The following is a 57,671-nucleotide window of genomic DNA, read 5'->3' on the forward strand; positions in this document are numbered from 1 at the left end:
CTGCTGCCCGCAGCGCTGCTCGGCGTGCTCGTCCCCCTCGTCATGACGCGGCGCCCGGACTCGCCGACCAGGTGAACCCGCCCGGTTCCGGGCAGGTGAGTTGTGAGGATTGGTGGTGTGTCGCTTGGTGATGGATTCGGAAGTGGGTAGATATTCTGTTTTTCTTTGATTTCCGTCTTATCCAGAACAATTCCGTGGTGATCCGCCGGCTATCCGGACATCCTCGTCAGACCGACCGCTGTTCCCGTCGGCGTCCCCCCGGTGTCCGTCCCGTCCATCGTTTGAACGCCACCGAAAAGCTCGATGCGTCGGCATAGCCGAGACGGTGTGCCACCCTCTCCACCGGCAGGCCCGCCTCCAGCAGCTCCCCCGCCATCGCGCCGAGAGTCTCGGCCACGATCGCCCGGTACGAGGTCCCCTCCTCCCCCAGTTGTCGCCGGAGGGTGCGCACGCTCGAACCCAGCTCCGCGGCCACCTGATCCTGGGTGGGGCCCTCGGCCGCCCGGCGCAACAGCACTTCGCGCACCCGGGAACCGAGCTCGCCGTGGTTCTGTCGGCGCTGCAGCAACTCCGCACATTCACGCAGCAGCACGGCGGCGGCCTCCGGGCTCGAGGTCGGCATGGGCCGGTCCAGCGCCCGCGCGTCCACCACCACCGCATGCGTCGCCGGAGTGCTCTTCACTCGGAAACCGCGGTCGCGGAAGACCGGCGCGACCCGATCGCTCAGCGATTCGGCCACCTCGATGCGACGCACCTCCGACGGTTGCCCCCACAGCGACCCCCAGTGGGCGAGGATCCCCGAGACGTCCCGCTCGAGCAGGAAGCCCCGTAGCTGTGCCGGAACGTGCCGGTCGTCGAGACAGAAGCGGACCTCGTCGCCCGCGTACTCCAGCGCGGCGCGTGAGAACGCGAAGGTCAGATCGAAGAACCGGGTGCCCACCTCGATGCCGTCGCGCACGGTCGCACAACTCATCAGGGCGTAGCCGAAGATCCCGTGCACCGCCGCCTGATACCGCAGCCCGAGGGCGAAGCCTTCCCCCGGTCTGTCGTCCAGCGCGGCCACCAGATTCGCGATCACAGCGAGTTCCTGGTCGTCCGTGATCTGCCCGCCCGGGTCGGCAATCTGCGCCTCCCCCAGCCCGACACCCGCCATCAGCTCGTCGGCGTCGATGCCGCGTTCGCGTCCGAACGACACCATCAGGGCCGCACTCGTCGCCGCGCGGCGGGAGGTCCACGTGTTCACGAGGCTCCATCCTCGGCAGGATGGCCGAAAATCACAAGAACTTGCCGATAGTGGCATGGATCACGGACCGCTCCGTTCGTAGCGTCGTTCCTACACGCACAGCGACGAAAGGACGACACGGCATGAGCCTGAACGCGCACGGCAAGAGGGTTGTCATCACCGGTGGGGCCCGCGGCATCGGACAGGCGACGGCCGAGGCCCTCGTTGCGGCCGGCGCCCGCGTGGCCATCGGCGACATCGACAAGGATCTCGTGCAGGACACCGCCGCCCGGATCGGTGCGCGTTTCGGCACCACGGTGCTCGGCCTGCCCCTCGACGTCACCGACCGGAGTTCGTTCGACGAATTCCTCAGCCTGTCCCACATGGAGTTCGGCGGGATCGACGTACTCGTCAACAACGCCGGCATCATGCCCACCGGCGCGTTCCTCGAGGAGACCGACACGGTCACCGACCGCCAGATCGACGTCAACGTCCGCGGCGTGATCCTCGGCTCGAAGCTGGCCGCCGCGCGGTTCACCGAGCAGGGCTACGGGCACATCGTCAATCTCGGCTCCGTCGTGGGTATCGAAGGAGCCCCCGGGCTCGCGGTGTACTCCGCGACCAAGCACGCGGTCATCGGCCTCGGGGCCGTGCTGCGCCAGGAACTCGCGAGCTCGAACGTCGTGGTCTCCACGATCGCACCGGGATTCGTGCGCACCGAACTGATCGCAGGCTTGAAGCCGAATGCGCTCATCGAGAAGCTCGCGATGGTCGGGCCGGAGGAGGTCGCCGCCGCGATCGTGCAGGTGATCGCGACGGGCCGTCCAGGTCTGAGGTATGTGCCTCGCACGGCGGGAGCGATCCTCGGAGCGCTGAAGCTGGTGCCGGAGGCGACCCGCCACCGCATCTCCGCCGCCTTCGGGTTGCAGTCACTCGCGCTGAACACCGACGAGACCGCGCGAGCGGCCTACCGTCGGCGCACCGAGACGCCCACCCTGCCGACTGCCGGCGAGAAGCCGCCGGCGAAGGATTCCTCCGGTAGCGCACGCTGATCCGGCGCGCTACCGGTCGGGCTCAGTCTCCGGTCGGTAGCGCGCGCAGCGAGCGCACGGTGGCGTCGACGGCGCGGGCCGCTTCGGCGCCCTTCTTCACGAAGTGCCGCGTGAAGTACTCGACGTGCTCGTCGTGCTCGTGGAAGTTGTGGGGGGTGAGCACGACGGAGAAGACCGGAACATCGGTGTCGAGCTGGACCCGCATCAGGCCGTCGATCACCGCAGTGGCGACGAAGTCGTGCCGGTAGATGCCGCCGTCGACGACCAGCCCGGCTGCGACGATCGCGTCGTACTGTCCGGTCTTCGCCAGCCGCTGTGCGTGCAGGGGGATCTCGAATGCGCCGGGGACCTCGAAGAAGTCCAGCGCGTCCTGCGAGACTCCGAGGCGGGTGATCTCGTCGGTGAATCCCGTGCGTGCCTGATCGACGATGTTGCGGTGCCAGGTCGCCTGAACGAACGCGATGCGCCCGGTGATTTCGGTCATGGTCACGAAACTAGCGCATGCTCCGTCAGGGTTTGCGGCCTGGGAGGGGCGGTGTTCCGCTCTATGAGATTTCGTTTATTTCTCTTTTCCGTCATGCACAGAGTCACTAACGTGGTGGATGTGACACAGCCGGCTCCCGCCCCCGAGAACCCGATCGGTCCCCGCCCCGAGCGGTACATCGACATCTACCGCCGTGCCACCGCCCGGCTCGAGGCGTGCCTGCCGCTCGGCTGGTCGCTGTCCAGCGACCGTCCCCGCTCCCCCGAGGCACCCACCCGGATGCTCGTCACCGCCCCCGACGGCGACACCGTGTCCTTCTCCGTCGTCACGTCTCGCGGTGTGCTTTCCGGCGACGTCGCCCGCATCGCCGCCGACCTGTCCGACTCCGACCGCGGTTTCGTGTGCGCCCACTATCTGTCCGATCCGGTGCGACGCCAGCTCGACCGGCACGGCATCTCCTACGCCGACGCGACCGGCAATCTCTGTCTCGTCGCGAACCGCCCGGCGGTGTGGGTCCGCGATCGCGGCGCCGACGCCGATCCGTGGCGCGGCCCGGGACGCCCGTCCGGGGTGCTGACCGGCGAGCCGTCCGATCGAGTGGTACGGGCGCTCGCCGATCACGTCGGGGAGATCTCCGTGCCGGAGCTGATCAAGCTGTCCGGCGCATCGACCGGCGCGACCTACCGCGTCGTCGAGGTGCTCGTCGAACGCGAACTGGTGCGCCGGGTGCCCCGCGGCCCGATCGTCGAGGTGCGGTGGGAGCCGATGCTCCGCGCCTGGGCCGCCGAACGAAAGGTGTGCCCGGTCCGCCGGTTCACCGCCCCCGAGGGCGTCACCGCGACCCGCACGCGACTCGCCGAACGTATCGACATCCCCTACGCGCTCACCGGCGTCGGCGCCACCGACTACGCCGCCCCGGCACTGCTCGAGCTCTACGCCGACGATCCCGACGACTTCGCCGACGGTCTCGGCCTCCGCCCGGTCGAGCACGGCGGCGATGTGGTGGTGGCGATCCCCTGGTCGCCGGTGGTCTTCGAACGGATGGACCGCCGCGGCGGACTGCGCCACGTGGCGCTCTCGCACGTCTACGCCGACCTGCTCGCAGGCCCCTTCCGCAACGACGACGCCGCCGAACACGTCCGCTCCCGGCTCACCGCGGACGAGCAGTGGCGGCGCCCGATCCGCTGATCATCTCTTCCGGCCGTTCCCCCTCCCCCGGATCGCGGCCGAGCCTTCCGAACTTTGTGTACGGTGCGAACCATGACGGGTCGCCGCGACGACAGGAGTACCCACCAGATGACCGCGCCGCGCACCGTGGAGGATCTACCGTCCGCACTCGACGGTGCCGCCCTGTCCGACCGCCTCGCCGGTCGCCGCCCGGCCGTCTTCCTCGACTACGACGGTGTGCTCACCCCGATCGTCGCCCGCCCGGAGGACGCGGTGTGGTCGGATTCCATGCGCCGCACCGTCCGTGAACTCGCCGACCGCGTATCGGTGTGTATCGTCACCGGCCGTGACCGCGACGTCGTCCAGCAACTCATGGGCGTCGACGATCTCGTCGTCGCGGGCAGCCACGGATTCGACATCTGGAGCCCCACCGACGGGCAGATCGCCCACGACGTCCTCGACGACTTCACCGACCTGATCTCCGAGACCACCGACACCCTGCGCACCCGTCTGGACGGTCTCGACGGTGTCGGCATCGAACCGAAACGCGCTTCGGTCGCCGTGCACTACCGGCAGGCCGCTCCCGAGGTGCACGCTCGGGTGGGCGCGATCGTCGATGCGCTGCTGCAGGAGAACCCCGAGCGACTCGCGGTGGTGCCGGGAAAGATGGTCTACGAACTCAAACCGGCGGTGGACTGGAACAAGGGCAAGGCGGTCCTCCACCTGATCGAGATCCTCGGTCTCGCCTCCGACGATGTCGTGCCGCTCTATCTCGGCGACGACATCACCGACGAGGACGCATTCCGGGCGTTGCGCGGCCGCGGGATCGGGATTCTCGTGGGCAGCCCCGACGACCCGGAGATGGCCGGTCGCCGCACCGATGCCGAGTTCGTGCTGGCCTCGGTCGACGACGTCGAACGTTTTCTGTCGACCCTGGGCAGGTGACAGCGCCGCCGGACAGTTCGTGCCGACTACGACCCGCCAGGAGGTTCGCGTGTACGACCCGGAGTTCACTCTCGAGTACGACGGTTTCGATCCCGACGACGAGCCCCTGCGCGAGGCCCTGACCTCGACGGGCAACGGCTACTTCTGTTCACGGGGCACCGCCGAGTGGGAGGACATGGGCGAGGTCCACTATCCGGGGACGTACGCGCACCGCTGCTACAACCGCGAGACCACCATCATGGGCGGAAGCCCGGTCCTGAACGAGGATCTGGTCAATCTCCCGAACTGGCTCGTGCTGAAACTGCGCATCGACGGTGGTGAGGCGATCCGCCTGGCACAGGTGGAGATCCTGGCGTACCGGCACGTCTACGACATCCGCACCGCCACCGTCGTCCGCGAGCTCCGGTTCCGTGACCGGCACGGCCGCGAGACCTCGCTGCACAGCAGACGTTTCGTGAGCATGGAACATCCGAATCAGGGCGCGCTCGAATGGTCGCTGACCCCGGAGAACTGGTCGGGGCGCGTCGAGATCGTCACCGCCCTCGACGGGCGGGTCTCCAACCGCGCCGTGGCCCGCTACCGCGATCTCGAGGCCCGGCACCTCGATCCGGTCTCGCCGCGCACCTACGGTCCCGAGACGATGGCGTTGAAGGTGCAGATCCGCCAGTCCGACACCTACATCGCCCAGGCCGCACGCACCCGGGTGTTCCGGGAGGGTTCGGAAGGAGCGATGTTCGTCGATCGGGATCTGTACCAGATGGAGGACTACATCCAGCAGGTGCTCTCGTTCGACATCGCCGAGGGATCGACGGTGCGGATCGAGAAGATGGTGGCGATGTTCACCTCCCGCGACGATGCGATCACCGAGCCCCTTGCCTCGGCGGGCCGACACGTGCTGCGTTATCCGGATTTCGCCGCGGCATACGACGAGCACGTCGCGGCCTGGGACGAGCTGTGGGACATCTGCGACATCCGGCTGCCGCGGGAGCCACGAGCGCAGTTGCTGCTCCGCCTGCATGTCTCGCATGTGCTGCAGGTCTGTTCGCGCCACACCTCACGTCTCGACGCCGGGGTGCCGGCGCGCGGGCTCAACGGCGAGGCCTATCGCGGGCACGTGTTCTGGGACGAGATGTTCGTCTATCCCTTCCTGAACATGCGGGTTCCCGAGATCACGAAAGGGCTGATCCTCTACCGCTACCGGCGGTTGGGCGAGGCGCAGGCTGCGGCGAGCGAGGCCGGTTACCGGGGGGCGATGTACCCCTGGCAGAGCGGCAGCGACGGCACGGAGGAGACGCAGACGGTGCATCTCAACCCGATGTCGGGGCAGTGGGATCCGGATCTGAGCCGCAACCAGCGGCACGTCAGTGCCGCGATCTTCTACAACGTGTGGCACTACTACCGGGCCACCGACGACGTCGAGTTCCTCGCCGACTACGGCGCCGAGATGATGCTCGAGATCGCGCGGTTCTGGGCATCGATCGCGCATTACAACCCCGACCGGGATCGCTACGAGATCCACGGGGTGATGGGCCCGGACGAGTTCCACGAACGGTATCCGGGGGCCACCGAGGGCGGCCTGCGCAACAACGCGTACACGAACGTGATGGCCGCGTGGATCGCGGCGCGGGCGCTCGACGTCTTCGAGGTGCTGTCGAAGAGCCGGCGCACCGCGCTGCGGGCCCGACTGCGGGTCACCGACCGGGAAGTGCGCATCTGGTCGGAGATGAGCCGGAAGATGTTCGTGCCCTACCACGACGGGGTGATCAGCCAGTTCGAAGGTTACGAGGACCTCGAGGAACTCGACTGGGAGCACTACCGCACCGAATACGGCAATATCGGGCGGATGGACCGCATCCTGCGCGCCGAGGGACGCGATCCGGATGCCTACAAAGTCGCCAAGCAGGCCGACACGGTGATGTTGTTCTTCCTGTTCGACGACGCCGAGCTGCGGCAGGTGTTCGAGCAACTCGGCTGTCCCTACGATCGCGACCTCGTGCGGCGCACCGTCGACTACTACGATCAGCGGACTTCGCACGGTTCGACGCTCAGTCACGTGACGTTCGCGGGTGTGCTCGCCACCTTCGATCCGCAGTCGTCGTGGCTGCGGTTCAAGCTCGCGCTCGAGAGCGACGTCAGCGACCTGCAGGGCGGTACCACCAAGGAGGGCATCCACATGGGTGTCATGGGCGGCACTCTGGATCTGGTGCAGCGCTACTACGTCGGTGCCCGCGCCTACGGCGACGTGCTCGTCTTCCGACCCAAGTTGATTTCGCACCTCGACGGGGTGTCCTTCTCCATGCGGTATCGCGGCACTCCCCTGCGGGTGCGGATCGACGGCGACAAACTGTCGGTGCGCGCCGAGACCGAGGGCTTCCGGGTTCCGGTGCGGATCGCGGTCGAGAGTGAACTCGTCGAGCTCGGTCCGGGCGACTCGCACGAGTTCCGGCTCGCCGCTGTTCCGGCCTGACCGCAGGAGGACATCGTGGCCGAGACACAGTCCAGGTTCCGCGCGGTGATCTTCGACGTCGACGGGGTGCTCGTCGACTCACCACACGAGACGGCCTGGCGGGAAGCGTTGGCCGGTTTGATGACCGGCGACTGGAAGGATCTGCGACCCGAGACCTCCTGGCACGAGGACGCGTTCACCGCCGAGATGTACCGGCGGGTGCTGTCGGGGCGGCCGCGGATGGACGGTGCCCGCGCCGCTCTCGAACATTTCGCGGTGCCCGACGCCGAGCGCCGCGCCGTCGAGTACGCCGACCGCAAGCAGACCCGGTTGCTGCAGCTGATCGACGAACGACGATTCCACGCCTACGACGACGGGGTGCGCTTCGTTGCCGCGGTGCAGGCGGCGGGCATTGCGGTGGCGGCTGCGTCGTCGTCGAAGAACGCAGCACTGTTCCTGCGGGCGATTCCCGCCCACGATCGTCCCGGCGAGACGCTGCTCGACCGGTTCGACGCGGATCTGTCGGGACATCCGGTCGCCCGCGGCAAACCCGACCCGGAGTTGTTCCTCATCGCCGCGAGCGAACTCGGCGTGCCCGCCGCCGCGTGTGTGGTGGTCGAGGATGCGATCAGCGGGGTGCAGGCGGCGAAGACCGGTGGCATGTGGGCGCTCGGTGTCGCCCGCTTCGGCGACACCGCAGAGCTCGAGGACGCCGGCGCCGACCTGGTAGTGGGCTCCCTCGACGAGGTGGACCTCGACGCCTTCACCACCGGCCGGCTCACCCGCCGCGGATCGGTGTGATGCTCAGTCGATTCCGACGCCCTGCCAGTGCCAGTCGGTGATCACCGGCATGTCCTCACCGTGGGTCCGCACATAGCGGGTGTGTTCGGCAAGGATGTTCTCGAGTTCGTCGCGGGCGTGTCCGGCGATCGGCCGGATCCTCTCGACGCGGTCCAGGACATCGAGGGCGAGGTGGTAGCGGTCGATGCGGTTGAGCACGCACATGTCGAACGGCGTGGTGGTCGTGCCCTCCTCGATGTATCCGTGGACGTGGAAGTTCTCGTGGTTGGTCCGCCGGTAGACGAGGCGGTGGATCAGCCACGGATAACCGTGGTAGGCGAAGACCACCGGCTTGTCGGTGGTGAACAACGCGTCGAAGTGCGCGTCGGGCAGGCCGTGCGGATGCGCCCGATCGTCCTGCAGGCGCATGAGGTCGACGACGTTGACCACCCGGATCCGCAGGTCGGGGAAGCGGCGGTGCAGGATGTCGACGGCCGCGAGGGTTTCCATCGTGGGGATGTCCCCGGCGCAGGCGAGCACCACATCCGGTTCGGCGTCCCGGTCGGTCGACGCCCACTGCCAGATCCCGATGCCCTTGCGGCAGTGGGTCATCGCGTCGTCGATGTCGAGGAACTGCACGGCGGGTTGCTTACCGGCGACGATTACGTTGATGTACTGGCGGGTGCGCAGGCAGTGGTCGGCCACCGAGAGCAGGGTGTTGGCGTCCGGTGGCAGATACACGCGCACCACCTCGGGCTTCTTGTTGACGACGTGGTCGATGAAACCGGGGTCCTGGTGCGAGAAGCCGTTGTGGTCCTGCCGCCACACGTGTGAGGTGAGCAGGTAGTTCAGCGACGGGATCGGCCGGCGCCACCGGATGCGATTGGTGGTGAGCAACCATTTCGCGTGCTGGTTGACCATCGAGTCGACCAGATGCGCGAAAGCTTCGTAGCTGGAGAACAATCCGTGCCGGCCGGTGAGCAGGTAGCCCTCGAGCCAGCCCTGGCAGGTGTGTTCGGAGAGGATCTCCATGACCCGGCCGTCGGGCGCGAGCCGGTCGTCGCCCGGGTCGATGCGTGCGTTCCAGGTGCGGTCGGTGGCGTCGAGGACGGCGTCGAGGCGGTTGGAGTTGTTCTCGTCCGGTGCGAACACCCGGAAGTTCTGATCGTTGCGCCGCATGATGTCGCGCAGGAAGGTGCCGAGGACGCGGGTGGCTTCGGCGGTGGCGGTGGCCGGTTCGGGGACGTCCACAGCGTAGTTCCGGAAGTCGGGCAGGATCAGATCGCGCAGCACCGCTCCCCCGTTGGTGTGCGGGTTGGCGCTCATCCGCCGAGTGCCGCGCGGGGCGAGATCCCGCAGCGCCGCGACGGGACTTCCGTCCTCGTCGAACAACTCGTGGGGCCGATAGCTGCGCAACCAGGCTTCGAGATCACGGCGGTGGTGCTCGTCGCCACGCGGATCGCCGATGGGCACCTGGTGGGCGCGCCACGTGCCCTCGACCTGCGCGCCGTCGACCTCGACCGGCCCGGTCCAGCCCTTCGGGGAGCGCAACACGATCATCGGCCAGGCCGGGCGGGTCGCGTCGCCGGTGCTGCGGGCGGTCTGCTGGATCTCGGAGATCCGATCGAGCGCCGCGTCGAGGGCGGCGGCGAACCGTCGGTGCATGTCGGCGGGATCGTCGCCGGCGACGACGATCGGTTCGTGACCGTAGCCGCGCAGCAGCGAGATCAGTTCGTCCTCCCCGATGCGCGCGAGCACCGTCGGGTTGGCGATCTTGAAACCGTTGAGATGCAGGATCGGCAGCACGGCGCCGTCGCGCCGCGGGTCGACGAATTTCGTCGAATGCCAGCTCGCGGCGAGCGGCCCGGTCTCGGCTTCGCCGTCGCCGACGACCGCGGCGACGATCAGATCGGGATTGTCGAAGACAGCGCCGTAGGCGTGCGAGAGGGAATAGCCGAGTTCACCGCCCTCGTGGATCGACCCGGGGGTCTCGGGGGCGACGTGGCTGGGAATGCCGCCGGGGAACGAGAACTGGCGGAACAGACGCCGCATGCCGTCCCCGTCGCGGGAGACGTCCGGGTAGACCTCGCTGTAGGTGCCCTCGAGCCACGCCGCGGCCACCGGTCCGGGTCCGCCGTGGCCGGGACCCATGACGTACATCATGTCCAGGTCGCGAGCGGTGATCGCGCGATTGAGGTGCGCGTACACGAAGTTCAGGCCCGGTGTGGTGCCCCAGTGCCCGAGCAGGCGCGGTTTGATGTGTTCGGGCCGCAGCGGTTCACGCAGCAGCGGATTGTCCATGAGGTATATCTGCCCGACGGACAGATAGTTCGCGGCCCGCCACCACGCGTCGAGCGTGTCGAATTCCTGATCGATCGCGGGCCGCGGCTCGGCGGCTGCGTCGGAACTGGTCTGCGGTGTGCGAAGTGACATCGGGTTCCTCGTCGTCGGCGACCGGGGTGCTCGCTGCAGCGGTACCCATCCGGCGAGGGGCTCACTCGCCCCGTCGCCGCACCATCTCGCCGATCCAGCTCGGCACATAGGGCGACGTACAGCCCGGCGAGGTCGGATAGTCCTTCAGCACCCCGAGGCGTTCGCCGATGTCGAGCGCCCGGGCGCGGTGGACGGGGTGTTCGATGCCGATCTGCGCCAGGCACGTGTTCATCGCCCATTGCAACCGCTCGGGAGCGTCTCGCATCTGCGCGTCGATGGTGTCGAGCAGGCCGGGAAGGTCGAGTCCGTCGGTGTGCTTGACGACGCGGTCGGCGGTGAGCGCCCAGCCCGCACTCGCGACCACAGGATCGGGATCGGTCATCCATCGGCTCCGCAGCTCCTCGGCGTGCGGGTTCTTCTTCACGACGTAGCTCACGAGCCAGTCGTGCACCTTCGGCGTGCCGGCCTCGCGGACCATCGCGTCGAGCTCGTCGACGGTGAACGCCTTGGGACGGCAGATCAGCAACGCGAGCAGGCGGGTGGCGGTGTCGCCGGTCGCCCAGAGTTGCTGCGCGAGCTCGTGCTGGGTCTTCACCCGCTTGGCGACGGCGCGCAGGGTGCCGAGGTTCACCCCGTGATCGTCGCCGTGCTTCTCGTTGACCGCACGGATCTTCGGGTCGTCGAGCGCGGCGAGTTCGGTGACCAGCTCGTCGACGGTCGGAACGTCCGTTTTCGCCTGAGCCACCGCGATCTCCTGCCCGTATGTGTCGGTCGCGCCTCAGCCTACGAGCGCCGGGCGACAGTCTGTGCCGGTTCCGCCCTCGATTCGGGTGGGTTCGGCCCCGCTGAGCGGGGTCGGATCCACCCGAATCCGTTCACAGGCCGAGCTGAGTGACGGCGTTGCCGACGAGACCGGCGTGGTGGCGGCTGTACAGCGCGACCATCCGTTCGTCCGCGTGCCCCGTCTGCGTCATGATCGTCTGCGTGGTCGCGCCCCCGCGCACCGCCTGGGTGACGAAACCGGCCCGCAGGCTGTGCCCGCCGAGGGTCGCGACGAGGTCGTCGCTGAACCCGGCGCGACGGGCACGGCGCTGGATCATCGAGTGCACGGACTGCCCGGACAGGGCCGTCGCGCCCACCGCGCCGCTGTGGTGCACCGGACGGAACAGGGGACGGTCGCCGTCCTGCGGGCGCCCGGCCGCCAGGCCACGGCAACAGTGTTCGGTCGGGTCGGGCGCGGCGGTGCCCAGCAGGTCGACGACCGCCTCACGTCCGGCCTCGTCCCACGCGTCGAGCACCTCGCGCCAGCGGCGATACGCGCACACCGGGCAGGTGTGCGGATCGGACCCGTACGGCAGGGTGACGGTGCGGCCGCGGGCGCTGCGGTCGGTCTTGGACCGGCGAACCGTCACGTACAGCCCGTCGGCGCGGTGCGGGACGACGTCGGAGGCGACGAGTCCGGTGAGCTCGGAGCGGCGCAGCGCACCGGCCAGGCCCATCAGCAGCAGTGCCGAGTCACGGCGTTCGGCGACACGGACGGACCACCCGGAGTCGGCAGCCTCGGTGCGCATCGCGGTGAGGATGGTGCGGATGTCGTCGGTGAGCAGCGGCGTGCGGCGCGCCGGCGGAGTGGCCCGATCGCGCCGGATTCCGCGCAGCAGATCCCGAACAGATTCGTGCCCACCGGGTTTCGGCAAGCCGGCGAGGATGTGCATCTTGTTGATAGTCGCTACCCACCGCGACAGCGTCGACGGCGCGTACGCCCAGCGCCCGTCGGGGCGCACTTCCGCGGCTTTCTCGGTGAGGAACCAACTCAGCTGCTCGGCGGTGGCCGGCATCGGACTGTGCCCGGTGCACTCACACCAGCGGGTGAAGATGGTCCAGTCGCCGATCTGGGCGGCGCGGGTGTTCTCCGAGGTCGCCTTCTCCCGCAGCCGCCGCATCGCGGTGGCGACGGTGTCCGGTACCGCCGGCACCTCGGGGCGGGGCAGGTCCGGGCTGGTCACGGCGTGTTGATCCTCTGCACACGCAGGTCGCGGGCGAGATGGTCGCGTTGTTCGATCACCAGACGCCGCAGCGCGGCAGGGGCATCGACGTGCGCCTCGAGCCACGCGTCGACGGGTTCGAGGCTGTCCGCCGCGGGGAACAGCCCGACGACGATACGGCGGGCGATCTCGATACTGCGTCCGGTCCAGGTCTCGTGGAGCACCGCGTAGTAGTCGGTGTCGTAGGCGGAGATCAGGTCGCGGCGCGCCCCGGCGCGAAAACCGGCGATGGTCGCGTCGAGGTGGTCGTTGGTGAGGGTGTGGTCGGCGAGGATCGTCGCCCACGCGTGGGCCTTGACCTCCGCACGGGGCCGGGACGCGAGGGCCCGCAGGTGCGCGGTTCGTCCCGAGGCGGTGTCGTCGCTGCGGAGTTCCTCGTCGAGGTCGGCCTCGTCGGCGTCGCCGGTGGTGGTCAGCGCCGCCCACCAGCTCCATCGCAGGTCGGGATCGAGACGCAGACCTTCCGGGGGTGCGGCGTCGCCACCCAGGATCGCCCGCAGGTCGGCGGCGTGCCGGTCGTCCACGCTCGCCGCGACCCCGACGGCGCGGGCGAACGCCAACTGGGCGTCGCTGCCCGGCGCGGCGCCGTGCAGACCGTCCCACACCGCGTCGAACCAACGACGCCGCGCATCCGTCCGCGCCGCGGCGGGCACATAGTGCTCGACGGCCTGGGCCGCGTTGGCGAGCACCGCGGTGAGCAGCGCGATGTCGGTCTCGTGCGGGGCGAACCGGGCGGCCATGGACAGATAGCGGTCGACGGCGAGTTCGCCGTCGCGGGTCGCATTCCACAGCGCCGACCACAGCAGCCCGCGCGCGAGCGGCTCTCGGACACGGTCCAGGGAGGACTCGACGGTGTCGAGCGACCGCGCGTCGAGGCGGACCTTCGCGTAGGTGAGGTCGTCGTCGTTGAGCAGCACCAGCGCCGCTTCGGGCAGCTCGACGGCGGTGCGTGCGTCCGCGAGGTCGACCTCGATGTGGTGGGTGCGCACGAGGTCGCCGGAATCGTCGGGGTCGTAGCATCCGACGGCGAGGCGGTGCGGGCGCGGATCGCTCTGTACGATCTCGTACCCGTTCCCGGTCTCCTCGAGATGCAGGGTCGATACACCGGTGGTCTGCAGCCACGCCTGCGCCCACGACGACAGGTCGCGGCCGGAGGTACTCGACAGTTCGACGAGCAGATCGTCGAGAGTGGTGTTGCCGAAGGCATGCGTGCGGAAATACCGGCGGGCGCCCTCGAAGAAGGCGTCGCGGCCGACGTAGGCGACGAGCTGCTTCAGGACGCTCGCACCCTTGGCGTAGGTGATGCCGTCGAAGTTCAACTTCGCCGCCTCGAGATCGACGATGTCGGCGACGATCGGATGGGTCGTGGGCAGTTGGTCCTGCAGGTACGCCCAGGCTTTGCGGCGGTTCGCGAACGCCACCCATGCGTCGGTGAACTTGGTGGCCTCGGCGCTGGCGAAGGCACCCATGAAGTCGGCGAACGACTCCTTGAGCCACAGGTCGTCCCACCACTTCATGGTCACCAGGTCGCCGAACCACATGTGCGCCATCTCGTGGAGGATCGTGTTGGCGCGTCCCTGGTGCTGGGCGGCGGTCGCGGCGCCGCGAAAGACGTAGGCCTCGGTGAAGGTGACGCAGCCGGGGTTCTCCATCGCGCCGAGGTTGTATTCGGGCACGAACACCTGGTCGTATTTGCCGAACGGATACGGATAGTCGAAGTGCTCGGCGTAGAAGTCCATGCCCTGCCGGGTGACCTCGACGACTTCGTCGGCGTCGAGATGCTCGGCGAGCGAGGCGCGGCACAGCACCCCCAGCGGAACCGTCAGGTCGCCGCGGCTCCACGACGCGTCGACCCGGTGGTACGGGCCGGCGACGATCGCGGTGATGTACGTGGAGATCGGCTGGGTCGGCGCGAACGTCACGGTCTGCGTGTCGTCGCGCTGCACCGTGCGCTCGGCGGCCTCGTTCGACAACACCTGCCAGCGGCGCGGCGCGGTCACGACGAAGGTGAACGGCGCCTTGAGATCCGGCTGTTCGAAGCACGCGAAGACCCGCCGGGCGTCGGCCGGCTCGTACTGGGTGTAGAGATAGGTTTCGCCGTCGACGGGGTCGACGAAGCGGTGCAGTCCCTCCCCCGACCGGCTGTACCGGCCGGTCGCGACGACGGTGACGACGTTGATCTCCTTCAGGCCACCGATGGTGATCCGAGCGCCGTCGTAGACGACGGGTACGAGCTCGCCGTTGATCGTCACCGACTCGACGGAATCGCCGATGAAATCGAGCCAGGCCTCGTCGGTCGAAGCAGTGAATTCGAGCGTCGTGACCGTCGGGAATCCGGTGCGGCGGGCGTCGACGGCACCCCGCAGGTCGAGTTCGACGCGGTAGGAGTGCACGTCGAGTGCGCGGGCGCGGGCGGCGGTTTCGGCACGGGTCAGATTCGCAGAGCTCACGAGTTCCGATCCTGCCACCACACGTCCGGACTCGACGGGATTAGCGGGTGTCAGGCACCGATCGCCTCGGCCGCCGGTGTCGCGGGACGTCCGATGAGGCGTTCGAGATCTCCGCTGTCGGTGTCGAGCGCGCCGACGGCGATGCCTGCGTCGGAGTCGGCGAGCACGGCGGCGAACTGTGTGGGGACTCCGGCGTTCTCGAGGATTTTCGCGTACTCCTCCTTGGGCAGATCCTTGTAGGTGACGGGTACGCCGACGATGCCGGAGAGGACCTCCGCCAGTTCGGTGTAGGTCAGTCGCTGACCGCCGAGTTCGTAGACGGCACCGGCGTGTCCCTCGGTTGCAAGAACCGCGGCCGCGGCTTCGGCGAAGTCCTTACGGGCCGCTCCGGCAACGCGGCCGGTGCCGGCCGAGCCGAACAGCGCCCCGGTGGCGGTGGCTGCGGCGACCGAGTTGTCGTAGTTCTCCCAATACCAACCGTTGCGCAGGAGGGCATGGTCGATGCCGGAGGCGGCGAGCAGTTCCTCGGTGGCCTTGTGTTCGCCGGCGAGGATCAGCGGGCTCGTCGCCGCGTGCAGGATCGAGGTGTAGGCGATGAACGTAACGCCCGTGGTCTTGGCGGCTTCGATGATGTTGGTGTGCTGGGGCAGTCGCTGCCCCACTTCGCTGCCGGAGACGAGGAGAAGCTTGTCGACATCGGCCAGCGCCTCGCGTAGTGCCGTCGCATCGGCGTAGTTCGCAACGCGGACCTGCACTCCGTCGACGGCCAGGTCGGCGGCCTTCGCCGCGTCGCGCACGACGGCGACGATATCGGTGGCGGCGATTCCGCGGGCGCGGAGAGCGGAGATGGTCAGGCGGCCGATGTGGCCGGCGGCTCCGGTGACGGCGATGGTCATGGGACTCCTCGAAGTGGTCGAGCAGGGGATCGGGAACGTCACCATTCCATCACTTACTTTTTGTAAGTGCAACTATTCAAGCTAGTACCGACCTTATTTATAGTCCCCGTATACTCTGGATTCATGAGCACCGATCGCCTCCCCGAAGCCAATGTCTTCGCGCGCGAGTGCCCGTCGCGTCCGGTGCTGCAGAGCATCACCGGGCGATGGGGCGTACTGGTGCTGGCGGCACTTGTCGACGACACGCGCCGGTTCTCGGAGCTGCGCCGCCGGGTCGACGGTGTGAGCGAACGCATGCTGGCGCAGACCCTGCAGACCCTCGAACGCGACGGCCTGATCCACCGAGCCGTCCTGGGGACGATTCCCCCGCACGTCGAGTACTCCCTCACCGACCTCGGACACCGCATCACGGCGCCCCTGCTGACGCTCATCGACGTCGTCGAAGGCTCGATGCCCGACATCGTCGCCGCGCAGGACGAGTACGACCGCACCCACTGATCCGGGCCGCGCGAACCGCGCCCACCGGCCTGGATGGGACTGACAAAATGAAGCGGCCGGTCGTTCCGGCCGGTGTCGCCCGCCGGAAGGACATCCACGATGGCGCACGTCAATCTCGGTAAGCAGCACCCTGCCCCATACAGGAGCGTGCTGGCGCTGAACAAGGAGGTCGAGGAGGTCGTCGCCCGGGCCGGCCTCGATGCGAAGTTGGCCGAACTCGTGAAGATCCGGACATCGCAGCTCAACGGGTGCGCATTCTGCCTGCGCATGCACACGCGGGACGCGCTGGAGAAGGGCGAAACCACCGATCGTCTCGCGGTCCTCGCCGCCTGGTGGGAGTCGCAGTACTTCACCGACCAGGAGCGAGCCGCGCTCGCGCTCGCCGAAGAAGTCACACACCCCATGGAGCCCGGTCGTCACGAGTGGGACAACGGGTCACTGAGCGACGAGCAGGTCTCCTCGATCACGTGGCTCGCGATCGTCATGAACGCGTGGAACCGCATCGCCGTCCGGAGCCACTACCCCGTCGCCCCGTGACCTGCACCGGCCGACCGGCCTCCGTCGTCAGAAGTTGGTGAGATTCGGGAAGAACAACACCTGCCCGACAGGGATCCTGTTCGGATCGGCGATGTGGTTGGTCGCCGCGATGATCGCGAACATCTCTGCATTGCCGTAGTGGTCCTCCGCGAGGGCCCGCAGGGTGTCGCCGGCGACGACCGTGTGCCGGTAGTTGAGTCCCGGGCGGATCAGCACGCGTCCGACCTCGACGCGATCGGGGTCAAGGATGTGATTCGGGAACGAGATCACCGGATACAGCTGCGCGTCGCCGTACCAGCGGCGTGCGAGCTCCGAGAGGGTCTCTCCCGCCACCACAGTGTGGTGTCCCACGTCCCCGAGTTCGGGAATCAGCAGTGAGCGACCGACCTGGATGACGCTCGGATCGGCGATGTGGTTGGCTGCCGCGAGCACCGGGAACAGGGTCCCGACGCCGTAGAAGTGTTGCGCCAATCCCGACAGTGTCTCGCCGGATGCGACGATGTGCCGTCTGGTGATGTACGGGATGAGCAGTTCCTGCCCGACGGTGATCTCGTCCGGATCTGTGATGCCGTTCGGAACAGCGATGACGGGGAACAGCGTCGCGTCGCCGTAGAACCTCTGTGCCAGCTTCGACAGGGTGTCGCCTGCGACGACTTCGTATTTCGTAACCATGGCCGTGCCTCGGGTGGTGGGGACGTCGGCGATTCGGATCGAGCCGCCGAGGACCATGGTGCTCACGATCCGCAGGAGGGACACGCGTAGCGCGCTACCCGAATTCTGTACGAGGAGTTCCGTCGACTACGTCGGTGGTAGCAATTCGAAGACCGGATGGTGATCGGCTTCGGCCACGAACCGCTCCACCGGGTCGTTCCTGCTCGCCTCGAAATATCGGCGAGTGGCGGACGCCAGCTCGACGTACTGCTGCAGGACGGGCCCGGCCTCCTCCCCTGATACCTCACGGATCGAGTAGCGGCGCGTGTCGCGACGTCTGCTGAGCTCGACCTCGCCGGCAGCACGCGCGTTGCGCACCCACCCCACCGATCCGTACGGGGCCACCAGCCAGCGTTTTCCGTGCAGATCGACGATCAGCACGGGGTTGCGGCGGATCTTCCCGGTGCGTCTACCGCGGGTGGTCAGCAGATAGGAGTGCGGCACCGATCCCGCACGAGTGAGAACGCTCATCGCGACGTTCTCGATGTGTCGCCACCGGCTCGGTCGGTAGGTGCGCTCGGGACGGAACGAACCGTCGGTCATGGTCTGCCCTCATGCCCGCCGCGTACGGCACTCGGAACGTGTTCGACAAGGTTGGGGCACCGACGTCCGACGTACCCCGGGCTCCCTGAGCCGGGGCAGTGTGGCCGACATGTCCGCATGTGGCCGGTCGGGCGGCGACCTGTCAGTGCCGACTGGTGGATTCGTCGGTGACGAGGCGGTACAGCACGTACACCGCGAACCACGCGATGAGCACCGACGCGATCACAAGCGCGATCTCGTAGAAGAGGACCATGTGCTCGATGCTACGACCCGCCGTGACTACCTGCCTGTTATCGCCGGAACTGTCCGCCGTGCCAGGCCGGCAGGGCGCGCGTTCCGAGTGCCACCTCGAGGGCCGCCTGTCCGGACAGTCGTGTCGAGTCCAGTACCGGTAACGGCGCGTCGTCCGGGGAGACCAGCAGCGGGATCTCGGTGCATACCAGCGCGACCGCGTCGCATCCAGAGTCCGCGAGTCGGCCGATGAGGTCCACGAAGGACGCCCGGGTCTCGTCCCGGAAGGCGCCGTGCACCAGTTGGTCGAAGATCGTCGCGTGTACCAGGGCTTGCTCGTCGCCTGCCGGGATCACGGCCTCGATCCCGCGTGCCGCCAGTTCGCGGGGATACAGAGGGGCCCCGCATGATGAACCGCGTTTCCAGGATGCCGACCCGTCGATGCCCGGCACGCTGCGCCGCGTCGACCACGATGTCGATCAGGTGCAGCCCGGGAATTGCGAGTGGCTAGCCGGGTGCTTCGAGCGCGAGGTGGGCGGTGTTGTCCGGACATACGAAGAAGTTGCATCCGGCCTGGGCCAGACGATCGACACTGGTCACCAGCACGGCGCGCACCGCTTCGTAGTCCCCACGATCCCACGCAGGCATGCAGTGCTCGAAGGAGATGCAGTCCATGGTGACGTCCGGATGTGCCGGATGCCCGAGACGGTTACTGTGCTGACAGACCTCGCGCCAGCACAACGAGGCACCTTCCCAGCTGTGGCCGAGGATTCCGACCTGTTTCACCCCTGCACCCCCTCTGCCTGTGGTCGCTCTCCGTGTGACGAGCGGGCTAGCGACCACAGGCGGTGACGGATCAGGATCCGGTCTCGATCAGCTGCGTGATGACGGCGACGAGAACATCCGCGAGGAACGTTGCTGCAGAGCCCATTCGATTACCTCTTCTCTTCGGTGTGCGGGTACGCGCGCTCGGGCGAGCGCAGACGGCCCAGCGCTGCAATGGCTTTCATCGCATCTGCCGGCTGGGGCAGACAGTAGACAACTCCTGTTCCGCACACTCGGTGACCGACGCCACAGCCGAGGGGCCTTCCTCCCTCGGCAGGCTTCCTGGTCCCCGATCCGAAGGGTGCACAGTTTTCGACTCTCGTCAGCCCATGATCGTCATAAGTGGGGATTATGACGATCAATGGTGGCGTCCCACCTTGCATCGAATCGTGCTCATCTGCTCCTGTTACTCGTGACGAAACCAGAAACCGCGCTATTTTTGCAGCTCAAGCTATTTCATAACGTTTCGTTTCATCTCGTTCTCGATATGTTATTACGTAATTAAATAGGGTACGATGCCCTTGAGCTGGGATTTCGATGCACCACGACGAGGACATCATGACCGACGCGCACTCCCCTGTACCCGAAGCGACCTCCGACGAGGACGACTTACCCAAGCCCCGGGTAGGACGTCCTCGGAAGTACGCCACCGCAGCAGACCGCGTGCGCGCCTACCGCGAACGCGAACGCGCCAAGAAGGAAGCAGCCGGCACGGCCCCGCCCGTCGTCGAGAGCCCCGACGACGCGGTCTCCACCCTTACGGCTGCCACCACCGCGCTGCGTTCGCTGGCCACCAACACCGTCGAGCAGTACGCCGCGATCGCCGAGCGGATCACCACCGCCGTTGACAAGCTCACCGACGCCGAGGCTCTCGAAGCGCAGATGACGCGGTCCGCCGCCGAACTGGCCAAGGTCAAAGCTGACGCCGACGCGAAGATCGTGCGACTACGCGAACAGCTCGCCCAGTCGCTCGAGGACCGCGACAACGCGGATGCCGCCGTCGCTGCCGTCGACGCCGAACTCGCCGATGCCCGTGCCGCTCATACCGAACAGATGCGCCGACTCGAAGAAGCGCACCATGCGGAACTGACGCGGCTGAAGGACGAGCACGCCGCGACGCTGCAACGGTGGAAGGACGAGTTCGAGACCGCGACCGCCGAGCACGCGCGTGTCGTAGGTGAATTGCGCACGACCATTGTTCAGCAGGACGAGTCTCTCGCTTCGCAGCGGCGCGACCTCGCCGACATTACTTCGCAGCGCGACCGCGCGACCGGCGAGATTGCCGACGTGCGCGCCGAACTCGCGCGCGTGGAGGCGGCTCTCGAGCGGGAAGCCAGGGCCAGAGAACGTGTCGACACCGACCTCGCCGCCGAGCGCGAACGTACGTCCGACGTGCGGAGTCAACTCGAAGACTCGCGCATCACCGCGGCCACGGCGCAGGCCGCCGAGACTGCGGCACGGGAGCGGGGCCACGAACTGCGTGCCGAACTGGCGACGCTACGCGACGAGATCAATGCCCTACGCGCCGAGGCGAAGACGCTCCAGACGGAGAACGTCGAGCTCAGAGCCGAATCGAGTTCTGTGCGTGCCGAACTCGAAGCAGCGAGAGCACTCGAGAAAGGCTGAGCCGTGGGCTGTTCACCAGACCCCCGTCCGTGAGCGACGGCTACGCACTCGGTCGATCGTCGCCGCCCACGCCGATCGACTCCCCACGGCAACGTCGGGTAGGCGAGCAGCATCGCGGGAAAGGATCGCGTTGGCCAGCACTTACGTGTGCCGCGACGCAGAACTGGTGTGCCCGCTATCGAACGGCGGGTGCGGATCGTACTCGATCATCAACTGGACCGCCTTCGCGCGCTCCTCCCCTGCGGTCCGGGCGGCGAGCGAAAGTGCCATGACGATTCCGGCAGAGGCGCTGCTTCGGGGAGATACCGGAGCACTTCGTATGGGCCGACGACGTCCAGCGCGGTCAAGCCCGGGAACACGACAATGGCGATCTGCACACCGACACCCCAACAGTCTGCGCACGTTCGCACTCAGAATGTCCCCGGTAGAGACCCGGATTTGTACAGGCCTGTGTCAGCCGATCTGCTCGAAGAGCGACACGATGATCCCGTCGGGTCCTCGCACGTAGGCCATCCGCACACTTTTCTCGTACTCGCCGATGCCGCCGACAAGTCCGTATCCCTGCGCAGCAACGGAGTCGACGGCCCCCTGGAGGTCGCCGACCTCGAACGACACATTGCGGATCCCGAGTTCGTTGGGCATCGCGGTCGGTGAGCCGGGAAGGTGCGCGGGTGTGATGAAGGTAGCGAGTTCCAGACGAACTCCTCCACCGGGCGGCCGAAGCACTGCAATGTCACAGTGCGTTCCCGGGATACCGCACACAGTCTCTGCAAACTCGCCTCGTACAGACCCGGTGCCCTCCACCTCGAAACCCAGTCCGACGAAGAACTCCGTTGCCGCGTCGAGGTCCGACACGGTGAGGCCGATGTGGTCGAAACGTCGTATGTGTGCCATGGATCCCTCCTTCGATGACGTCTTGTCCGTTCGAGGCCGGGACGGAGTCGGTCGCATTGCGACGTGCACCCTTGATCGAAGCATCTCGGACAAGCATCCGCAGGCACAGTCCGATGCCCACCCATCTCCGATAGCAGTATGCCCACTCCCGCCTGACCGGTGTCGTCGGTGCTGGCGACCACGCCGAATGCGGTAGTCAACCTGCTGCCGTGCCTGATGGAACGGCGAGTCCGCCGCTCACCGCCTGGCGGGATCGATGAGTGGCTATGAAACACGCCAGCACTACAGTCACTTCGCAGGCGATCACGGGCGACAACGACGTCCTGAGTCCAGGTCTGATCGACTTCCTCGACGACGCGGTCCTGACCGTATGACACCCGAGCGACTGGAACAGATACCATTCTGAACACCTAGCCCGCCGATCAGACCCGGCACACGGCTCGACCCGAAAGCGAGATATGGCCCGTCCGTCGAAACCTCTGATCAGTCGCGCAGCCGCCGTGACAGCGTCCATCGAGATCATCGATTCCGAGGGACTCGATGCTTTCAGCCTTCCACGCCTGGCCAAACACCTCGGAGTGCGAGCACCGTCGCTCTACCACCACTTCTCCGACAAGTCGGAGATTCTTGCCGCGGTCGCCCGGCAGATCGCCGGTGCCGGTACCCTTCCGCGGCGCAAGCCCGGCCCGGACTGGCCCGAGTTCTTCGTGAAAACCAGCTTGAATTTGCGCCGCTCGATCCTCAAACACCGCAATGCCGCACCGATCCTGCTGCAGTATCTGCCGCGTGATCTGTTGATCGGCACCTACGAGGACATCGCTGGGTTTCTCGAGGAGTCCGGTGTGCCCGCGCGTCTGCACGTGCAGATCCTCGACGGCATGGAACGCCTGACGCTCGGAGCGGTGCTCACCGAGGCGATGCGCAAGCCGGCTACCAAGTCCACGATCTTCCCGAACGTCGATCCCGCGTCGCAGCCCCTGTTGTCCAAGGCGCTCGCCGCGAACGAGATGACTTCCCAGCAGTTGTTCGAGGAAATGATCCGCAGCTTCCTCCACGGCGTGGTGCGCAACGAGAATGTAGCGACGACAGAGGCCGCGCACACCGGCAAGGTGAAGGTTTCGGCCGACTGAACACGCCCGGACGGGTTTCGCTCGAACCACCACGGCTGCAGGACTATTGGGCCGGTGAAGGTGATGCGGTCGACCTCCGGGTTGGTCACGAGGGTTTCCGACACCTCCCGGTCGGCGCACAGCACACTCACCACCCTCTGGGGGATACTGCCTTCTTCGACGAGCGCGGCGATGATGTCGGCGAATCGCCGCACCACTGGGGAAGGGACCCCTTACCAGGGCCCCTTCCTCACATCAACTCACTGTTCCGGGGTGAACTCGAGCGGCAGTCGTACACAACCCCGAACCGATGTGCCGTGCATCAACGGCGGATCATTTTCGATCAAAGTGTAATCGGGGATCCTTCGGTGAATCTCCTCCATCGCCAGCGTCAGTTCGAGTCGTGCCAGGTGCGACCCGAGACAGCGGTGCGGACCCGCGCCGAACGACAGGTGCCTGTTCGAGCCACGCTCGATCAGGAAAGTATCCGGATCGTCGAACTCGGTGTCGTCGCGGTTGGCCGAACAGAGCAGCAAGAGCAGTTGGTCTCCGGCCTTGATGTTCACGCCACCGATCTCGACGTCGCGCGTGGCTCGACGACCCATGCTCACTGCGGCCTCGATTCGAAGGACTTCCTCCACTGCGTGCGGCACCAGGCTGCTGTCGCCGATCAGAGCATTGCGTTGCGTCGGATTGTTCGCCAGGTGGACCATGGCCCAACCGAGTGATCCTTGCACCGTGTGCAGTCCCGCAATGAGCAGCAGGAAGAACATGCGACGCAGTTCCTCGTCCGTCAGATGTCGTTCGACGCCATCCATGCGGATCGGTGTGTTGATGATCTGCGCGGTGACACTGCCGGGGTCTTCCTGCCCCGACCGCACCCGTTCGACGAACGCACCGAAGTACTCGAACACATTCGTGGCCGCTTCTGCACGAGCGCGTGCTGATTCTTCTTCGTCGGCACCTGGGATCCCTTGGAGCGCAATGTCCGTCCATTCGGTGAACCGCTCGGCATCGTCGAGAGGCCAGCCCATCAAGGTCAGGAAGACGCGGGTCGGCAGCGCATGGGCGAACTCGGCGACGAATTCGCATCGGCCGGAGGACGCGAATCCGTCGATCAGTTCGTTGATGATCTCCCGGATCTTCGGTTCGAGCTCCTTCATCCGTGCCGGACTGAACAGCGGTTGCAGTGCCTGCCGATACTGTGTGTGCTCGGGTGGATCGATCTCGACGGGAATGAATTTGCCCTGACCGGCGTCGACGAGATTGTTCGGATAGCTCGAGAACGTCTCGGCGTCGCGGAGAATACGGAAGATGTCTGCGTAGCGCGTAACGATCCAGTGTCCACCGTAATGAGGCGAATAAAGGATCGGACCGCGGGCGCGGAGTTCGGCGGCCCGCTCCTGGAAGACGTCGACAGGTGAAGCGAGCGCGGGGTCGTAGACGTCGAAGTCGACCACCAAATCGGCTGCAATGTCATCAATAGTCAAGGCATAACACCCTTCGAAAGCGGCGCGACGCGCCGATCGTCCACAGGACTCGGAGCGATCGACGCGCCGGTCGGATGGCACGGAAGTTCCGAGGATCAGGTCGTCGGGGTGAACTTGATCGGAAGCCGCAGACACCCGCGGACCTGGGTGGCGTGCAGGATCGGCGGATCGGATTCGATCAATTCGTAGTCGGGGATTCTCCGGTGCAGTTCTTCGAGAGCGATCGACAGCTCGAGACGCGCCAGATGCGAACCCAGGCATCGATGCGGTCCCGCACCGAACGACAAGTGACGATTCGGGGTTCGTTCGAGATCCAGCGAGTTCGGGTCATCGAACTCGTCGGGATCGCGGTTGGCCGAGCACAGCATCGCGATGAGCTGGTCACCCTCCTTGACACGAACTCCCCCGAGTTCGACATCGCGTGTCGCGCGCCTACCCATGATGACCGCAGCTTCGATCCGAAGAATCTCCTCGACCGCGGAGGGTATCAGTCCGTCGTCGGCGATCAACGCTGCGCGCTGGTCGGGTCGGTTGACCAGATGAATGATCGCCCACGCCAAGGATCCCTGCACCGTGTGCAGTCCAGCGATGAGGAGGAGGAAGAACATGCGGGTGAGTTCTTCGTCCGTGAGCAGGCGCTTGCCCTCGGCGAGTTCGATCTCGGTGTGAATGAGAGTCGACGTCACGTCGTCGCCCGGGTCGGCGCGACGTTCGTCGACGATCTTCTGGAAGTAGCCGAACATTTGTTGTGCGGCTTCGGCGCGTGCCTGCGCGGACTCTTCCTCGCTCGCTCCGGGCTTACCCATCAGAGCAATGTCGGTAGCCTCGGTGAACATGGGCGCGTCCTCGAGCGGCCAGTCCATCAGGGCCAGGAACACGCGCGTGGGAAGCTCGTGCGCGAACGCCGAGATGAATTCGGCTTCACCGTCACCTGCGAAATCGTCGATGAGGTCGTTGACGACCGCGCGGATCTGCTCGGTGAGTGCCTTCATCCGATTCGGGGAGAACAGTGGTTGCAGAGCCACTCGGTACGCGGTGTGCTCCGGTGGGTCCAGTTCGAGCGGCAAGAACTTACCGTCACCCGCATTGACGAGGTTGTTCGGATAGCTCGAGAAGATGTCCGGGTTGCGGAGAACCTCGTGTACTTCCTTGTAGCGGGTGACGATCCAGTGACCACCGTGCGCGGTCGAGTACACGACAGGACCTTTGGCCGCCAGTTCGGCGACTTTCTCCTGAACGGTGTCCACCGGATGTGCAAGTGTCGGATCGTAGATGTCGAAGTCGACCACGGGAGCCCGGAATTTTTCAAGGCGATTGAGTCCACCGGGTGTTAAGCGGCGACTTCCTCGGTGTCCGGTTCGGTCGCCGGGTCTTGGACGGGTTTGTTGATCCAGGCGTCGGCGGGTAGGGCCAGGATCGTTGGGTATGGGTCCGTCGTACCGAAGCGCGCGGGGTGGGTGCGGCGGGCGTCGGCGAGCACTCGAGCACGCTCAGTCGCCTTGGGTGCCGCGAGACCGAAGTGCACATCGGCCGGGGTGTGCAATCCGATTCCGGTATGACGGTGATCGTGGTTGTACCACGCGACGAACGAGTCCATGAACTCCCGGGCGTGGTGCACCGAACTGAACCGCTCCGGGAAACCCGGTCCGTATTTCAATGTCTTGAACAATGATTCGGAGTATGGATTGTCATTGGACACCCTCGGCCGCGAGTGCGACCGGACCACATCGAGGTCCGCGAGCAAGGTCGCGACCGACTTGCTCGTCATCGATGTGCCTCGATCCGCGTGCACCACCTCGGGGATCCCGTGGGTGGCGAAGATATCGGTCATGAACTCGACGGCCAGCAGCCCGGATTCATGGGTCTGCACGTGCGCTCCGACGATGTATCGGGAGTAGATGTCGACCATCACATACGCGTCGTAATACACACCCTTGGTTGGGCCGGGCAGTTTCGTGATGTCCCACGAGTACACCTGCCGCGGGGCTCGCGCCACCAATTCCGGACACGCCCGAGCCGGATGTCGCGCCTGCCGACGCCGGTCGCTGACCTGCCGGTTCTCCCGCAGAATCCGGTACATCGTCGCCACCGAACACAGATAGATGCCCTCGTCGAGCAGGGTGGCGTACACCTCGAGCGGCGCCCGGTCGACGAACCGATCCGAGCACAGCACCTCCACGACCCGGCGGCGCTCGAGCGCGGACAGCTTGTTCGCCGGCGCACGCATGACCGCTGAGACGGATGGGACGGAAGCGGCCGGGCGTTCCCGGGTGCGGATCGCTGTCGAGCGGGCCACAGCGGTCAATGTTGTTGCGGCACGGGTGGTCACACCGGCTGCGGTGAGGGCGTGGTGGGCGGCTGTCAGTGCTTCTTCCGCGTCTCGTCGGCGTCCGCGCTCTCGGAGAGTTGTTCCAAGAGCGCGTGCGCTTTTCCCATGATGGACAGTGCGGTCTCGGTAGTGGCCAGCTTCTTGTTCGCCCGTTCCAGTTCCCGCTTGAGGCGGGCGATCTCCGCCTGTTCGGGGGTCAGTTTGCCGATCTTCGCGCCCGGCTTCTTGCCCGTGAGGACGCCGGCGTCGCGTTGGCGGCGCCATTCGACGATCAGCGACGAGTACAAGCCTTCGCGACGCAGGTACGCCCCACCCTCGTTGGTCTCGCAGGCCTGCTCGTAGGCGTCGAGGTGCGCGAGCTTGTCCGCCGGAGTGAACGTCCGCCGTGGTTGCGGACCGCCGGCCCTGGGATGGTTCGCCTCGTCCTCCATACGGTCATTGTCCAGGACTGTGATCGAGTTGGTCATGATCGCGGTTGGTCCTTCTCTCGCCCTCTATCGTGGGTTGGCTTGCAATGACCCGATGGACTCAACTCACCCTGACATAGAGGGGCCGACCGGTCGTCTGTCACAGTCATATCGTCCCCTTGTTGGCAGGTGTGTCCCGAAGAGATTCAGAGGAGTTCGAGAGTCAGCGCTCGTTCGGGGCACACTGCGACGGCCCCTTCGGCAGCTGCGACGTGCTCGGCGAGCTCGAGTGTGTCCTGGAGCAGCACCGGGTACCCGGAATCGTCACAGTCGACGACCTCCGGAGAACGGCCGTAACACAGTCCGTGTCCTGCGCAGACCGACCGATCCACGACGAGGCGGTTCGTACCGTGCTGTGTTCTTGTGTGGTGGTCAGTCATTATCGTCAGTCTTCGCCGGTGACCATCGGCGGAGGGTTGTTCCCGTCTTCCGGGAACATCATCGCCACTCGGGACAGCGTGCCACCGTCGGTTGTCGGCAGCGTGACACCTGAGATGTACGCCGACTCGTCGGAGACCAGGAACAGCGCTGCCCGGGCATTGTCCTTCAGTGACGGTGGGCGATTGAGCTTGAGCGGAATGGGTGAGATGGTCGAATCCCAGGGACCGGCCACTTCCTCGTACGACCGGCCCACTACGGGTGAGCCCGCCGGCGCCAGGAAGTTCGGCGACATGCCGTGGGTGGGGGCAATCGCGTTGACGCGGATTCCGTACTTGCCGAGGTCCAGGCTCAGGCCCCGAACCATGCCGTTCACGCCTGCCTTCGTTGCGGAGTAGGCGGCGATACTGTGGTATGCCACGAACGACGCTGCCGACGACGTCGCAAGGATGACACCGCCCCCGTTGGCCCGCAGGTGCGGCACCGCAGCCTTGGCGGTGTAGAACACACCCGAGAGGTTCACGCCGATGACGTCCTGCCAGTCCGCATCCGTCAGATCCTGAAACTCCACCTGTTCGCCGCCGGCGACGGACGGTACGCCTCCGCGGGAGACGATGCCTGCGTTGGCCCACGCGATGTCGAGTTTGCCGAACGCTGCGACGGTGGCGGCGGCAGCATCGATCACCTGCTGCTCGATTCGCACATCGGCGGTAATGGGGATCGCTGAGCCGCCCTGTTGTTCGACCAACTCGACCGTGCCTTTGGCGCGTTCCGGATCGATGTCGACCACGGCGATCTTTGCTCCCTCGGCGGCGAACAGTTGCGATGCTTCGCGTCCGAGTCCGGATCCGGCGCCGGTGATCAGCGCGACTTTACCTTGGAGTTTCATGTGGTCTCCTGCTTCGGACATGCGTCGGGGAGGTGGACGTTGCTGTCGGGCAGCGCTTTTCTTCGGGGCGCTGTCGATCAGTGGTTTATTGCGCGTACGACCGCGTCAGTACGCGATGAAGCGGATCTCGTCGCGCGAGTACTTCATGCCTGGATGCGACTCGCTCAGGTGCACCTGGGTCTTGACCACCAGGTCGTCTTCGTCGCTGCCGGTGATTGCTGTGCCACACGGGAAGGTCAGTCTCGTTCTCATGCCGGTCAGCCTTTCTACGCCTTCCGTGCGTGCACATTTCGTGTCGGTGGTGAGGGAGTTCGATCACTGAACGAAGTGGCCGACGTCACACACGCTAACTAATGGACGTAGGTTACACAACCTCTGCAAGAGAGGGATGCGTTTTCTGTTTTCGATAGAGCCGCCCCGGCCGTGCACCGGTGTCCTGGCCGTCTCGTCTCGTAACGACTCCCGCGACGACAGTCGCTACGTAGCCTCGGGCTTCCTGGATGAACCGTTCGGCTCCCGAGGGCAGGTCCGCGACAAGCCGTGGGAGCGTCAGCGCCAGCTTCTCGATGTCGATGACATTGAGATCCGCGCGTTTGCCCACGGTGAGCGTTCCCCGGTCGTCGAAGCCGTACAGATCGGCGGGGTCTTTCGTCAGCTTCCGCACGAGACTCTCGATGGCGAACCGCGGCCCACGGCGCCGGCGGCCCCAGTGTGTCAGGAGGAAGGTCGGGAAACTCGCGTCGCAGATGAAGGCGACGTGCGCACCTCCGTCTCCCAGTCCCATCACATACTGGGGGTCGCCGAGGAACTCCCCGATCCGGTTCAGGTTGCCGTGGAGGAAGCCGGTGGCGAACCAGATCAGGATTGCGCGGCCGTCGTCGGCGATCAACAGGTCGTAGAGAACGTCGAGGGGCTCGCGCCCTTCGATCTCGCCGCGTCCGGCCATCGATGTACTCGGGTCCGGTTCGTAGTCGAGATCGGCGAGACTGTAGATGTCGGCGACATTGCGTTGCAGGGTCGAGTGGGTGTGCTTGCGTGGATCGCCGGATTCCACCGGCACATCGTCTTCTGCCAGGATGCGAGCCTTGACCGCCGGTCGAGCCATGCGGCGCGCACGCTCGGCCAACGGCAGGTGTGCGATCTCCAAGTAACCGGGGCGTCCCATGAACGGGTGATATGTCGCCAAGGAAATCAATCCGCCGATCGCCCGCGGAGCGATCTGCGGATGGATGCGTTCGCCCGAACGCCCGGCCTCGGCGATGAGTGCGCGCGCTGCGGCGAACTCCGCGGAGCCGAGTGTCAGATTCTCGGCGAAGGTGAAGGTCACCGGCTGTCCGGTGTCGCGGTGCAATCGCCGCATCATCTCGATCTCCGAGGTCAGCGTGTTCGCGTCACGCTTGCTCAACCCGGCGCGGTATTGCTCACCCGGTTGTCCCTCGACGCCACCTGCGACACCGGACGGCACCATCTGGAACACTCCCCCGCCGGCATCGCGCATCGCGCGAGCCATTGCGAGCAATTCCTCCTCCGGTGCTCGTGTACCGGGTAGCGTTTCACCGCCCGAACCGCGGTGGGCCGCCACTCGCGACGTTCCGACACCCACCGCTCCTGCCCGGATACCGTCTCCCACGATCCGGGCGATCTCGGCGACTTCTTCGTCGGTGGCCGGCTCGTCGTCCTCGGCGCGACGACCCAGCACGTACGCCCGTACCGCGCTGTGCGGCACCTGCGTGGCGACATCGACGGCGAACTCACGTTCGGCGAGGATGCCCAGGTACTCCGGGAACGTCTCCCACCCCCATGTGATGCCGTCGTGGAGAGCCGAGCCGGGAATGTCCTCCACCCCTTCGGTCAGGGCGACGAGCCAATCCTCTGCGCCCACCCGCACGGGGGCGAAGCCGATTCCGCAGTTGCCGGTGATCACTGTTGTCACCCCGTGGCCTGACGACGGAAGCAGTTCGGTGTCCCAGGTGAGCTGACCGTCGTAGTGGGTGTGCACATCGATGAAGCCCGGGGTGACCAATTTTCCGGTCGCATCGATCACCTCACGGGCGTCGCCGCTGATGGTCGGTTCGATAGCGACGATCTTGCCGCCGATGATCGCCACATCGCGTGGCTCAGCGGGCGCACCGCTGCCATCGGCGACCATGCCGTTCCTGATCAAAAGCTCGAACATGATGTTCTCCGAATCTTAGGAACGATGGCGCTCAAGCAGGTTCCGCGGCTTCTCGTACCGGTGTGTCCGTTGCGTGCGCCGTGGCCCCTCGCCGAGGGACCAGCGATACCAGTACTGCAGCGGCCAGCCCGGTAAATGCGAAGGCGTAGTAGGCCCAATCGGCTCCGAGAGCCGAGCTCATGATCATGCCTGTGAGGATGGGTCCGCATACGCCACCGAGTCGGCCGAGACCCACCGCCAGTCCGAGGGCCGTGCCACGCGCCGCTGCTGGATAGAAGACTCCGACGAATCCGTAGACGCCCGTCGTGGAGGACGCACAGAAGCCGATCAAGAGAACCAATCCGAACACGAGTGCCTGCGCCGGCTGCAGCGTCAGTGCGCACACTGCAAGCGCGCCTCCGATGAAGCTCAGGGAGATCACCGGACGCGATCCCAGCCGGTCGGCGAGACCGGTGATGACTACCATGCCGAACCCGCTGCCGATGTTGAAGGCGAGCAGGAACGACAAGGCGGACCCGAGATCGTAGCCGGAGGACCTCAGCATTTGAGGGATCCAGGTATTCATACCGTACGAGACGAGCAGGCCGAAGAAGGTGATGAGTGGGAACATGATCGTCGCGATCCTGTATCCGGGAGCGAACAGCAACTTCAGCCCCGACGTAGTGCTCGCACTCTCGGTTTTCGGTGCCCCGAGGGCCATGCCGGATTCGGCACCGGCATCGACCGAGTACCGCTGTGCCAGATCGTCCGCCTCGTCGTGCCGACCTTTACTGACCAGAAAGGCAATCGATTCGGGCAGGCTTCGGTAGGCGATGACGAACAGTACGACACCGAGAAGACCGCCTACTGCGAACATCGATTCCCATCCGAAGGCGGGAATCATGAAGATGGCGGCGACGGCGACCACGCATCCGCCGATGGGAAAGCCGGTTTGGATGACCCCGTTGTAGAACTGTCGCCGGTCGACCTTCACGTACTCCTGGGTGAGGGCGATGAGAGTGGGAAGGGCGCCACCGAAACCGAGACCGGCAAGGAGCCTGAAGAGGCCGAAAGCTTCCAGTGTCGGTGCTACGGCGCACAACCCGGTGAACAGGCTGAAGCTCACGATACAGGCGAGCACGATCGGTCGTCGTCCGACGAGATCGGTGAGGTAGCCGGCCATCATGGCGCCGGCCATCATTCCGAACAGGGACAAGCTGCCGATGAACCCCGCCGAAGCGGTTGTGATGCCCCACTGCTCGATTTCGAGCAATGTCGGAAGCACCGCACCGAACATGATGAGGTCGACACCATCGAGGATGGTGATAGCCAAGCAGGTGAGGACCACGGATCGGGCGCCGGAGGCGGCCTTTTCCTTCCCCTCTGCGGAGATCTGCGACATGGTGGTTCCTTCGGGTCGTGTGGGTCGGGATTCGGTGCCGGCGGAAGTGCGATCGGTGTGACTGCGCGAATGAGCAGTTTGGGCGCACACGAATTCGGACGTGTCCGCGAGTGCGCTTGTCGGGCACGACCTGCGGTAGCCCCCCTGATCACCGCGGCATGTCGTGCAGCACCGGATTGATCTGACGACTATCGATAATTGCGGCAAGTCCGGATATTGCCGCCGTCCCCCAGGATTTCTCTGCGATCTGCGTTCTGGACGTGACGACAACCGAGCCGACGGATGATCGACAGCGCCGATCATCCGTCGGGCTCGGCAATCTCAGCCCCACCTGCGTGGGTCCTCGAGCGCCCGGGCCATCCATCGGTGAAAATGCTGATTGGCAATTTCGTTGCGTCCGAACAACAGTGGTCCGGCATCGGTATTCGATACGGCTTTCTGCAGGCCGTTGTTGACGACGAGATCTTCGTCCCGAAGCACGGCCATCAGAATTTTCCAATTCTTGTCCCACCGCGTCTTCTGCTCGTCGGTCACCGCAGGCTCCCGTGTAAGCAGACGCATCTGCATCCGGGTCCCGACGGCCGTGCCGGGGGCAGGAACGAAGTTGAGTACCTCCAGATGATCCGGTTGCCGCAGCACCGACATGTTGGGCATCAAGAAGTGCGCCACGGTGATGTGCCGATCGATCACCGCGTCCCCCGGCGCAGCACCCCGAACAGAGTCGATGCTCTTGCGGGCCGTGATCATTCGCCCGTGCCTGCCCATAGGCTGCCAGAACTGCGCATTGTTGTAGAAGTACGGGGCCACGGTGCCGGCATGGGTGGATGTGATGTGGTAGCCGTCCCAGAAGGCGTCGGCCAGTACCTTCCAGTTGATGTCCACGTCGAAGTTCTCGGCGATGTGACAGTGATATCTGTCCATCTCCATCGCGGCGAGGGACTCGTCGAATTCCCGGCCGAGCCACTCCGCGATATCGATCTTGCGGTCCTGGGCGGCGGAGTCGATCACCCAGACGAAACCGTGCCGTTCCTCGACGGGTATCTCCAACAGACTCATGCAGGCGCGGTCGACCGTCCCGAACGTGGGCTCGTCCGCGATCGACCGCAGACTTCCGTCGCTGCCGTATGCCCACCCGTGGTAGCGGCACGAGAAGACGCGCTTCGTTCCTTTTTCCTCGGGAACGAGTTGGGCTCCGCGGTGCCGACAGGTGTTCACGAAGCCGCGAACTTCACCGTCCGATTGCCGGACGAGAACAACCTCGTTGTTCGGCAATCGAACCGTCAGGAAGTCGTTCTTGCCCGGTAGCTCGGTGCTGTGCGCCGCGATGATCGGAACGTTGCCGAACAATTCGGTGCGCTCGCGGGCTGCGAGCTCCGGATCGGTGTAGATGCGGGGGTCGACCTCGAGAATGTCCGGTGCCAGATCCGTTGTGCCGTTGTCGAGGTGATCGAACATCGCCCGGGCGAACTCCGTCTTCGTCGCCTCGTCGTAGGGCAGATCGGTGTAGACCATCGTGCTCACTCCTTCGCGAGACCGCAGGGGCCCGCAAGAACGTTGCTAAAGCTGCAGACTCTTGATTTCCACGAATTCCTCGAGGCCGAAGGCCCCGCCCTCGCGCCCGTGGCCGGACTGCTTGAATCCCCCGAATGGCGCAGCGCCATTGAACTTTCCGCCGTTGACCTCGATCTGGGTGGCACGCAACTTGCGCGCGACCGCCTTCGCGCGTTCGGGGTCGCCGGACCACACAGCACCGGCGATACCGAAGATCGTGCCGTTTGCGATCTCGACCGCCTGCTCGAGCGTGTCGTACGCAATGATCGACAGCACCGGACCGAAGATCTCCTCCTGCGCGATCGTGCTGATCGGGTCCACCTCGGAGAACACGGTCGGTTCGACGAAGAACCCGGTACCGGAAGGAGCGTCGACCGATCCGGTGACGAGGCGTGCACCCTCCTTGACGCCGGCACGAATGTAGTCGAGCACCCGCTCGCGCTGTGCTGCAGTCACCATGGGCCCGAGTTTTGTGTCGCTGTCGGTGGGATCCCCAGGGACGTATGCGCGGGCCGCCTGTTCCGCGAGCGCTTCTGCCTGCGCCAAGCGGGAACGCGGAACGAGCAGACGTGTCTGCGCATTGCAGGACTGTCCCCCGTTCATGTAGCAGGCGCGTACCGTGTGCGGAACCGCCTTCGCGAACTCCTCGTCGCTCAGGTCGTCGAGCAGGATCGCGGCGCTCTTGCCTCCCAGCTCGACCGATACCCGCTTGACCGTCCCGGCGGCCAACTCCAGCACACGCTTACCCACCGAGTTCGAGCCGGTGAAGCTGACCATGTCGATGTCCGGGTGAGTAGCGATGGCCTCGCCGACGATCGGGCCGTAGCCGTGTACCAAGTTGAAAACCCCGGCCGGGATACCGACTGCGTCGACTGCTTCGGCCAGCGCGTGCGCCGTGAACGGAGCGACCTCACTGGCTTTGACGACCACCGTGCACCCGGTTACCAGCGCAGCTCCGATCTTGGCGGTGATCTGGTGTAGCGGGTAGTTCCAGGGCGTGATGCACCCGACGACTCCGACCGGCTCTCGCACAATCACAGAGTTGCGCAGTGGTTCTTCCCACGCGAAGTCCTTCGCTGCGGTCACCGCCTCCCGTAGATCGACGATGCCCAGTCCGACCTGGGCCCATCGAGCGACCCGGCGTGGAGTGCCCACCTCGGCAACGACGATGTCGGTGATCTCGTCCTGTCGGCGTTCCAGCTCGTCGGCCAGTCGCGACACGAACTCGGCCCGGACACTCGGGGCGGTCTGCGACCAGCCCTCCAGTGCCCGTCGTGCGGCAGCCACTGCCACATCGACATCGGCGGCAGCGCCGGCGGGGACGTCCCCGATGCGCTCTTCGGTGGTCGGGTTGACGACGTCGATACGTTCCGTGCCTGCGGACGTGGTCCACGTGCCGTCCACATACAAATCCTGCTTCACGATTGCTTGCTCCATATCATCGGATGGGGGGATCACCGGTGCATCGAGTTGCTCGAGCACCGTCAAGAGTTGGGATGCAACGACCGGAGTCTCATGGTCCGACCGGATCGAGTCGACTGTCGTTGCTGACCGGTGCGGGAGCCGACCCCATGACCCCGCCGAGGAATCCGCGGATCGTGACCACGAAAAGGTCACGCGAGGACCATTGGTTGGCTTCGAGCGCCCGGGCGAGCGTCGGGTGTCTGTGTTCGTCGACGTTCGGGAAGACCTCCGTGCTGTCGACAGGTCCGCGCCTGAGATCACTCAGAGTGGTTGCAAGGGCGAGCTTCTCGAGTCCGTCGAGTATGACCACATGAAGATGTGGCGGCACGCCCCCGTCCTCGAGGATTCGGGCACACATTTCGTACGTTCTCGTCAAGATGTCCCGTGGAAGAAACTGGACCAGCACCAGAGCGGCGTTGGGATGGCGCAGGATCGCGTCGCGGTAGTTGAGGCTGAGTTCGACGAACCACTCCACCCAGTCCGTACCCGGCGCATACTCGGGAACCGTCGCCCCGGTCATGAGCTCCTTCGCCACCTCGGTCATGAGTTCCCGGCGATCGGCGAAATGGTGATACAGCGAGGAAGTCTGGACGTTCAACTGTTTGGCCACTCGGGGCATGCTGAACGCATCCATGCCTTCGGTATCGATGATCTCGATGGATGCCGCGACCGTCGAACTGCGGCTGAGCAAAGGCTTTGCAGGTCTTCCCATCACTTCCTACCTTCGACCGATTCGAGACCCAACTCCACAACCCCGCTGTACCGGCCCCGATGAAAAACCAAAGGGTCCGTCCTGGGACCGGACCCGAAGTCGAGCAGGTCGGCAACAGCGATGAAGTGATCGCCACCGTCGTGTTCTGCAGCAAGCGCTACCTCGAACCAGGCCGCGACACCTTCGAGGATCGGCGCACCGCGCTCGGCCGGTCGCCACCGTACGCCCTCGAACTTCGGCCCCCCTGATGTGGCAAAGCCGTCACTGAGGGCGCGTTGACGCGACGAGAGCACGTTGACACAGAACGTCTCGGCGGTACGAATCATCGGCCAACTCGTCGAATGTCGGCTCGGGCACAGCAGGATCTGGGGTGGATCCAGGGAGAGCGCCGAAAACGACTGGCATGTGAAACCGACAGGCTCATCGTCCACGACCGCAGCGACCACTGTCACACCGGAACAGAAATGTCCCAGGACGTCGCGCAGGTCCCGGCTGTCCATGACTCGGCCGGTGGGGGCCTCCGAACGTGTCGACACGTCTCGTCCTCTCATCCACTCGGTGCGATGTGCACCCTGATCTCTCCGGCGGCGCTGAGCCATCCGCGACTCCGCGCGTATGCGACCATCGAATCGAAACCTGCCGACCACGACTCGTCGAAGGCGTGGTCCCCCGCCAGAGCGCGAAGCGTGCTCGGCTCGATCAGCACGTGCTGTGTGCCGGATGGCCTACCGAGGCCGGCAAGCGTGTGGGCCGAGAGCTCGTCCCTGGGATCGGCCGATTCGATCCGCAGAGAGGCGAACTCTCCCGCGTCCTCGAGCCGGATCTGCAGCTCGCCGAATCTTCGGTCGACAACGATGCGCACAAACTTCTCCGCTCTGAAGGGTGGGTAGGACTCACCCGGCACGGCGCCGGATCGGTACGTCCGATCTCGCACTGTGTGTGGCGAGGATGGTTCGTACCTCATCTCCGAGGAGCTGCACACACGTATCGCGCGCATCCCCCTCTGCAACGGCGGGGACCACTGTGACGCCATCGGCTACACCTGCCGCGTAGATGTCGAGGATCAGACCTGCCAGTCCACGTGGCGTCCCGATGTAGAGGACGGTGTCGCCTGTAGTCGTGTCGATCGCTGCCGGCTGCCACCTGGCTTCGGTGCGGGCGGTGTGTGCTTCGGGAGCGATGTGGGCGATGACGTCGAGTAGCACGGCGACCCGATCATCGCTGTCGTCGAACTGTGCACGAATGCGTGCGCTTTGCTTCTGCGCCTGGCGAAGGTCCGGTGCGGTGATTCGGACCATGTGTACGGTATGCGAGCGCGGTATCAGAAGGGTGCTGTCGACCGGTGCGGCCGGGGTCGACAGGTCCATGGCGACAGTGACGCCTTTCCCGTTCACGATACGGGCCGTCTCTTGCGTGGGGTGCTCCGGCGCCAGACCAGGGCCGGGGACAAGGTGGTGGTGCGGAACACGAGCGGATCGGACGAGAGGATCAGCCGGTCACCGTCGAATCGGACGTGTCGTTTCTGGTTCTCTCCGAGCCAGTTCGGGTACAGCGAGACCGCCATCTCGTGCCAGACGGCGGAGTTGTCTTCGTCGACGTGGTAGGGCCCGGAGTAGGCGAGGTATCCCCCGGCGGCCTCGGCTCGTTCGTTCGTCTCACCGCTGTGCACGTTGCGCGAGCGGTACGCAGCTCGGCCGGGGCGCATGATTTGTGCCGACATGTACCCGTCTGCCGAGTAGATGATCAACCCGCGGGCCTCGGGGCCCAGGGGGTAGTCGACGTTGCCGTTGTCGGAGGTTGTCGAATACTCGACGAGTTCCCAGGTCCCGACGATACGGTCGGCGATGGAAGCATCGTCGATATCGGTGTCGGTGTCGGTGTTCATATCCGGCGTCCCTTTCAGTTCACAACACGCCGCGCGTGCAGAGGAGGACCGAGCTCGAGATAGCGGCCATGGGTCCGCCGATGAAGAGCGAGACCTGCGCATCAGGAACCTGATTGGTCGAGGTTCCCCGCACCTGGCGCACAGCTTCGACGGCCAGCCCCATCCCGTTGACGAACGAGTCGGCAAGGTTTCCTCCGCTGGTGTTGACCGGGAGCAGTCCATGCGGGGCGGTGAGGTTTTCGACCGTCATGACCTTGCCGGCGTCGGCCCCGGGTGGGCACAGACCGTGATCGATGAGTGCGGCCACTCCCGAGCCACTGAAGTTCTCGTACACCTGGACGACGTCGACCTGATCGGGACCCAGGTCGGCAGCGGCCCACAACGCGTCGGCGACGCCGGCGGCACCGGAGAATCCGGCCGAGGTGTAGTCGAGGTCGTTCTCGACGTCGACGGCGTATCCGCCCACTGCGCCTTGACTGCCCGCCAGCACGTATGCCGGATCCGGACGCAGTGTCTCGGCGCGGTCGGCGGCGACCAGAATCAGTGCCACAGCTCCGTCGTTCTCACGTGAGCAGTCGTACAGCCGGTACGGCTCGACGATCTTGCGTGAAGCCTGATAGCTCTGCTCGTCGAGCGGGCGACCGGACGCTGCAGCGTCCGGATTCTGCTGTGCGTGGAAGTAGTCGGCAAGAACGAGTGATCTCATCGCGGATTCCGGAACGCCGTCGTGCTCGAGCATCCGTTGGGTCCGTAGCGCACACGCCTGGGCCGGAGATCCGACCCCGTGCGGAAGCATGTGGCCGTCGAAGTGATGCTTGGCGTAGCCGAGTCGACCGGAATCCTGCTGTGCCATGGCGCGATAGACGACCACGCATTGCGCTTGTCCCGATGCGATCGCGACTGCTGCGTTGGTGATCGCCGCGGCGGCGCCGCCTCCCCCACCACCCCAGATCATGGTGGACCACCGGATCCGGTGGGACATGAGGGAGGCGCCGACGACGGTTCCGTCGTTGTCGCCGCCGCCGTAGGAGACGAACCCGTCGATTTCTCGCGGTGACACTCCGGCGTCGGCAGCAGCGTCCACGATCGCCCGCAAGGTCATCTTCAGTTCGCTGTCCGGTGATTCACCGCGCTTGTAGTGGAATTCGCTCACGCCGACGACGGCGGCCCTGCCACGGAGAAAGGCGTCGGTCATTGCTGTTCTCCCGGCTCGGTCTCGGTCGGCATAGTCGTGCGCCGCCAGCGGAGCACCGGCCACGGCGCATCGGTGGGCTGTTGGATGATTCCGGTGACGGCGTCACCGATGGTGATGTCGGTGTCACCGTCTTCGGCCAGCAGACCGAGGACCCGTCGGCTCCCGGCATGGGGGAGTTCGACGAGAACCGTGACATACGGCAAGTCGTCGACGAGGTCCGGAACGAAGGGGTGCCAGGTCCGGGACCAGGAGTACACCCGTCCCACCGGTTCGACGGCGACCCACGCCGGGTCGAACGTCCGGCACTGCCCACACATCCAGCGCGGGCCCCAGATCCACAATCCACATCCGCCGCATCTCTGCAGCCGCAGCTCACCCGCTCGTAGACCTTCCCAGTACGGCAGGTCCAGGCCGTCCGCGTACGGACCGGCCAGGGAGGTGGCCGGGAACTCGCGTGTGACCCCGATACCCGGTGTCATCGGATTGCTCCACTGTCATGGCTCGGCATATCGCTCCTTCGCCTCGCAGGCTGGTCCCGTGGTGGATGCGGTCGGTCAGTGCTTGGTCAGGTAACCCGCGTCGATCGGCAGGTCGATGCCGGTCACGTATTTTGCGCCGTCGGAGACGAGCCAGAGCACGGCATCGGAGATGTCCTGGGGTTCGAGCATCATCACGTCCAGCAGATTGGTGCGGTCGTTGTGCTTCCACTTGCGCACCACGTGTGGCAGGACCTTCGACAGTCCCGTTGCCATCGGTGAATTGACACCGGTCGGGTTGACCGTGTTCACCCGGATGTTGTAGTCGGCGAGTTCGAAGGCAAGCGTGTCCTTGAGACCCTGAAGTCCGTGCTTGGCCGCACCGTAATGCCCCCACGACGGGGACGCGCCGAGCCCGTCGACGGAGGAGGTGATGACTATCGAGCCGCCCCGCCCACCCTCGATCATCACGGGGACGACAGCCTTGCATGCCTTCCACGCGCCGGTGAGGTTGACGTCGAGCATTGTCTGCCACGCGTCGTCCTCGATCTCGATGGTGGACTCGGCGTGGTCGTGGATGCCGGCATTGGCCAGCAGAATGTCGATCCGGCCGAATTGGGATACCGCCAGCTCCGCGACGGCTTTCATGTCCACGCTGCTACGGACATCGGCCTGCATGCCGGCGATCTCGCCACCGGCGTCCTTGACCAGCTGGATGGTCTCCTCGAGGTCCTCCGGTGTTGCGAGCGCGTACTGCACTTCCTTGATCGGTGCGGCGACGTCGCAGATCACGATCTTGGCGCCGGCAGCGGCAAGGGTGAGTGCGTGCGAGCGCCCCTGCCCGCGAGCTCCACCGGTGATGACTGCGACTTTTCCGTCGAGAGACGACATCGATACTCCTGAGTTCTGGAAGTCGGGAAGAGTGTTCTTTGCGTGGTTACCGGGCGCTCTTCACGCGCTCGTAGTCCTGAGTCGCCTTACTGATGCCGGTCGCGAAGCGTTCACTGAAGCCCTCTTTGCGCGCCTGCGTCCAGTGGTAGGAATTCAGTAGCGGCTCGCAGGTACCCGTGAAGCGCGGCATCACGTCGCGCATGAGGATCCGGTACATGCGCGAGGTGGCCTCGGTGTCGGCCCAGTCGTGCGCGGTTGCGAGGAAGGTGCCGAATCCGCCGGTTCGGTCGATGAGCTTCTGGATGTAGTCGATCGCGTCGTTCGCATCGCCGATGCAGCCGTATCCGGATTCGTTGACGCGTCGGACCAGTTCCTCGTGTGCGATCTCTTCGCCGGGTTCGATCATCTTCATGGGGGTGACGACGTGGCGGTAGTCCATGAAGTCGCGCAACCCGTACCGGGTGTCTTCGACGGCCTGTTCGAAGGTGTCGGCGATATGGATATTGCCCACGACCGCCCAATCGTTCCGGTCTATGCTTTGTCCGTATTCGTTCGCCTGATCGGTGGCGATATCCCATGTCTGGGCGAGCATTTCGATGGACTTGGCGCTGGTTCCGCCGATGGAGAGCAGCCCGAGACCGTACTTTCCGGCGAGCTTCGGACCCGACGGGGACATCGCCGCGGCGACCGTGATCGGCACACCGGGGTGCGAGTAGGGACCCAATTGCAGCCGGGCATCCTCGAGAGAGAACCACTCGGTCTTCCGATCGACCGGCCCCGGGGTGTTCAACAGCTCCAGAATGGCGTCGAGCGATTCCTCCATTCGTGGCCGCAGAAGGTTGTAGTCCATGCCCATCATCTGCGAGTCGGCCACGAGAGCACCCGGTCCGACGCCGATGCGAATGCGGCCCCGCGTCATGTGATCCAGGAATGTGATCCGATCGGCAACCATCAATGGATGGTGGTAGGGAAGAGAGATGACGCCACTGCACAATTCGATGCGTCGGGTGCGTTGCGCCGCCGCCGCGATCATCAACTCTGGCGACGGCCCGACCTCATAACCCCCGCTGTGGTGCTCCCCGAACCACACCTGATGAAATCCGAGCCGGTCGAGGTCCTCGACGTGGCGAAGATCCTGTTCGATGGCCATCGTGGGGTTTCGCCGCGGGTTGTGGTACGGCGGGAGGAACACCCCGCACCGCAGGGGCGCCTTTCTCGCGCTGACCGTATGCTCCACGGTCGATCCGTCGGTCGCGCCTGAGGGTTCCATTTCAACTCTCCTGTCGGTCGTGGCGGGAGGCGCCACAGATAGTGACGAGGGCCCTGGCCGTCTGTTGTCCGCGGTTGTGCCAGCGGTGGGTGTTGCCGTTGACCACTACGGTGTCGCCGGCGTGCAGGTCGATCTCCACGCCGTTGTCGAGTTCGAGAACGAGCGAACCTTCGAGCAGGACGTGCACGTCGACCGAGTCGGTGCGGTGAAATCCCGGCGCCTGCTCGTCCATAACGACAATTCCGTTGTCGCTGTCCCCGATCCGCCCGGGCTCGAGCACCCAACCGATCACCCAGACTCCGCCCGGTCCAGGGAAGCCGACAGTGTTCGGCACCTCACCGGAGTTGGGGAGTTCGGGAATGGAGTCGGTTCGCCAGATCGGGTCGATGCCGGCGGCGTCGAGTCGCTCGATCTTCTTGTCGGCGACGATCAGGGCTGCGTTGTTGCGTTCGATTGTGACGACCCGACGAAAGCTCATGGTTTCCCTTCGGAAGATTGCCCGACGACGGCGAACTGCAGCGAGATTCGGGAAAAGACATGTAGTGCAACGGATTCACATTTGTCGAGCGCACAGCCGAATCGTGTTGCACCGCCAGTGGTGCACATCCCCGAGCAGCACCAGGGTGCCGCGCATCACACCGATCAATCTAAATGCTATCGGTTATTCGGTCAAGCGATGCCGGCTGCGCACGAGAAGAACCCGCAACCCCCAGATATCCACACACCGACTGTTGACCGGTGCAAACCCCTGATCTACCTTCGTCCCAAGGCACTCGCCCCACTCCCGTCGGACTTCGTGCTTGCCACAGCACGAACTCGCTCCGCGCTACCCGGATGAGCACGTCGATGACGAGGTGCTCGTTCGGACCACTCCCTCGCGAAGGACCACCGATGACCTCGACACAGCTCGATATTCCCGCTCACCTGATCACCGATTTCGATGTGTACGATCCGTCCCTGGCCGTACCGGTCGATGTGTTCCAGGAGCGGGTCGCCGCATTGCGCAAACAGGGGCCGATTCTCTACTCGCCACATCACGGCGGGCATTGGGTGGTCACGCGATACAAAGAAGCACTGCAGGTACTTCAAGATGCAGAGACATTCTCGAGCTTCCCGAACAATCTGCTCAATGCCGCACAAGGAAAGTTCCTTCCCCTCGAGCTCGACCCGCCCGAGCACGGCTACTACCGGCAGGCGTTACAGCCGTTGTTCAGCCCCAAGCAGATGAAGGCACTCGAACCCGAGATCCGAAAGATCATCACCGAGCTGATCGACGGGTTCGCCGACAAGGGCGAATGTGAATTCATCGCCGACTTCGCCCATGAACTGCCGACCCGGATCTTCCTTGCCCTGATGGGGTGGCCGCTCAGCGACGCGCCCCAGTTCACCGAGTGGACCGATATCACGCTCCAAGGCATCCCCGGCGCGAGCGAGGCAGAATCGGCCGATGCCCGCGCGAAGGCAGCCGGCGAGATCTACGAATACTTCGGGAAGGTGGTCGCGCGAGTCCGGTCCGGCGACGACACCACCGGAAGTCTTACAGCGCAGATCATCGATACCCCGCTCGATATCGGCGGCACACCGCGTCCCTTGACCGACGAGGAACTGTGCCGGATGTTCTTTCTGCTGCTCGTCGCGGGCCTGCATACCGTTCAAGGCGCACTCGCTTGGGGACTGATCCACTTGTCCGACAACCCTGAACAGCGGCAGGCGATCATCGAGGACCCTTCCTTGATCCCCTCGGCGGTGGAGGAAATTCTGCGGATCGAGACAGCGACGAGCGGTGGTCGTCGCGCGACCCGCGACATCGAGATCGGTGGCGTCTCCATCAGGGCCGGCGATCAACTCCTGGTGGTGATGACGTCGGCCAACCGCGACGACGACGAGTTCGACGATCCGGATGAACTGCAGATCGGACGGCATCCCAACCGGCACATCGGGTTCGGCGCCGGCCCGCATCGCTGCCTCGGTTCCCATCTGGCACGATTGGAGCTTCGACTCGCGATGGAGGAGATCCATACGAGGATTCCCGACTACGCACTCGTCCCGGATAATCCTCCGGTCTTCCACTCGTCCCAGGTGCGCGGATGCGAGAAGCTTCCTATCACGTTCACACCGTCGGGGCGTTGAGGGCCCTCTATCCGGACACAACAGTCGACCCTGCAGTGGAGGTCTCCGGCACAATCGTCGGGGACCTCCACCGTCCGGTCACAGCGTCGAGGGCATCGACGAGAATGCCGGTTCATCCGCAGGTGCTGTAGCACACCGTCACGTCCGAGCGAATCGATCTCGATAGTGCTCAGACCCAGCACGTTCTCGCAGATCCCTCGCGTCTGCTCGCCGGACCGGGCGCTTGCCGCAGCGCCCGGTCCGGCAGCGTCGCGAAGTGCGCTACCTGCCATCAACGTCGACGTCACCCGTCGAATCCGCAGCGATTGCCAATAGACACATCTAATTACATTAGTTTAATGTGGTCCGCGTCACTTCCGACTCGGGCGCTTCGCCCAGCACTCCCCACGCGAGGTTTCACATGACCGAACGTACGACCGCTCCCGCGGACAATGCCACGACGACGAGCTCAGAACCCGCCCGCGCAGACTCCCGCCGCGCAAGCCGTGCCGCATTCGTGGGCACCTTGCTCGAATACTACGACTTCAGCCTCTATGCCTCGGCCGCATCGGTGGTGTTCGCCTCCGTATTCTTCACCGGCTCGAGCCCCCTTCTGGGAACACTGCAGGCGGTGGGCACCTTCGCCGTCGGCTTCCTTGTCCGACCCGTGGGTGGGGTGATCCTCGGCAGCCTCGGCGACCGCCTCGGCCGCAAGAAGATCCTCGTCTTCACCCTCATCCTGATGGGTGTCGCCACCCTACTCGTCGGCATGCTTCCGGGCTATGACCAGATCGGCTGGGCTGCACCGGCTCTGTTGGTCTTCCTGCGCATCCTCCAGGGCATCGGAGCCAGTGGTGAATACGGAGGCGCCGCTCTGGTCGCCGTCGAGTTCTCCCCTGAGAAGAAGAAAGGGTTGATGGGCTCACTGCCCGGCATGGGTGCGGCACTCGGCGGTGTGCTGGGCACACTGTCGCTGCTCGTGGTGTCGTCTCTGATGTCCCAGGAGAGTTTCCTTGCCTGGGGATGGCGCATCCCGTTCCTGTGCAGCGTCGTCATCCTCGCCTACGGCCTGTGGCTCCGTCGCAGCCTGCCCGAGACACCGGCATTCCGGAAGATCGAGGAGAGCAAGACCGTCTCGAAGAGCCCTCTGCTCGATGTGATCCGCCGGCAACCGCGTGCCCTGCTGACCGTGCTCGTGATGACCATCGGCCAGACCGGCATCGGCTACTTCTACATCGTCTTCATGGGCACCTTCGGAACCAACCAACTGGGTTACGGCGGAACCGAAGTCCTGATCGGTCTCATCGCGGCACAGCTGACCAATGCCATACTGATCCCGATGTTCGGTTCCCTCTCGGACCGGGTCGGGCGGGCCCCGGTGATCATGTTCGGCTTCCTCTACAGCGCCGTGTTCGCCTGGGTCGGCATCTCGATGCTCTCCGGTGTCGGGACACCCCCACTGCTGTACTGGGTGATCATGGCTGCCGGCAACGGCATCGGCGTCGCCGCCATCTTCGGACCGATGGGCGCCTATGTGATCGAGCTGTTCCACACCCAGCACGCCTACAGTGGCCTCGGCCTGGGCCGGGAAGCCGGCAATGCCCTCGGAGCGGCATTCGTCCCGGTCATCGCGGTTGCCTTGGCGTTCGACGACACCACGATTTGGCTGAGCCTTCTGATCTGTGTCGTCTCGCTGCTCGGATTCGGGGCGACCGTCCTGTCCCGTACCCGATCCTCGGCCGACGCGACCCAAGACGACAGAACGCCGATCACCGCATAACGACAGCATCATGTGGGGCGGGCTCCGATCGACAGGATCGGAGCCCGCCCCTCATTCCGGACTGAACACAGACGCTGCCACGGTGCGGGATTCGAAACCGTGCCGGCAATGCCGGTAGCCGGAAGGAATTACGAACACGCCGATGTTCGTCGCGACAAATCCCGGCATCACGCAATTGACCGTGATGCTGCGATGTGCGACCTCAAGAGCCGTCGACTTCGTCACTCCCACGAACCCTGCCTTGGCGGCTGAGTAAGCGCTCATCCCCGGGGACGGACGCCGTCCACCCGATGCACTGTTGACGAAGACGACTCGGCCCCTGCGTCGCACATCACCGGCAACGCGAAGTGCGTGCAGTAGAACGCGCCGTTGAGGTTGACCGCAATGACTTCGTCGAAGTCTTCCGAGCCCTGCTTCCTGGACGCGGCGGCCGGAGAGAGTTCGCACGGATGGCGACGACGCGTCCCCCATCCGCGAAGATCTTTGCGGGCCATCTCCGCATCACGGGCACTACGCGAATAGTTCACCGCCGCAGCGAATCGGTCGCCTGCGAGCCGACGGGAGATGGCCGCACCGATACCGTGCCACCACCGGTGACCACCGCGCCCTCAGACGAGTTCACGACCGAATCACCGAACCTTGTCGTAGTCGTCGGGCACATTCGCGAAAGCGTCTCGCAACTGTCGTTTGGCGATCTTCCCACTCGGCATCCGGGGCAGCGGTTCATCCATGAAGACGACATACCGCGGAACCTTGTAGTCGGCGAGACGTTCGTTGCAGAAATCGACTACCTCGGATTCCTTCAACTCGGTGGTTGAGCGGACCAGTGCGGCCGGTGTCTCGCCGAACTTGGCGTCGGGAACGCTGATCACCGCGACCTCCTCGACTCCGGGAATCTGGTTGATCACCGTTTCGATTTCGGCAGGCGAGATGTTCAGACCACCGGAGATGATCATGTCCTTGAGACGATCGACGAACGTGAGGTAGCCGTTCTCGTCGAGTTTTCCGAGATCGCCGGTGTAAAGCCAACCGTCGATCAGGGCCGACCGGGTCGCGTCCTCATTGCGCCAATAGCCCGGCATCATGCCGGGTCCGCGCAGAAGAATCTGGCCGGTTTCGTTGGGACGCAGATTGTTACCTTCGGGATCGACGACGCGAATCTTGGTGAAGATGCCGCCCCAACCGCACTTGTCGGGATGTTCGGCTGCTTCCTCGCGTGGCATCGCGGTCGCGGATCCACCGATCTCGGTCTGACCGTAGATCTGTCGCAGCGACACTCCTTGCGCCTGCCATTTGTGCAGAAGATCGACGGGCACACGCGCACCACCGACGTGTGCGGTCACCATGTGACTGAGATCCGTGTCCGTGAACCCGGGAACCCTTGCGATCTGTTCGAAGAGGATCGGCGGTCCGGTCAACGTATTGGCCTTGTCCTCTGCGAGGATGCGCAGCGCCCTCGCCGGATCGAATCCGGGTTGGAGGAACAAGGTTCCACCGTGCAGAACGACACGCGAAATACCCCAGATGATGCCGGCAGCGGTGAACAGGGGCAACACCAGCACCGGTCGCAGGTTGTTCGGCTGAATCGGTTCCATCAGGTGCCACTCGTGCATCTCACCGGCAATCGTGCCGTGGGTGAAGATCACACCTTTCGGTTTGCCGGTGGTACCACTGGTGAACACGATGGCGGTGGGGGTGTCGAGATCGACCACCGGCGTCCGGTACTTCGCATGGTCGCCGCCGCGCAGCGGACGCACATCCTTTTCGAACACGGCGATCGAGAACGTGCTACGTGCCTGGTAAACCTCTTCCAGGCGCGGCAACAGCGCTTCCTCGCAATAGATGACGGTGGGTTCGCAATCGTCGACGAGAGTGGTCAGTTCACCGACGAGCATGCGCTGGTTGAATCCGACCGCGATAGCGCCGACCTTCATCGCACCGAGCGCCGCCACAGCCCACTCGAGGCTGTTGGCACCGAGAAAGCTCACCCGGTCACCGGGAACGACACCGCGGGAAACGAGGTCGTGGGCGACACCGTCCGCCCAGGCTGCCAACTCTGCGTAGGTGACGCTGTTTCCATCGAAGTCGATGGCGGTCAGATCCGGCTTCGACCGGGACCAGTAGGTCAACGCGTCTACAACTGTTCCGCTCATGTAGGCCTCCAAGAGTTGTCGTCGAGCGCGGGGTGCTCGACGGCGCGCACGGCGGACCGTGCCGTGCGCCTTCGGCCTCCCGGAGAGGCGTACGTCACATCCGCGGTGTTGAATCTAAAGGTCGTTGTTTATTGAAGCAAGTACGGATTGTTCTCCGCTGCCCGAGCGACTGCGAGCATCGCCCCGACCTCGATCAGTATCTGCCGGCCCGGCCCCGACGCTGCCCTTCGGTGCATTCGTACCGATCGATCCGCTGCCAACTGTCGAATCCGAACGACTCCGGTCTACCGAGCGAGGACGTTGGTAGCGGCGCCATTCCCGTCGCTCCGCTCGCCCCGGCAAACGCCCCGGCGGCGCGAACCACTTGATCGACCGGGACACCACTGATCGCTTCGGTCCGTTCCGGTGTGGCCGGCCCGACCGCCACAGACAGTGCCGCGAGGCCGTCGCCATAGCGATCGCAGAACTGCCGGTTGTGCCACTGTTCGGACAGGATGACGTGCAACATTCCGGCGAACAACGCCGCGTCGGTTCCCGCCTTCGACCGCAGATGCAGGCCGGCGTGCGCTGCGGTTTCGCTGAGCCGGGGTCGACGGTGAGTTTCAGACCCCGTTCCCGAGCCTTGCGGATCGTGACGAACGGATTCTGGGTGATCGCGCCGTCACCGTCTCCGCCGTTGAGCGAGACCATCGGGTTCGTACCGGCCAGAAGCCACACGTCGGCGGTGTCGAAAGCGTTGCCGGCCTCCCATATATCGGCCCATGCGCGACCGCACAATCCGCTTGGCGGATTGGTCGATGTTCTTGGTGGAGAACAGTTTCCGGGATCCTGTGGTGCGAACTCCGGCCCGTGCCCTGGGTCCGGTCAGCGCTGCGACGTTCTGCTGAGCGCCCATGAAGAGAGCGGGTGCGTCCGCGCCGTGCTGTCCCCTGATAGCTCCGATACTCTCGGCGATCTCGGTGATCGCGACGTCCACGTCATTCGGTTCGTAGGTGCCGTCGCGGGTACGGCGCATGGAGGTGGTGAGCCGGCTGGGTCCGTGGAAGAATCATCACTTCGGCGGCCCTTCGGGCACGAGTAGCCGCCTGAGAGCGGATGCAAGCCGTCGCCGACGATACCGACGATGCGGTTGTCCTCGACCTGCACCCGCGCTCCGCAAGATGGGGCACAGGGGCAGCACGACAAATGCACAGACACGTCGCAGTCCGATTCTCTAGGGCGCCGGTGCGGGCGCCTGTTCGACCACGGTCACGAGGTCGCCCAGCCGGGCGCGCCGACGGCTGCGTGCCGCCATCACCGCCAGCGTGGCGACTGCGAGCGCAGTGGGAACGATCGTGAGCAGGAAGATCGTGCGCGCATCCATGCCGGCTGCGATCAACAGGGCACCGACGCTCGGTCCCGCGATCGAGCCGACTCGGCCGATGCCCATGGCCCAGCCGACTCCGGTGGCGCGGACGGCCACCGGGTAGACGGTCGCTGCGAGTGCGATGATGCCCGCCGAGCTCCCGGACATCCCGAATCCGACGATGAAGATGGTCACCAGCAGAAGCGGACCGTTTCCGAGCAGTGATGCCACCGCCCCGGTGAAGATCGCGCCGAGGGTGTAGCCGGCCATGACGACGAGGTAGCCGTTGCCGATGCGGTCGGTGATCCACCCGAATGTCAACGCACCGGTCATGCCGCCGAGATTGAACAGGGATGCGGCAAGCAATGCTGTGGAGGCACTCTGTCCCCCCTCACTGAACAGGGTCGGCATCCAGCTGAGCAGGAAGTAGATCACCAGGAAGTTGATAACGAACACCGTCCAGAGCAAGACCGTGTCGATCGCCCGTCCCCGTGCGAACAGCGCCCCGACGGGTGAGGTGCTTCCTGTCGGCACATCCTGGGTGAACCGGACGGACTCCGACATTCCTGCAGCGGGTGCGATCTGCGCGACGATCTGTGCTGCCCGCCCGTTCTCACCTCGTGCGGCGAGGAATTTGACCGACTCCGGCAACCACTTCATTGCTACTGCCGCGACCCCCAGCGGTAGCACGCCGCCGATCACGAACAGCGACTGCCAGCCGAACTCCGGGATGAGAAATGCTGCAGCGAAACCTCCGACGAAACCCCCGAGCGACATGCCGGCGATCGTGACGGTGACCGCGGTCGCACGGATCCGTGCGGGACTGTACTCACTGACCAGTGCGACAAGATTCGGTGTCACTCCGCCGAGGCCGAGACCTGCGATGATGCGCAACACGATCAATGCCGTCATCGAGGTGACCAGGGCGGTCGCCAAGGTGAAGACGGAAAAGATCAGGGTGCACAGGATGATGACCTTGCGGCGGCCGTACCGGTCGGCGATCGGGCCGAACACCAGGCTGCCCACCACCATCGCCCCGGTACTCAGCGCGAGTGTCAGCCCGAACGACGCTTTCGATACGCCCCAGTCCTCGGACAGGGCGGGAATGACGAAACCGATCACCTGTGCATCGATACCGTCGAGCACGGCCAATGCCAAACACAGTGCGACGGCGCGCTTCTGCAGCGCAGACATCGGCGATGTGTCGATGATGTGTGCGAGGTCGACATCACGGGTGCTGCTCACAGGGCAGGTCCTCTCGGAGAAGGAAGTGAGGTTCAGGACGAGGACGGCACACCGTCGACCGCGACGACATCGCGCGGAACGGGGATCGCGTGGACAGGAGGTGTCCGGAATCGCTCACGCAGAGCGTTTTTCGCGAGTTTTCCCGAGAACGTGCGCGGGAGCGGTTCATCGAGGGCGACAGCGTGTACCGGACGCTTGAACTTGGCGAGGTTCTCGCTCGCGACGGTGGTGATGTCGCGGATGATCTCACTTGCCGCGCGCTGACTGTGGAAGACGACCATGGGAACTTCTCCCCAACGATCGTCCTCGACACCGATGACAGCCAGGTCCACCAGCCCGTCGATACCGTGGAGGACCTTTTCGATCTCGGCCGGGTACACATTCAGGCCCCCGGAGATCAGCATGTCCTTGCTGCGGTCGACCACCTTGAGAAAGCCGCCTTCGTCCTGCATGCCGAGGTCACCGGTGTGCAGCCAGCCGTCGACGAGGGTTTCTGCCGTGGCTTCCGGCTTGTTCCAGTATTCCCGCATCACGTGCTCACCCCGGATCACGATTTCACCGACCTCGTAAGGCTCGGCGAAGCCTCCTTCGGGGTTCGCGATGCGAAGTTGCGTTCCGGCCAAGGCCAGTCCCGCGAAGCCCGGTCGGGAGCGCGCGTCCTCGTAGTTCAGCGTCGAGGCCATGCCGGAGGCTTCGGTCAGCCCGTATGCCTGGGTCATGGGCACACCTCGACTGTTGTAGAAGTCGAGCAGGTCCAGGCTGATGGGGGCGCCGCCGGCCCCGGCGAAGGTGAACTTCGCGAGTTTGCGCCTGCCGAAATCGGGGAGTTGCGTCATGCGTTCCCAGATGACCGGGACGGTGGTCGTCGCGGTGATCTGCTCACGTTCGAACGTATCCAATGCGATCGCAGGGTCGAACTCGCGCAGCAGCACCATCGTCGCCCCCGGCAGCAGCACGAGCTGGGTGAAGATCGAGAGCACCGACCCGGTGTAGACCAGCGGAGCCGAGCACATGACGCGGTCGCGGCCGGAGATGCCGTGGCTCAGGACCTGGGCGACGCCGGGTGCCAGTGCATTGCGGTGGGTGATCAGTGCACCCTTCTGCACTCCTGTCGTGCCCGAGGTGTAACAAATGAATGCCGGTTCGGCGGCGTCAATTTCGACCTCAGGTGCCGCGCCCGGATCGAGGAGTGCGTCGTACGAGCGGTGCTCGGTGCCGCCGATCGCGAAGATGTCGAAGTCGCACTGGCCGGCACCGACCTCGAGCAGAGGTGCCAGTTCGTTCTCGACGATCACGACGCGCGGCGCGGAGTCCACGAGCATCGGTGCCAGTTCCTTGCCGACCAACCGGAAGTTCAGGGGGACACTGATTGCGCCCAGTTTGAGAGTGGCAAGGATGGTGTGGGCCAACTCGGGACGGTTGAGCATCATGACGCCGACGCGGTCGCCTTTGCCCACTCCGCGGGCGGCGAGTCCTCGTGCCAGTGCGTCGGTGATGGCGTCGACTTCGGCCCAGGTCTGGGATGTGTCACCGAATACGATTGCTTGGTGATCGGGACGCGTCTTGCCCCAGTACCGAACCAGCTCGGCCAGATTCATGTCGTCTCCTCGTGTGGGGCCGTGGCGGCGTGACCGCTCTCGCTCACGGCGGTGAAAGATGTGGCCCGTGGCGGGCCTGTCCACCTGTTCAAGACGCGCCGGTCCGGCGGTGCGCCCCGAATGGCTGCTAGGCAGCAACACTCGGGGCGTTCACCGCGTGGGCGAGGAGTGTGTGAGCTCCGTCACCGGCGTCGGATCGAATCTAACATCTGTAGGTAATTGGCACAACACGGAATTTCAAGAAATTCGGACGAATCCCTGTTCCGTGCGAGCCGCTCGCGCGACTATCGCCGCCCGGCCGAACCCATCACCGGTTCATCCTCGAATACACCGGCACCCGAGGGCTTCTGCAGCACCTCGTGCGTATGCGCTCCCAACTCGGGAGGCAATGAGGGAGCGAACTCCTCCCCTACGACCCGAACAGGACTGACAACGAACTCGAGCTCACCGACCCCCTCGTACTCGACCCGATAGGTAGTAGCCCGAGCGGTGAAATGCGGATCCGAGATCAGGTCGGTCACATTGTTGACCGGCCCGCCCGCCACGTCGTGTTCGACGAACAGCGCGACCCATTCGTCCCGGGTGCGCCCGAGGAAGATCTTCCGTAGTTCGCGGTACACATGATCGGCCCGTGCAGGCGCCTCACTGTCAACCGTCGTCAGGTCGACCTCGAGCAGATCCGGACGACCCACGGCCACACAGAAATTACCCCAGAACTTGTCGACATGGGAGCCGAACAGAATGGCTTCCCCGTCCTTGGTGCGATACGCCTCGAGGCGCGGCCAGTCGGGCAACCGTCCGTCCGGCAGCCACGTCGGACGCGGGATCGAACGATCCTTGTTGAGTTCCGCGTCGACGAGATCAGGCATCCATGCCGCAGCGACATCGACACCTGCCACCTCGATCCTGCAACCCTCCCCCGTACGACCGGCCCGGTGCACGGCCGCGAGCAGACCCATCGCACCGTATGCGCCGAGCGCATACATCGCCGCCGGCGGCGTCGTCGCGCCCGCGATCCCATCCGCGGGCGGATCCTCCGGCGTTCGGACTTCCCGCAGTCCCGCGTATGCGTCGAACACCGGCCCTCCGGTGCCGAGCCGGCAGTACGGACCTTCGGACCCCATACCCGAGACCGTGCAGAACACGATCTTCGGATTCACCTGTCGCAGTTCGTCATAGCCGACACCCAACCAGTCCAGATAACCGGCACGCATACCCTCGACGACCGCGTCACACGTACGGGCCAGATTCATGAAAGCCTGCTTGCCTTCAGCTGTACGCAGGTCGAGCGCGACACTCTTCTTTCCTCGGTTCCAACGCAGATGCATGAACGACGGCCCGTCTTCATCACCGATCGCACGACTGCCACCGATACGCACCGGATCACCCAGAGGACCCGACTCGATCTTGATGACCTCGGCGCCCATATCGGCGAGATGGCCACCGGCCGACGCCGGTGCCAGCTGCGCAACTTCGAGAATGCGCATGCCCTCGAGCAACGAGTACCCACTCATATCGCACCACTTTTCATATCGCACCACTTTCGGAAATATTCACAGTTTGTTCGGGTTTCAGTTCCACCCACAACCCGTCGCCCTCGGCGACCAGCACGTCGCCGTGATGCATGGTTGCGCGCATGAACCGCTTACGGCCGTCCTGCCGCAGGAACTCGGCTTCCACGCGTAACTCGACTCCGAGGGGCGCCGGCGCCCGAAAATCCACATTGAGATAGGCCGTGCGTGCCCACGGCCGGCCCGCACTGTTGGCGAGCCGGGCCATGATCTCGTCGAAGATCAGCGGTGTGACGCCGCCGTTCATCGCATACCGACCGGAATGGAAACGCCCGACCGTGACCCGGCCGCTGGCTTTCGTGTCCGTCACCACGTCGATGTGCAACGGCGGCGCGAGGCACTGGCCGCGACCGGCAAGATCCCAACGGTGGCCTGCGAGCTGTGCGTCCTCGTCGGTCTCGAACTGTTGCAAACGCGCGGCAACCGTGAACAACTGATCGGCGATGCTTGCTGCGTCGGCAGGATTCGGACGCGACCTGGTGAATGCCTCCTGGACCGCACGCACGGCGGCGACCAACTCGGCGAACTCGTCGTTCGCCTGCCCAGTGGGCGTGAACGGATCGTTCCAATCCGGATCCCAGATGTCGATAGGGGTCCTCGTGGACGGTGACATATCCATGACAGTCCTGTCAGTCGATTCCGGCGGGGGCGCCGAAGAATTCACCGAACATCTCGGCTACCGGGCGTGGTCTGAGAGTCGTCCGTGCGGCGGTGTTCTCCCGGTCGTAGCGACTACGCAGATCGGTGCCGTATCCGGTGAGCAGGAGTGATTTGATTTCCCGGATCGCTTCGGCGGGTTGTGCCGCAATCTGCTCCGCTGCCTCCAGCGCTGCTGCGAGTACGTCGCCGTCGTCCGCGTAGCGGGTGAGCAGACCGATCCGATATGCCTCGGCGCCGGTAACAGCACGCGAGGTCATGAGCAGATCACGCGTCTGTCCCGCGCCGATCAGCGTGTCGAGGAGCCACGTCAGGTTCGCGCCGCCGTACTTCGCCGCCGTTACGGTCAACGTCGTCGACGGACCACCGACGCGAAGATCCGAACAGGCGGCGAGCAGCGTGCCCGCTCCGTACGCCATGCCTCGGACCGCGGCAATCGTGGGTTTGGGGAACTCGACATACCGCCAGAGCAGCTCCTCGCGTTCGAGCATCGCCTCGAGGTTCTCCTGTGACGACAGGGCCTCGAGTTCGCGCAGGTCGTACCCTGCCGAGAATGCACTCGTGCCGGCACCGGTGAGCACTACTACCCGCACAGCCTCCTCGGCGGCTGCACGGGTGAGACGCTCGTCGAGTGCTCGTTGCAGCGACAGCGAGATTGCGTTGTGCACCTGTGGACGATCGAGAGTCAGCTGCAGCACACCCGGCGCGGGAAACGATTCGAGCAACTCCCGAGAGGTCACGGTGTCGAACCCGCCTTCGCTGCGCGGCGCTCTTCCGCGACGGCAGCGGCGTCACGCGTGATCATCTTGTGGAATACCTGTCCCGGCAACTCGTTTCGTCCGTATATGAGTTCCTCGACCTGGCCGTGTGCGACGTTGTCGGTGATCGTCTTGGTGACGAACCAGTCCTCGGCGTGCAGGGTCTCCATGAGCAGTTCCCAGTTCTTGTCGAGGATCCGCTGTTCTCGGGGCGTGGTGGGCTCGGTCGGTGACAGCAACCGGATGGTGCAGTACGAGACATTGGGATCGTCGACGTCGGGGACGATGGTCCAGATCTCGAAGTGATTGGGTTCGGTGACCAGCATCGTCCCCGGGTAGATCGTGTAGTTCGCCAGGGAATAGTCGCGCACATCGAACGAATCCGGGTCCGCGTCGCGCACTTCGGTGATCGACTTACGCGCCACGACGATCCGCCACGACCGGTCGACGAGGTCGAAAGCCGTGATGTTCCCTTCCAGAAAGTTGCACACCGTCTTCGTGTGCAGCTGGCACAGGTGGTAGGAGTCCTGCACCCCGTCCACGGCGATCTTCCAGTTCATGTCGAGTTTCCACGTCTCTTTGCGGACCTGGAACGAGGAAGCGATTCCGGTATCGGCGACCTCGGCGTCGTGCTTTTCTCCCAGAACCTTCGCGATGTCCAGTTGTGCGCCGACCGTGGGCACGACCCAGACCAACCCGTGCCGTACCTCGCATGGGAACTCGACCAATCCGTACTGCGAGCGATCCAAACCCTCGAATCCCTCGGCGTGCGGCATGCCCCGTAGCGCGCCGTCGCGACCGTACGCCCAGTTGTGATAGGGACAGCTGAAGACGCGTTTGCATCCGGCTTCGGCGAATTCGACTTTGGCGCCTCGATGGCGGCACACGTTGGAGAAAGCCTTGACGCTGCCGTCGGACTGCCGGATCACCAGCAGTGGAGTGCCGATGAGCTCGGTGGTGATGAAGTCCCCGGTGTTCTTCAGCTCATCGATATGGGCCACGATGTGCGGAAAGCGACGGACCACATCACGTTCACGATCGGCGAGTTCGGGATCGTTGAACACCGTGAACGGCACATGGAGCATGCCGTCCGCGTAGTCGGTGGAGTTGTTGTCGACGTGCGCGATCAGGCGCTCGGTGAGTTCGATCTTGTCTTCGCGCTGCATGCACCCATGCTGACACATGAGACATATGGAATCTAGTGTCTTAGAACTTACCGGGCGGTATTGTGCACATGTGGCACAGAAGACCGAAACCGAGACCGCGGACGTCGGCACGGCGATCCTCATCGCCGCCGAACTGTGCTTCGAACAGTTCGGTATCACCAAGACCACCATGGCCGACGTCGCACGGGCTGCGAACATGTCGCGCGCGACGGTGTACCGCTATTTCTCCGATCGAAACTCGCTCATCATGGCGTCGATCGTCCGTCGAGCACGACTCAACATGGACACCGCCCGCCACCGCATCCGGCAGCATCCGACCTTCGCCGACCGCATCACCGAAGGCATCTGCGCGAACGTCCGGCGAGGACTGCGCGATCCCATGGTGCATCTGCTGGTCTCCCCCGCCGAAGCCACGCTCGCCACCAATCTGCTCTCCACCTCCGGCAGAGCCGTCGAACTCACCCGAGAACTATGGGAACCGATCCTCATCGAGGCCCAACAAGCCGGAGAGATGCGCGCCGACGTGGACCTGGACCTGCTGTGTGAGTGGATCTCCGAACTCGAAATGACCTACATCAGCTCGCTCGGAGCCGGCGTGGGGTCGCTCGACCACCTGCGAACGAAGCTCCTCTCATTTTTCGTCCCGTCCCTGCTACCTCGCATATGAAGTTGCACCCTCACGCTCGAGCGGGACCACGGAGGTTCGGTCGCGAGAGGCAGTCGTACGTGTTCGGGAGCCCGAGATCTACAGAACGCGCAGCCCCCAGGTCCGGATTCGCCGAGAGCGGTGACGACAACCGGCAATTCGCAGTGTTCGCACCGTCCAACCCGCCCTCCCACGGGACTGCGGCCTTGTTGCCGCGTTCGTCGATGGTCTCGGCCGCAAGACGACACAGCAACCGGGCCTGATCGATCGCGACGCGAGATTCAGCGATCCGATATTGGACGACACCCTGCTCGGCCGGCGTTTTATCGAAGGCCACACGGTCCTGCGCGCGCGTGGTCCTCAGCGCCAGGGCCCGTTCGGCGGCCCCGAGGGCGCGCATGCGGTGATGGATGCGCCCCGGCCTGAGACGAGCTTGCGCCATGGCGAACCCATCGCCTTCCTCCCCGAGGATGTTCTCCGCGGGAACACGCACGTCGTCGTAGACGACTTCACAGTGACCGCGCTGGTCGTGTCGTCCGAACACCGGCACGTCGCGCACAATCGTGACACCGGGGGGTATCGATCGACACCAGGATCATGGATTGCCGACGGTAGGTGTGCTTCGGTATTGCATGAGGTCGAGGGCGTACTCGACACAGAGGTTCGCTACCCCTTCCGGATTCATCCGACCTCCCGGTTACCACCAGGTGGGCAGGGCGGTACACATCGAGACCACTGCGCAGGCGGCATCCTCGGGGCTTAGGACCCGAAAGTATCCGGCGCGCACTGCCGTTAGGCCGTGTTTCATAGGCCCGGGGTACGGAGCCACTGATTGATCGCGGCAATACGGTCCCGGCGGGCCTGACCAAGATCTACTCGGGCGGAGCGCCGATCCCACCGAGCACCATCGCGGCGTTCGAGGAGCGGTTCGGCCACTACATCCACAACATCTACGGCCTTACCGAAACGACCTCACCGTCGCACGGGGTGCCGCTCGGCAGGCGGGCTCCGGTCGACGAGCTGACCGTAGCGACCTCGGTGGGCGTGCCGTCTACGACGACACCGTCGTGCGGATCGTCGCCTGAACTGCTTTCGCAGACCGGTCCGTCCCGCCGCGACACGCGCGATGTTCCGACCGACCGGTCCTCAAGGGGTGGGTCGGTCCACGTCCCCGCGCCACCCACCGGTCTCGTGC

Annotated in this window: 55 protein-coding genes and 3 pseudogenes (2 of these 58 cut by a window edge); 14 read left to right on the forward strand and 44 right to left on the reverse strand. The window is 65.1% G+C overall.

Going from position 1 to position 57,671, the window contains the following annotated elements:
* Positions 1-75, forward strand: the 3' end of a protein-coding gene (locus GON09_RS04820; RefSeq protein ID WP_213930830.1) for an MFS transporter. 1,071 nt of this gene lie to the left of the window's left edge; only the last 75 of its 1,146 coding nucleotides appear in the window; its start codon lies off the left edge, out of view; it ends in the stop codon at positions 73-75.
* A gap of 151 nt (positions 76-226) precedes the next feature.
* Here the strand turns inward: GON09_RS04820 and GON09_RS04825 are convergent, their stop codons facing one another.
* On the reverse strand, positions 227-1,243 hold the full coding sequence (locus GON09_RS04825; RefSeq protein ID WP_213930831.1) for an AraC family transcriptional regulator: 1,017 nt from the start codon (positions 1,241-1,243) through the stop codon (positions 227-229).
* A gap of 122 nt (positions 1,244-1,365) precedes the next feature.
* On the opposite strand from GON09_RS04825, the gene GON09_RS04830 reads away from it, so the two are divergent.
* The gene (locus tag GON09_RS04830; protein WP_213930832.1) at positions 1,366-2,274 is read left to right on the forward strand and encodes an SDR family oxidoreductase; all 909 of its coding nucleotides are present in this window, start codon (positions 1,366-1,368) and stop codon (positions 2,272-2,274) included.
* Between the two features lie 22 nt (positions 2,275-2,296).
* Here the strand turns inward: GON09_RS04830 and GON09_RS04835 are convergent, their stop codons facing one another.
* Entirely contained in the window at positions 2,297-2,758 is a 462-nt protein-coding gene (locus tag GON09_RS04835) for a 6,7-dimethyl-8-ribityllumazine synthase (protein WP_213930833.1), read from the reverse strand.
* Positions 2,759-2,851: 93 nt separating this feature from the next.
* Here GON09_RS04835 and GON09_RS04840 point away from each other — a divergent pair, with 93 nt between their 5' ends.
* From GON09_RS04840 to GON09_RS04855, 4 genes are all read left to right on the forward strand, one after another.
* Complete coding sequence (locus GON09_RS04840) at positions 2,852-3,946, forward strand: helix-turn-helix domain-containing protein (RefSeq protein ID WP_244865379.1); 1,095 nt, start codon at positions 2,852-2,854, stop codon at positions 3,944-3,946.
* A 72-nt stretch (positions 3,947-4,018) separates the two neighbouring features.
* On the forward strand, positions 4,019-4,870 hold the full coding sequence (gene otsB / locus GON09_RS04845) for a trehalose-phosphatase (RefSeq protein ID WP_244865380.1): 852 nt from the start codon (positions 4,019-4,021) through the stop codon (positions 4,868-4,870).
* A gap of 49 nt (positions 4,871-4,919) precedes the next feature.
* Complete coding sequence (locus tag GON09_RS04850; protein ID WP_213930835.1) at positions 4,920-7,337, forward strand: glycoside hydrolase family 65 protein; 2,418 nt, start codon at positions 4,920-4,922, stop codon at positions 7,335-7,337.
* 15 nt (positions 7,338-7,352) lie between these two features.
* On the forward strand, positions 7,353-8,117 hold the full coding sequence (locus GON09_RS04855) for an HAD family hydrolase (protein WP_213930836.1): 765 nt from the start codon (positions 7,353-7,355) through the stop codon (positions 8,115-8,117).
* A gap of 3 nt (positions 8,118-8,120) precedes the next feature.
* On the opposite strand, the gene GON09_RS04860 is transcribed toward GON09_RS04855, so the two are convergent.
* The 5 genes from GON09_RS04860 to GON09_RS04880 form a co-directional block, all read right to left on the reverse strand.
* Positions 8,121-10,529 carry a phosphoketolase family protein gene (locus GON09_RS04860; protein WP_213930837.1) on the reverse strand — a complete coding sequence of 803 codons (2,409 nt, stop codon included), beginning with the start codon at positions 10,527-10,529 and terminating at the stop codon, positions 8,121-8,123.
* Positions 10,530-10,590: 61 nt separating this feature from the next.
* Positions 10,591-11,274, reverse strand: a complete 684-nt coding sequence (locus GON09_RS04865) for a DNA alkylation repair protein (RefSeq protein WP_213930838.1) — start codon at positions 11,272-11,274, stop codon at positions 10,591-10,593.
* Between the two features lie 130 nt (positions 11,275-11,404).
* Positions 11,405-12,535, reverse strand: a complete 1,131-nt coding sequence (locus GON09_RS04870; protein WP_213930839.1) for a tyrosine-type recombinase/integrase — start codon at positions 12,533-12,535, stop codon at positions 11,405-11,407.
* Positions 12,532-15,024, reverse strand: a complete 2,493-nt coding sequence (gene pepN / locus GON09_RS04875; RefSeq protein ID WP_213930840.1) for an aminopeptidase N — start codon at positions 15,022-15,024, stop codon at positions 12,532-12,534. The genes GON09_RS04870 and pepN overlap by 4 nt, the downstream gene beginning before the upstream one ends.
* Before the next feature lie 50 nt (positions 15,025-15,074).
* Positions 15,075-15,920: an SDR family oxidoreductase gene (locus tag GON09_RS04880; RefSeq protein WP_213930841.1), complete on the reverse strand. Its 846-nt coding sequence runs from the start codon at positions 15,918-15,920 to the stop codon at positions 15,075-15,077.
* A 123-nt stretch (positions 15,921-16,043) separates the two neighbouring features.
* Here GON09_RS04880 and GON09_RS04885 point away from each other — a divergent pair, with 123 nt between their 5' ends.
* Together GON09_RS04885 and GON09_RS04890 are read left to right on the forward strand one after the other, a co-directional pair.
* Positions 16,044-16,418, forward strand: coding sequence for a winged helix-turn-helix transcriptional regulator (locus GON09_RS04885; protein WP_213930842.1), 375 nt, complete (start codon positions 16,044-16,046; stop codon positions 16,416-16,418).
* Between the two features lie 99 nt (positions 16,419-16,517).
* Positions 16,518-16,955, forward strand: coding sequence for a carboxymuconolactone decarboxylase family protein (locus GON09_RS04890; protein ID WP_213930843.1), 438 nt, complete (start codon positions 16,518-16,520; stop codon positions 16,953-16,955).
* 27 nt (positions 16,956-16,982) lie between these two features.
* Here GON09_RS04890 and GON09_RS04895 read toward each other — a convergent pair whose 3' ends face one another.
* The 4 genes from GON09_RS04895 to GON09_RS28270 all read right to left on the reverse strand — a co-directional run bounded on the left by GON09_RS04895 (position 16,983) and on the right by GON09_RS28270 (position 19,226).
* Complete coding sequence (locus GON09_RS04895; RefSeq protein ID WP_244865868.1) at positions 16,983-17,684, reverse strand: LysM peptidoglycan-binding domain-containing protein; 702 nt, start codon at positions 17,682-17,684, stop codon at positions 16,983-16,985.
* A 69-nt stretch (positions 17,685-17,753) separates the two neighbouring features.
* Positions 17,754-18,209, reverse strand: coding sequence for a nitroreductase family deazaflavin-dependent oxidoreductase (locus GON09_RS04900; RefSeq protein ID WP_213930844.1), 456 nt, complete (start codon positions 18,207-18,209; stop codon positions 17,754-17,756).
* Positions 18,210-18,499: 290 nt separating this feature from the next.
* Entirely contained in the window at positions 18,500-18,796 is a 297-nt protein-coding gene (locus GON09_RS28265; protein ID WP_307854311.1) for an aspartate/glutamate racemase family protein, read from the reverse strand.
* Between the two features lie 151 nt (positions 18,797-18,947).
* On the reverse strand, positions 18,948-19,226 hold the full coding sequence (locus GON09_RS28270; RefSeq protein WP_244865382.1) for a hypothetical protein: 279 nt from the start codon (positions 19,224-19,226) through the stop codon (positions 18,948-18,950).
* Positions 19,227-19,823: 597 nt separating this feature from the next.
* Here GON09_RS28270 and GON09_RS04910 point away from each other — a divergent pair.
* Positions 19,824-20,891: a hypothetical protein gene (locus GON09_RS04910; protein ID WP_213930845.1), complete on the forward strand. Its 1,068-nt coding sequence runs from the start codon at positions 19,824-19,826 to the stop codon at positions 20,889-20,891.
* Between the two features lie 453 nt (positions 20,892-21,344).
* Here the strand turns inward: GON09_RS04910 and GON09_RS04915 are convergent, their stop codons facing one another.
* Positions 21,345-21,785 (reverse strand): VOC family protein, encoded by a 441-nt coding sequence (locus GON09_RS04915; protein WP_213930846.1) that lies wholly within the window; start codon positions 21,783-21,785, stop codon positions 21,345-21,347.
* Positions 21,786-22,243: 458 nt separating this feature from the next.
* On the opposite strand from GON09_RS04915, the gene GON09_RS04920 reads away from it, so the two are divergent.
* Positions 22,244-22,915: a TetR family transcriptional regulator gene (locus GON09_RS04920; RefSeq protein WP_213930847.1), complete on the forward strand. Its 672-nt coding sequence runs from the start codon at positions 22,244-22,246 to the stop codon at positions 22,913-22,915.
* 50 nt (positions 22,916-22,965) lie between these two features.
* On the opposite strand, the pseudogene GON09_RS04925 reads toward GON09_RS04920, so the two are convergent.
* From GON09_RS04925 to GON09_RS05025, 21 genes and pseudogenes are all read right to left on the reverse strand, one after another.
* Positions 22,966-23,100, reverse strand: a pseudogene (locus GON09_RS04925) (aldehyde dehydrogenase family protein); the annotation flags it as partial.
* Between the two features lie 54 nt (positions 23,101-23,154).
* Positions 23,155-24,384 (reverse strand): cytochrome P450, encoded by a 1,230-nt coding sequence (locus tag GON09_RS04930; protein WP_213930848.1) that lies wholly within the window; start codon positions 24,382-24,384, stop codon positions 23,155-23,157.
* A 95-nt stretch (positions 24,385-24,479) separates the two neighbouring features.
* Positions 24,480-25,673, reverse strand: a complete 1,194-nt coding sequence (locus tag GON09_RS04935; RefSeq protein WP_213930849.1) for a cytochrome P450 — start codon at positions 25,671-25,673, stop codon at positions 24,480-24,482.
* Between the two features lie 41 nt (positions 25,674-25,714).
* A protein-coding gene (locus GON09_RS04940; protein WP_374195386.1) for an IS3 family transposase occupies positions 25,715-27,144 on the reverse strand; the annotation gives its coding sequence in 2 pieces (ribosomal slippage) (positions 25,715-26,778 and positions 26,778-27,144; 1,431 coding nt in all).
* Between the two features lie 182 nt (positions 27,145-27,326).
* Positions 27,327-27,560 (reverse strand): ferredoxin, encoded by a 234-nt coding sequence (locus GON09_RS04945; RefSeq protein ID WP_213930850.1) that lies wholly within the window; start codon positions 27,558-27,560, stop codon positions 27,327-27,329.
* Positions 27,561-27,565: 5 nt separating this feature from the next.
* The gene (locus GON09_RS04950) at positions 27,566-28,447 is read right to left on the reverse strand and encodes an SDR family NAD(P)-dependent oxidoreductase (RefSeq protein WP_213930851.1); all 882 of its coding nucleotides are present in this window, start codon (positions 28,445-28,447) and stop codon (positions 27,566-27,568) included.
* 105 nt (positions 28,448-28,552) lie between these two features.
* Positions 28,553-28,699, reverse strand: coding sequence for a DUF1059 domain-containing protein (locus GON09_RS04955; RefSeq protein WP_213930852.1), 147 nt, complete (start codon positions 28,697-28,699; stop codon positions 28,553-28,555).
* A gap of 112 nt (positions 28,700-28,811) precedes the next feature.
* The gene (locus tag GON09_RS04960) at positions 28,812-30,623 is read right to left on the reverse strand and encodes an N-acyl-D-amino-acid deacylase family protein (RefSeq protein ID WP_213930853.1); all 1,812 of its coding nucleotides are present in this window, start codon (positions 30,621-30,623) and stop codon (positions 28,812-28,814) included.
* A gap of 31 nt (positions 30,624-30,654) precedes the next feature.
* Positions 30,655-32,004: an MFS transporter gene (locus GON09_RS04965; RefSeq protein ID WP_213930854.1), complete on the reverse strand. Its 1,350-nt coding sequence runs from the start codon at positions 32,002-32,004 to the stop codon at positions 30,655-30,657.
* A 321-nt stretch (positions 32,005-32,325) separates the two neighbouring features.
* Complete coding sequence (locus GON09_RS04970) at positions 32,326-33,516, reverse strand: aromatic ring-hydroxylating oxygenase subunit alpha (protein ID WP_213930855.1); 1,191 nt, start codon at positions 33,514-33,516, stop codon at positions 32,326-32,328.
* A 45-nt stretch (positions 33,517-33,561) separates the two neighbouring features.
* Positions 33,562-34,977: an aldehyde dehydrogenase family protein gene (locus tag GON09_RS04975; RefSeq protein ID WP_213930856.1), complete on the reverse strand. Its 1,416-nt coding sequence runs from the start codon at positions 34,975-34,977 to the stop codon at positions 33,562-33,564.
* Between the two features lie 91 nt (positions 34,978-35,068).
* Positions 35,069-35,731, reverse strand: a complete 663-nt coding sequence (locus GON09_RS04980; protein ID WP_213930857.1) for a TetR/AcrR family transcriptional regulator — start codon at positions 35,729-35,731, stop codon at positions 35,069-35,071.
* Positions 35,731-36,267 (reverse strand): flavin reductase family protein, encoded by a 537-nt coding sequence (locus GON09_RS04985; protein WP_213930858.1) that lies wholly within the window; start codon positions 36,265-36,267, stop codon positions 35,731-35,733. The genes GON09_RS04980 and GON09_RS04985 overlap by 1 nt, the downstream gene beginning before the upstream one ends.
* Before the next feature lie 11 nt (positions 36,268-36,278).
* Positions 36,279-36,593 (reverse strand): hypothetical protein, encoded by a 315-nt coding sequence (locus tag GON09_RS04990; RefSeq protein WP_213930859.1) that lies wholly within the window; start codon positions 36,591-36,593, stop codon positions 36,279-36,281.
* Positions 36,594-36,624: 31 nt separating this feature from the next.
* Positions 36,625-37,029 carry a hypothetical protein gene (locus tag GON09_RS04995; RefSeq protein WP_244865385.1) on the reverse strand — a complete coding sequence of 135 codons (405 nt, stop codon included), beginning with the start codon at positions 37,027-37,029 and terminating at the stop codon, positions 36,625-36,627.
* A gap of 92 nt (positions 37,030-37,121) precedes the next feature.
* Positions 37,122-37,616, reverse strand: a complete 495-nt coding sequence (locus tag GON09_RS05000; protein ID WP_213930860.1) for a lipocalin-like domain-containing protein — start codon at positions 37,614-37,616, stop codon at positions 37,122-37,124.
* 19 nt (positions 37,617-37,635) lie between these two features.
* On the reverse strand, positions 37,636-38,811 hold the full coding sequence (locus tag GON09_RS05005) for a thiolase C-terminal domain-containing protein (RefSeq protein ID WP_213930861.1): 1,176 nt from the start codon (positions 38,809-38,811) through the stop codon (positions 37,636-37,638).
* Positions 38,808-39,290 (reverse strand): Zn-ribbon domain-containing OB-fold protein, encoded by a 483-nt coding sequence (locus GON09_RS05010; RefSeq protein ID WP_213930862.1) that lies wholly within the window; start codon positions 39,288-39,290, stop codon positions 38,808-38,810. The genes GON09_RS05005 and GON09_RS05010 overlap by 4 nt, the downstream gene beginning before the upstream one ends.
* A 75-nt stretch (positions 39,291-39,365) precedes the next feature.
* Positions 39,366-40,178, reverse strand: coding sequence for a mycofactocin-coupled SDR family oxidoreductase (locus GON09_RS05015; RefSeq protein WP_213930863.1), 813 nt, complete (start codon positions 40,176-40,178; stop codon positions 39,366-39,368).
* 46 nt (positions 40,179-40,224) lie between these two features.
* Complete coding sequence (locus GON09_RS05020; protein ID WP_213930864.1) at positions 40,225-41,448, reverse strand: LLM class flavin-dependent oxidoreductase; 1,224 nt, start codon at positions 41,446-41,448, stop codon at positions 40,225-40,227.
* 1 nt (position 41,449) lies between these two features.
* Positions 41,450-41,926, reverse strand: a complete 477-nt coding sequence (locus GON09_RS05025; RefSeq protein ID WP_213930865.1) for a cupin domain-containing protein — start codon at positions 41,924-41,926, stop codon at positions 41,450-41,452.
* Positions 41,927-42,339: 413 nt separating this feature from the next.
* Here GON09_RS05025 and GON09_RS05030 point away from each other — a divergent pair, with 413 nt between their 5' ends.
* The gene (locus GON09_RS05030; protein ID WP_213930866.1) at positions 42,340-43,578 is read left to right on the forward strand and encodes a cytochrome P450; all 1,239 of its coding nucleotides are present in this window, start codon (positions 42,340-42,342) and stop codon (positions 43,576-43,578) included.
* 400 nt (positions 43,579-43,978) lie between these two features.
* The gene (locus GON09_RS05035) at positions 43,979-45,337 is read left to right on the forward strand and encodes an MFS transporter (RefSeq protein ID WP_213930867.1); all 1,359 of its coding nucleotides are present in this window, start codon (positions 43,979-43,981) and stop codon (positions 45,335-45,337) included.
* A 51-nt stretch (positions 45,338-45,388) separates the two neighbouring features.
* Here GON09_RS05035 and GON09_RS05040 read toward each other — a convergent pair whose 3' ends face one another.
* The 9 genes from GON09_RS05040 to GON09_RS05080 all read right to left on the reverse strand — a co-directional run bounded on the left by GON09_RS05040 (position 45,389) and on the right by GON09_RS05080 (position 55,830).
* Entirely contained in the window at positions 45,389-45,808 is a 420-nt protein-coding gene (locus GON09_RS05040; RefSeq protein WP_244865387.1) for an SDR family NAD(P)-dependent oxidoreductase, read from the reverse strand.
* 158 nt (positions 45,809-45,966) lie between these two features.
* Positions 45,967-47,490 carry a class I adenylate-forming enzyme family protein gene (locus tag GON09_RS05045; protein ID WP_213930868.1) on the reverse strand — a complete coding sequence of 508 codons (1,524 nt, stop codon included), beginning with the start codon at positions 47,488-47,490 and terminating at the stop codon, positions 45,967-45,969.
* Positions 47,491-48,354: 864 nt separating this feature from the next.
* The gene (locus tag GON09_RS28285) at positions 48,355-48,687 is read right to left on the reverse strand and encodes a hypothetical protein (RefSeq protein WP_307854313.1); all 333 of its coding nucleotides are present in this window, start codon (positions 48,685-48,687) and stop codon (positions 48,355-48,357) included.
* A gap of 16 nt (positions 48,688-48,703) precedes the next feature.
* Positions 48,704-50,080: an MFS transporter gene (locus GON09_RS05055; protein ID WP_213930869.1), complete on the reverse strand. Its 1,377-nt coding sequence runs from the start codon at positions 50,078-50,080 to the stop codon at positions 48,704-48,706.
* Between the two features lie 32 nt (positions 50,081-50,112).
* Positions 50,113-51,678, reverse strand: a complete 1,566-nt coding sequence (locus GON09_RS05060; RefSeq protein ID WP_213930870.1) for a class I adenylate-forming enzyme family protein — start codon at positions 51,676-51,678, stop codon at positions 50,113-50,115.
* Between the two features lie 284 nt (positions 51,679-51,962).
* On the reverse strand, positions 51,963-53,192 hold the full coding sequence (locus GON09_RS05065) for a CaiB/BaiF CoA transferase family protein (RefSeq protein ID WP_213930871.1): 1,230 nt from the start codon (positions 53,190-53,192) through the stop codon (positions 51,963-51,965).
* A gap of 13 nt (positions 53,193-53,205) precedes the next feature.
* The gene (locus GON09_RS05070) at positions 53,206-53,868 is read right to left on the reverse strand and encodes a PaaI family thioesterase (protein ID WP_213930872.1); all 663 of its coding nucleotides are present in this window, start codon (positions 53,866-53,868) and stop codon (positions 53,206-53,208) included.
* 10 nt (positions 53,869-53,878) lie between these two features.
* Positions 53,879-54,646 carry an enoyl-CoA hydratase/isomerase family protein gene (locus tag GON09_RS05075; RefSeq protein WP_213930873.1) on the reverse strand — a complete coding sequence of 256 codons (768 nt, stop codon included), beginning with the start codon at positions 54,644-54,646 and terminating at the stop codon, positions 53,879-53,881.
* A complete protein-coding gene (locus tag GON09_RS05080) occupies positions 54,643-55,830 on the reverse strand; it encodes an aromatic ring-hydroxylating oxygenase subunit alpha (RefSeq protein WP_213930874.1) in 1,188 nt (395 codons plus the stop codon). The genes GON09_RS05075 and GON09_RS05080 overlap by 4 nt, the downstream gene beginning before the upstream one ends.
* A gap of 70 nt (positions 55,831-55,900) precedes the next feature.
* Here GON09_RS05080 and GON09_RS05085 point away from each other — a divergent pair, with 70 nt between their 5' ends.
* Positions 55,901-56,497 carry a TetR/AcrR family transcriptional regulator gene (locus tag GON09_RS05085; RefSeq protein WP_213930875.1) on the forward strand — a complete coding sequence of 199 codons (597 nt, stop codon included), beginning with the start codon at positions 55,901-55,903 and terminating at the stop codon, positions 56,495-56,497.
* Positions 56,498-56,666: 169 nt separating this feature from the next.
* Here the strand turns inward: GON09_RS05085 and GON09_RS05090 are convergent.
* Positions 56,667-57,180 (reverse strand): annotated as a pseudogene (locus GON09_RS05090) (acyl-CoA dehydrogenase family protein); the annotation flags it as partial.
* A 151-nt stretch (positions 57,181-57,331) separates the two neighbouring features.
* On the opposite strand from GON09_RS05090, the pseudogene GON09_RS05095 reads away from it, so the two are divergent.
* Positions 57,332-57,555 (forward strand): annotated as a pseudogene (locus GON09_RS05095) (AMP-binding protein); the annotation flags it as partial.
* Positions 57,556-57,622: 67 nt separating this feature from the next.
* Here the strand turns inward: GON09_RS05095 and GON09_RS05100 are convergent.
* Positions 57,623-57,671, reverse strand: the 3' portion of a protein-coding gene (locus GON09_RS05100; RefSeq protein WP_213930876.1) for an SRPBCC family protein. It continues 413 nt past the right edge of the window; the window shows 49 of its 462 coding nt (coding positions 414-462); its start codon lies beyond the right edge, outside the window — the gene reads right to left on this strand; the stop codon is at positions 57,623-57,625.

This window comes from Rhodococcus sp. B50 (genome assembly GCF_013602415.1).
Lineage (GTDB): Bacteria > Actinomycetota > Actinomycetes > Mycobacteriales > Mycobacteriaceae > Rhodococcus.

Coding starts and splice junctions, on each gene's coding strand:
- GON09_RS05065 (WP_213930871.1), bottom strand. CDS start 53,192: ATGAGTGGGTACTCGTTGCTCGAGGGCATGCGCATTCTCGAAGTTGCG.
- GON09_RS04960 (WP_213930853.1), bottom strand. CDS start 30,623: ATGTTCGAGCTTTTGATCAGGAACGGCATGGTCGCCGATGGCAGCGGT.
- GON09_RS05010 (WP_213930862.1), bottom strand. CDS start 39,290: ATGACACCGGGTATCGGGGTCACACGCGAGTTCCCGGCCACCTCCCTG.
- GON09_RS04965 (WP_213930854.1), bottom strand. CDS start 32,004: ATGTCGCAGATCTCCGCAGAGGGGAAGGAAAAGGCCGCCTCCGGCGCC.
- otsB (WP_244865380.1), top strand. CDS start 4,019: ATGACGGGTCGCCGCGACGACAGGAGTACCCACCAGATGACCGCGCCG.
- GON09_RS04950 (WP_213930851.1), bottom strand. CDS start 28,447: ATGAAACTCCAAGGTAAAGTCGCGCTGATCACCGGCGCCGGATCCGGA.
- GON09_RS04885 (WP_213930842.1), top strand. CDS start 16,044: ATGAGCACCGATCGCCTCCCCGAAGCCAATGTCTTCGCGCGCGAGTGC.
- GON09_RS05035 (WP_213930867.1), top strand. CDS start 43,979: ATGACCGAACGTACGACCGCTCCCGCGGACAATGCCACGACGACGAGC.
- GON09_RS05030 (WP_213930866.1), top strand. CDS start 42,340: ATGACCTCGACACAGCTCGATATTCCCGCTCACCTGATCACCGATTTC.
- GON09_RS05005 (WP_213930861.1), bottom strand. CDS start 38,811: ATGACCGACGCCTTTCTCCGTGGCAGGGCCGCCGTCGTCGGCGTGAGC.
- GON09_RS04980 (WP_213930857.1), bottom strand. CDS start 35,731: ATGGGAAGACCTGCAAAGCCTTTGCTCAGCCGCAGTTCGACGGTCGCG.
- GON09_RS04830 (WP_213930832.1), top strand. CDS start 1,366: ATGAGCCTGAACGCGCACGGCAAGAGGGTTGTCATCACCGGTGGGGCC.
- GON09_RS05080 (WP_213930874.1), bottom strand. CDS start 55,830: ATGCAGCGCGAAGACAAGATCGAACTCACCGAGCGCCTGATCGCGCAC.
- GON09_RS04840 (WP_244865379.1), top strand. CDS start 2,852: ATGCACAGAGTCACTAACGTGGTGGATGTGACACAGCCGGCTCCCGCC.
- GON09_RS04895 (WP_244865868.1), bottom strand. CDS start 17,684: ATGGTCCTCGGCGGCTCGATCCGAATCGCCGACGTCCCCACCACCCGA.
- GON09_RS04955 (WP_213930852.1), bottom strand. CDS start 28,699: ATGAGAACGAGACTGACCTTCCCGTGTGGCACAGCAATCACCGGCAGC.
- GON09_RS05070 (WP_213930872.1), bottom strand. CDS start 53,868: ATGGATATGTCACCGTCCACGAGGACCCCTATCGACATCTGGGATCCG.
- GON09_RS04880 (WP_213930841.1), bottom strand. CDS start 15,920: ATGACCATCGCCGTCACCGGAGCCGCCGGCCACATCGGCCGCCTGACC.
- GON09_RS04915 (WP_213930846.1), bottom strand. CDS start 21,785: ATGGCACACATACGACGTTTCGACCACATCGGCCTCACCGTGTCGGAC.
- GON09_RS05045 (WP_213930868.1), bottom strand. CDS start 47,490: ATGAGCGGAACAGTTGTAGACGCGTTGACCTACTGGTCCCGGTCGAAG.
- GON09_RS05000 (WP_213930860.1), bottom strand. CDS start 37,616: ATGAACACCGACACCGACACCGATATCGACGATGCTTCCATCGCCGAC.
- GON09_RS05020 (WP_213930864.1), bottom strand. CDS start 41,448: ATGGAACCCTCAGGCGCGACCGACGGATCGACCGTGGAGCATACGGTC.
- GON09_RS04945 (WP_213930850.1), bottom strand. CDS start 27,560: ATGACTGACCACCACACAAGAACACAGCACGGTACGAACCGCCTCGTC.
- GON09_RS04860 (WP_213930837.1), bottom strand. CDS start 10,529: ATGTCACTTCGCACACCGCAGACCAGTTCCGACGCAGCCGCCGAGCCG.
- GON09_RS05040 (WP_244865387.1), bottom strand. CDS start 45,808: ATGGGGGACGCGTCGTCGCCATCCGTGCGAACTCTCTCCGGCCGCCGC.
- GON09_RS04835 (WP_213930833.1), bottom strand. CDS start 2,758: ATGACCGAAATCACCGGGCGCATCGCGTTCGTTCAGGCGACCTGGCAC.
- GON09_RS04920 (WP_213930847.1), top strand. CDS start 22,244: ATGGCCCGTCCGTCGAAACCTCTGATCAGTCGCGCAGCCGCCGTGACA.
- GON09_RS04900 (WP_213930844.1), bottom strand. CDS start 18,209: ATGACCGACGGTTCGTTCCGTCCCGAGCGCACCTACCGACCGAGCCGG.
- GON09_RS04910 (WP_213930845.1), top strand. CDS start 19,824: ATGACCGACGCGCACTCCCCTGTACCCGAAGCGACCTCCGACGAGGAC.
- GON09_RS04970 (WP_213930855.1), bottom strand. CDS start 33,516: ATGGTCTACACCGATCTGCCCTACGACGAGGCGACGAAGACGGAGTTC.
- GON09_RS04995 (WP_244865385.1), bottom strand. CDS start 37,029: ATGGTCCGAATCACCGCACCGGACCTTCGCCAGGCGCAGAAGCAAAGC.
- GON09_RS05060 (WP_213930870.1), bottom strand. CDS start 51,678: ATGAATCTGGCCGAGCTGGTTCGGTACTGGGGCAAGACGCGTCCCGAT.
- GON09_RS05025 (WP_213930865.1), bottom strand. CDS start 41,926: ATGAGCTTTCGTCGGGTCGTCACAATCGAACGCAACAACGCAGCCCTG.
- GON09_RS05015 (WP_213930863.1), bottom strand. CDS start 40,178: ATGTCGTCTCTCGACGGAAAAGTCGCAGTCATCACCGGTGGAGCTCGC.
- GON09_RS04890 (WP_213930843.1), top strand. CDS start 16,518: ATGGCGCACGTCAATCTCGGTAAGCAGCACCCTGCCCCATACAGGAGC.